Raw genomic sequence first — 54556 nt, 5'->3', positions numbered from 1 at the left:
ACCTTGGGTCGCCAAATGCTTTTTTGCACCACAGTTGAGCATGAATTCTTATTGGATTTTCCACTCTCTCTGCCCCCTCAAATCTCTTCCCCTAGTAGTTTACTTCTACTTGTGTGTACACCGTAGCCTTTTTAAGGTAGGGGGGATCTAAAAGTGCCTAAAGTCACAGCAAAACATTTTTCAAACAACCTCTAAAGCCCATAACTACGCTCTGAACTAAATACAATAATCACAATACAACATCTGCGTTATTACCAAAAATTGTATTTATACCTGGGGTAATAATTATGTTTTATGAATCATGAGGCGTTGATTAAAATAGCTTTTGGGTAAGAAACAGCGATCAAGTAAAAAAGGATTGTTGGTATTTTCAGATAATAAATTGTGTGGCTTATCTCGATGACAGAATGGTGGCACAATTCCCCAATCTTCTGCCAGCCAAATCCAGTATCCTATTTCAATTCTGCCGTAGTTTGAACCTGTGAGAATCTCCCCAACACTATTGTTGATAGATGTTAGTTTTGGCGATGATTTGATTTCAATTAACAGCCAAGCTAACTCTTCTACAGAAAAATAATAGCCATTCTCGGCAGCTATGTTTACAAACTGCTGTGGATCTTTAGCTATTAGCAATTCTTCTTTGAGATATGGCGTTTTTTGTGCAAAATCAAAAAGATCCCAAATCTGTCTTCTCGTAATTAGAAACCAGGCAAGTTCTTCTGCGGTTAAGCTGTAACCATTTTCTGTTGCTAACTTGAGAAACGGCTCAAGACTATCGGTTTCTGCTAGTTGACTTTTTAACAGGAAAGTTTGCTCTACTAGTGACAAAAAATCAATAATCTTTTGCCATGTAACTTTGTCAAAACTTTTGTTAACTTTTATTTTGTCTTTCCAGTAAATGTATTTATCTTCTTTAAGAAAGAAATTCCAAATTTGATAATACATGGGTCATCTCGCCTAAGCTTTAAGCTTGGTAGAGGTTTGTTTTTAATGAATACCAGTGTAGTAAGTATAATGTGTTTCTTCGACAGTACAAAATTTACTATAATATGTAAATGAAGTTACACAGTAGCTAAGTATAAAACTTCTGTAAAGTTTGTCACTATAAATAAAATATACTGAGAAAAATAGGTAGATAGCGATACCTTCGGCCGGGTGTGCGATCGCTATTGCTTCCCATAAAATAAAGTTAAGGCAGCATCAATAAGTAGGATTAATGCTATGACTGAATCAACTGCAAAACAACCTGCACGTCGAGGTAGAATCTTTCCAGAACCGCCTACGCACTTCAGTTGTTTTTAAACGAACTGCAAAGACGCAGAGAACACAGAGGTAAGAAAAGAGATATATTTTGCTATTTTTGGTTAATGGGTAAATCGCGGAGAAAGTAAAAGCGATCGCTCTTCCAATCACTACTTTTTACTCGTCCTAAATAACCTGTTAACGGTGAGGAAAGTTCTATCAGTAAATCGTGAACTGCTTCATCAGTTAACTTAGGGTTATGAGTGACATTGTAATGAGCACGAATCTCTGTAACGGTGAAGCTCTGATGTGTAGCTTTTGAACTTTCATTATCTTGTTCAGAGAGTTCTTTGACTACTGTGATAATCTGCGATCGCAATTTAATCTCTCTCTCTGCTTTATCAATATATTCACCGATTTTATAGTCAATCTGCCCAGGTTCTAGATATTGTTTTAATTCGACTAAATTAATAGCACCTGGATATTTTGCTTTGAGTTCAACAAGCTTTTGTAGAGTCATTACATTTATAATACTGATTTTAGATACTTCAGCAGATTCTTTTAAATTTTTAGTCGGTTTACCTGGGCCAATAATCAACCTTACAGCTTGAAGATAATTTTCTTTTAGATGCCTTTTGCCAATCCTATCTAATTCTTCTACTGCACGATCTGGAATGCTTTTACCTGCTTTACATTCGCAAACAAGAGGATAAGGTTGTGAGCAAAATAAGTCTAAGCCACCTGCACCACCTTTGTAGTTTTCTTCAACTTTGAATCCTAAAAAATCAAGGCTTCGGCGTGCGATATCTTCAAAGTCTGTACCAGCTTGGTAGTTGCTTTTACCCTCATCTTTTTCGATGCTGCGATCGCCCAATTTTGCAATATCATTTATCCAAGCGAAATCTGTATTGGGTTGCTTAATGAGCTTTTCACTACTCCAGCCTAAAAATGATTTGATATCGTCGTCTAATTGTTTCGCTGCTGGTTGGCTAATGGTTAGGGATGCGATCGCACTCTGCAATTCTTCCAATTCAGGATGGAGCGGTGGTTCTAGCTTTTCTAATTGGAGTTTGCGTTGAGCAAAGGTGCGATCGTTTAATACTGGTAAATCAAAAGATACCTTCAACGGATCAGGTAAACCTATAAACTGGCTTTGTGGATTTACAGGTATTTCAATTGGCTGAGACAATAAATAGACACGCAAATAAGCAAGAAAGATATGCTTCCTTTGCAGCAAAATCTCTTGTAATCCTTTTGTTGTCCAAATATTTAATTGTGACAAAGATTTTAACGATTCTGAGTTATTTAATATTTGGCACAGTTCACACTTACCCCAAGATTGAATCCAGACTGTTTCAGAACTTATTTGAGTAATAGCTTTCTGTGTAACCGTCAAAAAATTTGATTTGTAGTATTGTTCATTGGGTAACACATTGGTTGAGTTTTCAGACGGATAGAGAGCAAAGGAACGCCCCGGATGAATAAATGTCCGGGGTAGAGCTATAATTATTCGACCCTGTAGCAAACCTTCAACGTCGGGAGAAGGTAGACATAAGGCAGTATTGAGCAAAATTAGATCACTCATAAACCAAGTTTAACAATTAAATTATCAAGCATAGCGTCTAGCTCTTTCGTTACATTTTGATTTTGTATAGGCTGAGTTTCAACAACACATTCTTCATTTATTAAGCCACTAGGTATTTGACCAGATGGGTCACTTAAAATTTCACGTATTAAGTAGTTTCCGACTGCAATTTTGTGTTGAACTATAAACATAGAAATTTCCTCTTCACTAACTTCATAATCTTTGCAAGCTTGTTTAACAAATAAAATAGCTAAAAGAGGCTTAATATCTTCAATACTAAGTTTTACAAATTCTCCTCCTAAATTTTTATAAAGTAGTTCATCTAAATATTCTTTTCCTTTTGTATTAGGTTTCACATCTTTGGCACGAACTAAGCAACCACGAGTCATATCAAATTTTTTATAATCTATTAATCTTCTCAAGGCAGCACTCACAAATTTATTGCTAGATTCTTGTACAACTGCAACAACTATTTTGACAACTCTTCCATCTTCCTTACCAATAATTCTAAAGTTGAGGTAGCCTTTATCTACATTTTTGACTATAACTTCTTCAACTTCATCAATTTTTACTCTCTCTACAGTTTCGCCTTTCAGAGTTGATAAACAAAAACTTATAGATTTAGCTATGGTACTACTGTCTTCAAAGTAATTGTCTATTGTGTTATCAAGTGCTGCAAGTTCTTTATTAAAAGCTTTTTCAATTTTATGTAGTTGATCTACTGGTGTCGGTGAGCCACCAGGCAAATTCCAATTATTTGTACACCACTGTAAAACCTTTCTAATTATTGGTTTTTCTTTACCAAGCTCTCTTAAATTATTTTCATCAAAAGGATAGACAGGATGAGGTGGAGTTAAATTGTTTGTATCATAAAACTCTTTCAGCCAGTGGGAGACAAGAGTTACTACATCATCACTATTAAGATGCCTCAAATCAAATTTCTTTTCACCAATTCTGTCAATAACTGAATCTGCTTGTGGTACAACTTTAACTTGTTGCGTCCAAGTTTCATCGAACATAGCTAGAATTAAGACTCCACGTTTAATTTTGCTATATATATCTTTTGCAAACAGAGCAATAACCTGCGCTCTTGTAAAACCCTGCTCATTACAATTGAGGCTTTCTAACTCATCAAAGCAGATTACTATTGTCCTGTAATCACCAATTAAGTCTAGAATTTGGCATATTGTTTGGAATGCTTCAGCTTCTTTATCATCTTGACTAGTATTTGGTAATCCCATAGAGTCAGCTTGTGACTGTGCTAAGTCTCTGCCAGCAAGCCAATTAATTGCAAATGACACTTTATCTAAGGAAAGTGTCCATAGGATAGCCTGAATCAAATAAGGATTTTCAATATTTGACTTACGTTTCAGTACTTTAGCAGTCAAGGCATCAACGATTTTGGGATGTTGAGCTAAAACCCCAGGAAATCGCTTCATTAACTCTTGAGGAGTGTAGCTTGACTTGTATACCTCATTAACTAAAGTAGTTGCCATCTCTTGCCATTGCATCACATTTTGATTACCAGTCTGTTTTAGACTAGATGACAATGTGTTTAGAAATTTAGAATGTATTTTGTTTAAGTCACCATAATCAACTTCGCTCATATAGACAAAAAAGCTATCACCTGCATCCTGAATATGGTGACGAATCCGACTCATTAAGTGACTTTTACCTAATCCTTTTTCAGCTTTAATAGTTATACCAATAACTGAACGTTTTCCTGTACTAATTTGCTCAATTGCCTGAAAAACAGCATCTGATGCATGAGCATTTATGGAAGGAACATCAGGAAAAGTTTTGTTCCAGATATCATAATTTCTGACTACTAATGATCTATCAAATGGGTTATGAGTTGTAATAGCTTTGTTGATGTCTGAGTATGAAGAGAAAGAATTAGTCATGATTGTGCATCTACTGAAAATAACTACTAAGAAATAAAAGGGGAAAAAACCGAGTAACTTAGTTTAAAAATTGAGGCGTTTAGCATAACAGCGTAATCCACTGACTTTAGTAGTAATGGAATCTTCAATCTTGTCAGGGGCGCTATCTTCTATGCTTCCACCCTGAAGTTGCAAAATGTCTTTCTCCTGAATTTCTAGCAGCCATGTGTTGAAATCTTCACGACTAACGCGATCGCCTATTTCTCTCCTGATACGATAAATTGGGACAAGATCATCTAGGTTGTAGTTTTGGTTCAACTTGTTGTAGACTTCCAACGCCACAGATTTAAACTCGTCGTAAGATGCGATTCCTTTGGAAAGCTCGGCTAACGCACTCTTCCCATTAACTGGTACATCTGCACCAGTTACCGCAACATCTATCTGACTAATCCACTTCACCAACGCATTCGCCGCCCAAGTACCGACAATTGTCCCTTCAAACTTAAACTCGCCACTTCTCAAACCCTCACCCAGTATCTCTAAACCCTTGGGAGATGTCAGAGAATATCCCTTTTTGGAGATTGCGATCGCACCCTGACTCTGTAATTCTTCAAATGAACCCTGATAATCTGCTACCTTCTGGCTTTTGGATACAATCCGCTTAGTGAGTTGACCCTTCTTAACTTCCTGCTGCGTTCCTCCCAAATCCCACAAAGCCAAAAGGAGACGAGTTCTAGTTTGGGGTGTATTTTTTGATGTCATATTTGTGTGTATTCTTTGGCAAAGATCATCATAGTAGCTGTATCTTTTTAATTTATTTACACCAAAAAAATAACCGAGAAATTGCTGAATATTTCCGCGTTTCAGCTAAATTGATTAATCAAAAATCAACAAGTTATTTCCTTAGGATGAATGCAGTTTCTCTCAAAGGCGGGATGGAATACTTGAGAAAATCGATCATCATAACAGTGAAACGCTGTAGCTATGCAGTTGTAAATTAAGTGGTAGATGTTCTTTCAATTCCAGGTGAAATAACAGGAATTCCAACTTTGTATTTGCAACAGCAAGGCTTTTAGTAAATACAGGTGATGACGAAATCCGATGAACACAATATATAAAGAACGTAAAATAGTTTCGCGTCTATTTGCAGTGCTGCTTTCCGCATTGCTTATGGTTCCTCTGCTGAGTAGCTGCGGAGGTGGTTCTAAAACTGCTACGCCACCACCTGTTGATGATACCGTTAGTAGAACAGTGAGCGATCGCACCACAAACCAACCCGAAGTTAAGAAGGGAATGGGTACAGGACAAAAAGTGGCTATTTTGGCGGGAGCTGCGGCACTTTATTACCTCTACAACCAGCATAAGAATGCTCCACAAGAAGGAGCGCAAGGTAAGTACTATCTTTCCAAGAACGGGCGTGTATATTACCGTGATGCTGAACATCGTGCTCACTGGGTTACTCCACCACCAGAAGGAATTCGAGTACCGGAATCTGAAGCGCAAAAGTATCGGGAATTCCAAGGCTATAACAGGAGTTCTTCAGGTCGCGATCTAACTGGGATAACTTCATCCGCAGCTCCAGCACTCTAGATAGCGAAGCGTGTGTAAATATAAAGCGGGTTTCCCGAAGGATAACGCCGATCGCGCACGTGGGAGACACGAACTTAAAACAGGAGATAGATCATGGTAAATTTCTTTTTGCGAAAGGCGAAGGATCTCTTCTTTGGAGGGAACGGCGATCAAGCTGAAGATAACGAATACCGCGATCGCAATGTACGTCCAGCCAGCGAAGACCCCTACGGTGATCCCGCAGACCCGGCATCTTATGGCAACATCAGCCCAGCTAGTGAAGACCCCTACGGCGACCCCGCAGATATCGCCTCTTACGGCAACGTTCGCCCAGCTAGTGAAGACCCTTACGGCGACCCCGCAGACCAAGGGGAGTTTGGTAACGTCCGTCCAGCTAGTGAAGACCCCTACGGCGACCCCGCAGATCAGGATTACCGCCGTTAACGCCAAACCTAACCCCCCAGCCCCCTTCTCTACTAGCTAAAGTTAAACCCTTTCCCTCTCCGGCTCGGAGAGGGACAGTTTTACTATGTAAAACCAGGGAGAGGTTTCTTTATTAAACATTACGAATTACGAATTACGAATTACGAATTACGAATTATTTAATCACCCATTGTTACCCAAAATTTCCTGCGATCGCTCAATACTTTTACGCACAGATTGAGCCGAAGTATGCAAACCCTCTCTTTCGCCATCAGTGAGATTTAATTCCAAAACACTTTCAATTCCACCGCATCCCAACCGACAGGGAACACCAATCACAACATCTTCTAAACCGTATTCACCTTGCAGATACGCCGCCACAGGCAACAACCGCGACTGATTTAGCAAAATCGATTCTACCATTACACTAGTAGCCGATGCCGGAGCAAAAAAAGCACCACCCGTCTGCATCAATTCCACAATTTCTGCGCCACCGTTGCGAGTTCTTTCTACCAAACGTTCAATTGTGGCTGCATCCAGCAATTCAGTGATGGGAATGCCGTTAACGGTAGCATAACGAGACAAGGGCACCATTAAATCGCCGTGGCTACCCAATACCATCGCTTTCACATCCGCGGGCAAAACTCCCAATTCTAGGGCAATGAAGGTTTCAAAACGGGCGGAATCTAATACGCCAGCCATACCCATAATGCGATCGCGTGGTAAACCAGTTGCTTGCCAAGCTAAATAAGTCATCACATCCAACGGATTAGTGACGACAATAAAAATAGCATTGGGAGAATGAGCGATCGCATTTTTTGCCGCTTCCACCACAATCTTGGCATTGGTTTTTAGCAAGTCATCCCGACTCATCCCTGGTTTGCGGGGAAGTCCTGCGGTAATCACCACGATTTGGGAACCAGATGTATCAGCATAATTATTTGTGCCGATAATTTGGCGATTATGTATTTCAATTCCCCTGGCTTCCATCAAATCCAGCGCCAAACCTTGGGGCATTCCCGCGATAATATCTAGTAAAACTACATCTGCTAGATTTTTCTCTGCAATGCGTTGAGCTAAAGTACTACCAACCCTACCCGCACCCACGATGGTTACACGGGGTAAATTACACACAATTGGGGAGTTAAGGGAAGAAGACATAATTATTAAAGTACAATTTTTATCAACAAGAATTCAGTTGACGGTTGACTGTTAACAGTTAAAGTGAAGTCCCATCCCCTTTTAGGGGTGGGATGAGCTTATAGCGGTTCCCATTCAGATGCGGTACAACATTACATCACCAGGTGTAGGGGCACGGCACTGCCGTGCCCCTATGGGTGTACTTCACGTAAACGAGAACGGCTATATTATTTAAATTCTTCGAGTTGATCCACACGTAACCAAACGTTTGGCGTTGGCACTTTCCCGAACTTAACAAGGGCGTAATCACCTTTGAGATCTACAATTTCGCCCTTGCTGTCAAACAAATAGGAAGGAAAGCGAGCATCACTGGCTTTTGCTTCCAGACTGTTTTCCAGTTTCTCGCGGACAGCGCGAACCATATCTCCTTTTTTGACTGCCATGAATTCCCCTCTCAAATTTCTAGATTAGACTTATCCGCATTTTAAGAGACTTCCGAGGTAAAAACTCCTAACTCTTGTACAGACGCGATTAATCGTGCCTCTAACTCCTAACCCCCCGTAGCGTTTGACACTGGGGGCAAAAGTGACTAGATCGCCCAGCTAACCTAATCCGTTGAATTGTTGTACCACAAACTCGACAGGGTTCTCCAGCGCGGTTATAAACCCAAGCAACACCACCATAGTTGCCGTTGACACCCTTAACACTTAAAAAATTACTAAAAGTCGTACCACCAGCCTCAATGCTGGTTTCTAACACTTGAATTATGGCTGTTCGCAAACGCTCAATTTGCTTTAGCTGTAAATCTATACACAAAGTTTCAGGTAAAATTCCACTCTTAAACAATGCCTCATCAGCATAAATGTTACCTAATCCCGCCACCACCGATTGATCCAGTAGCGCAGTCTTAATCGGACGACGGCGGTTTTGAAGTTTGCTTGCTAGATACTCGACAGTGAATTCGGGCGAAAATGGGTCTGCTGCAAGTTTTGCTAAACCAGTCATAATACTTTCTACAGCAACACCAGGTGGAACCCACCACATTTTACCGAAGGTACGCTGATCAACAAAACGCAATTCCTGGTGTTCCCCAAAGAATAATCTAACCCGCGTGTGCTTATGTAATGGTTCATCTCGATGCAGCCACAGTAATTGACCGGTCATTCGCAGATGAACCCCTAGCCAACCTGTGGAAGAGGAGGAGAATTCTGCGAGGAGATATTTACCACGACGATGCCAAGTAGCGATGGCTGCGCCAACCCCTCCGGGGTACGCATTCTTTTTAATTCCATCAACAAACTCACCGACAGAAAACGGGTAGGCGATGGTGCGATCGAGCAACACATCTCCACCCGTGATTTCTTGGTTGAGGGTCAATTGATTTAGACCCCTGCGGACTGTTTCAACTTCAGGCAGTTCAGGCATTCAAGCAGATTAAGCAGGCAATTTTGATGTATTTGAGGGTTCAAGAAAGAAGAGATGAAGTAGTACTTATACATCCGTAGGTGGATCGTATTACTACCCAAGAGAAACCGTAAATACCCGCAGGGCAGCTTCTCATAGATTAGGGTAGGCTTGGATCAAAGATGAATGAACTGAAATTTTCAGACTTCATACTTCAGACTTAAGAATACCCTTCATCATCGCATCAAACAACCCCCTTGTAGCTTTGCTGCTATTTTTTAGGTGGTTTAGCCTTTGGTGCTTCTACCTCTACTAATTCATCCTGAGCAAAGTTGTTGGTATTGATACCAGAGTAATTGACCTTTTCAAAGCGGACAATTACAGGGTATTTGATGCCGCTTTGGTCAATGGAAGCCACAGTTCCTAGATCCTGAAACCAGTAGGATTCAGGGCGGAGAATACGTACTTTAGAACCACGTTGAACCATGATTATTTTCCCTTTTAGTTATCAATCGCCAATCTAGAGGGCTAATTGATTTCACTCTACAACCTGAAGGTCGCTGCAAGAGTCTTTGTTAAGTTATTTGTCTGAATTAGGTATGGGGCATTGGGCATTGGGAAAAGACAAGGAAGACAAGGAAGAGGGGGGAGACAAGGAAGAAACTTGTTTAATAATTCTCCCTTGTCCCCCTTGTCCCCTTGTCCCCCATCCCCACTCCCTACCACATCCCAAATTTAAAATGGTATTAGACCCTACTTGACAAGGTACACGTTATAGCTTACCTTCGTTCGCAAACAGTATTTTTGCATAAACTTATGTTTTACTCAGTACAAACACGCTCCCCTCGTTACCTCTGCCGATCCGCAGATCGTTATCTATATAGGTGATATCTAACCAGCCTTGCTGTTTATCACTCTTGATTGCAAAATCAATCCCCGGAAATTTTCTACCTGCTTCAATTTGTTGGATAAAAGTTACCGGAGAATTGTATTCTATTAAACGTTGTAAGCCGATAATAGAACGCTCAAATTTCACTTGGACACGCTGACCTGAAACTGGCTCAAATTTTGCAGCAACGCTGACTAATCCTTCCAAAAAAGGTAGGCCATAAATCTCAGCTATGTTGTAAACACTGGCAGTATCTACCCGGATACACTGATAGATTTGACCCAGTTTGCACAAAGGTAAACGATCTAAGTTTAAAAGAGCCTTGCTAGTGGTGTATAGTAATCGCCAATTGCCATCTAGCAAATTGTTAGCTTCTACCGGACGGGGTGTAGGATTAAAATCTTCTAAATTGGCGATCGCTGCTAAGATAGCCTGTTTCTGTGCTTGGGTCGCCAGTAGACCGCGATTTGTACCAGCGATCGCATCTATTAGAGCCGCTTTTCCCATCATCGCCTGTCACCTCAAAAATCAGTCCTTTCCATCAGCATAAACAAGATATTCATGACCTATGTGTAGTGCCATAAAAATTACTAATAATCGCTTGACCTAAGCGATATGCCTATTAAATAAAAAATTTCTATCTGAATGCGGATTTATCAACTAAAGGGTTGAAAGGATAACTAAATTAATCCGTGTCAAGTGATAGACTCTAAATGTCAACTTACGTAAACCTTTTCTTGTCCTCCTCGATATGTTGAACTCTCCATTACGTGAAGTACCCCGTAATCAGCGAGCTGATGTCATCCCCTTAAAGCAAGAGTCCTCTTTATTGGACTGGTTGCAAACCAACGGTAGGATCATCGCGCGTGACGTTCACGAACCGGATTTTCAAGATGACGAAGAAGAAATAGACTCCCTAATGGGTGTAGAAGATGGAATTGGCTACGACCTGGATGATGATGACGATATAGGAATCGCCGAGGATTAGCCTTTTCAGGCTAGGGACTTGGTAGTATCCCTAGTTCCTGGTATTCAGTTTTATAAGTGTGGAGTGAAGGGAAACTTCTGTGGACGCTAAATTATCTCCTGAGCAAGGATTAAACATTTCTGGAATCGTTCTAGCCTCTTTATTAGCCGTAGGACTAGGTACAACAGCATTTTTCTTAGATTCGATGGCCAATAGGCTACCCTGGCAAAGTATGTCGTTAACCCTGCCACTACTTTTATGTGCGCTGGGTTCAGGTGTCGTGGGCTATTGGGTAATACCCCTACTCCAAGCACTCAAAACTGGACAAATAATTCGCGAAGATGGGCCCCAAGCCCATCTAAAAAAGGCAGGCACCCCAACAATGGGCGGTATATTTTTTATACCTGTAGGTGTGATAATTGCTTGCATATTGTCTAACTTTGCTACAGACGTACTTGCAGTTTCGGCTTTGACAATCAGTTATGGATTGATTGGCTGGCTCGACGATTGGCAAATTCTGCGCCGGAAATCAAATAAAGGTATATCTCCCCGAACAAAACTGGCTTTGCAGGTAAGCTTTGCGGCTGTGTTTTGTCTATGGCTGATGTTTAATCAACCTTCTAATATTACAAATATTGCTTTGCCTTGGGTGAGCTTCACACTACCCTTAGGATTCCTATTTTGGCCTTTAGCAGGTTTTGTGTTAGTTGCAGAAAGTAATGCGACTAATTTAACAGATGGTATTGATGGCTTGGCAGCAGGAACAGTAGCGATCGCACTTTTGGCATTAGGTGCTTTAGTCGCACCTACAGCACCAGGGTTAATGGTTTTCTGTGCTGCTTTAAGCGGTGGGTGCTTAGGTTTCTTAGCCCATAATCGTAACCCAGCCCGCGTTTTCATGGGAGATACCGGTTCTTTAGCACTGGGCGGCGCTTTAGCGGCTGTAGCACTATTGACAAACACCTTAGTAGCTCTGTTCATTCTCAGTGGTATCTTCTTCGTAGAAACTCTTTCAGTGATGGCGCAGGTAAGTTATTACAAAGCCACCAAAGGCCCTGATGGCAAAGGCAAGCGCCTCTTCAAAATGGCACCCTTACACCATCATTTAGAACTGACTGGCTGGTCAGAATTGCAAGTGGTTGGAGTATTCTATGTCATCGCTGCTATATTGGCTGCCATCTGCTTGGCGTAGGCGCAGCCCGCCGCAAGCATCGCTCCATTCTGAATCGTTTAAAAAACTGCTCGAATACAAAATGACAACTCCCACATCTTCAGGGAGTTGTTTTTTTATACAGAAAATTTATGAGTTTCTGATTTCATGCTGGAAAGTTTGACATTTGATACCGACTGAAGGGCTGCTTATTTACCACTTAAGGTTTTTTGAATTATCAATTAATAATAGTTGTTTACATACTCCATAACCCGATTCTTCCCTGTTCGCTTTGCCTCAAGCATCGCTTGATTTGCCCGATCTAGAAAATCCTTAACCGTAATCCCTGGTTCTGATACAGCTATTCCAAAAGAAGCAGTAATGCTTTCGAGAATACGATCGCCGTCCTTCAATTGCATTTGTTCAATATCTATCCTGAGTTGTTCTACTCGCTTTCTGAGGGTTTCCAGCGTCATATTAGGCATCACAATCACAAATTCTTCACCACCCCATCTGCAAGCAATGTCAAAAGAGCGAATAGATTTTAACAGCAGCTTTGCTAATCCTTGGAGAACAATGTTGGCAGTTACGTGCCCATAGCGCGAGTTGTAGGATTTGAAGTTATCAATATCAAGGAAAATAACACTAAGAGGTTGTCCCAACCTTTCAGCTTCGGCTAGCCTCTGTTCCGTTATGCTTTGCATATAGCTTTGATTGAATAGTTGGGTCATCCCATCCCGCAAGCTATCATGGGTTAGACGTTGTTTGATCGATAGATTATTCAGTGCAATACCTAATGTTCTAGCAATAATCTCAGTAATTTGTTGAGCTTCTGGACTGATTTCTTCAAGCGTATCGATGTGTAAGATCCCAACTACTTCGCCTTGTCCAAACAATGGAACACACAAATGTGTGCCGCTAAGAGGCTGTATTAAGTGACTGCACATTAGTCCTGAATTATTATGGGGCGATAAAAGGTTTAATTTTCCTCTCCGCAATGCCCAACAATCGGATAATGAAAATATTTCTTTACTGCTTCTTTGACCTCCCCAAAAACTATTCATCTGAACATAATTCTTGGAATTAGCAATTATATAGATAGAACCACTCATTTTAGGAAATAGCTTAGAACAGGTTAAAGCGACCACTTGATACATCTCATTTTCAGACTCGCAGGAATAAAGCATATCCGCCATATCTGAGAGATATATAAGTTCTCGTTTTTTTGCCTCTAATTCCAGTGCTTTTTCTTCTAACTGCCGATTTAAGTCAGTTAGCGATCGCTGTGCTTCTATAGATTCTGTAATCTCGATACTGATCCCACCAATACGGTAAGCGCCCGTTGCGTAATCGTTAAACGGAAACTTAAACGATAGCCAGTAGCACGGCTGATCATGACCAGGCATCTTTACCTCTTCAATCAGCCTTAAGGGGCGTACAGTCCTCAAAACGACTTGATCGTTTTCCATTACCCGTCGCGCCTCTTCTGGATCTGTCAAAACTTCACTATCTGTTTTTCCCACCCATTCTTGGGGATTTACCGAAAATCTAGACTGTATTTCCTGGTTGTAGTAGAGCATTCTAGATTGCTCATCTTTGATATAGGCTAGAAATGGCCCCTGATCTAGGAATAGCCGTTGCATCTGCTGGCTGCGTTGAAGTTCGCGGGTATCTTCTTGAGATTTCGCGATCGCCTCTACAATTTGATAAGCAGTTGGCATCATGTAGAGTAAAGCAGACAAGGAAACAAACGCCATTACATCAAGTACACCTAAGTGCAACAGCGACACTACCGAATGTGGTTCAAAGATCGCCAGAAGGTGATGAAATCCGCAAAATAGTACGAATCCACCTGATAAGAGAAAGGCTAGCCAAAACTTAGAAGGTATAGTTGCCTTAGTTTTAGCAAAGAAAACCCCTATTACTGTAGGGATGCCAAAGTATGAAAATGCAGTAATGCTGTGAGCAATTATGCAATTCCAGTAAATAGGCTCCATTGTTGACCTGATATTAATATTTCATCCGATTCACTATAATTCTGGGTAACCTGAAAATGTAAGCATAGAAAGGATGATTTCACTGCCTCATGCCTTAGTTTTACCTGATTCAGCAAGAAGGCTGACACTGAACCGTCAGGTCAGTGTAGCTAGTTCACAAAAGTTATCATGGTAACTTTTTGAAAGGCTGCTTATTTCACTTCCTTACAAACCTGACTTACCAAGTGAGTGAGTTCGGGTAAAATCAGTTTTTCCATAGCCAGTCGCACAGCATTACTAGAACCAGGAAGCGAGAAGATTAATTTATTTTGATAAACACCAGCAACAGCGCGAGAAGCGATCGCCCGCGAACCAATTTCTTGATAACTTAAAAAACGAAATAACTCACCAAATCCCGGTAAGGTTTTCTCTAATAACTTCTCAATAGCATCGTAGGTAGTATCTCTTGGTGCAATACCTGTACCACCACTGAAAATTACAGCATCCAAATTTGGGCTTTTACCTAGATTTTCTATCTGCCCTTGAATTTGTGTTGGTTCATCTTTGATAATCGTGTAGGCTCCTATAGCATGATTTGCAGCAAGGAGTAACTGCTTAATTAGCTGACCACTTTTGTCTGTTTCCAAAGTGCGTGTATCGCTGACAGTAACCACAGCACAAGTTACCGTAATTTTAGACGAGTCTGGGTGAGGTTGTGGCATTGTAGGTCAGTCATGAACTTTTGATCATGGATAATTGGGGATGGCGAATGGCGCATTGGGCATGACAATAATTACCTATGACCCAATGCTCTATGCCTTATGCCCTATGCCTCATTTTTGCTCAGTCCCAAATCGTTTTCTTCAGCATACCGCTCCATGAAGCGCATAAAGCGCTCCCATTCTTGGGCAGATTTCATCACGTAAAGTGCTTCTAATGCTTCCGGTTTACCGTTGATAAATTTAGCTTTAACTTCACGGGTAATTATCTCCCCTTCTTCGTCAATCAGGTACATCCCGGTAATATCTTCGGTGCTACCTTGATCTAAAATCTTCGGATTCGTAAAAATAAATGTTGCTGTACCACTGTCGCCAGTGCGCGATCGCGTCAAGCGCACCTCTGGAGTTACCTCTTCGTCAAGACCTTTAGAAAACTGGATTTTCGCCATGATGAATGAATTTAAACTTTTGTGATGGTTAATTTAATATTCTCTCATCAATTAGAACACCACGGTCTAGAGACTACTGTTATTCAGTTTTTAGTGTACACACTTAAATCGCTTCTTTTTCAAGTAATAAAGTTACGGGGCCATCATTTTCTATTGTAACTTGCATCATTGCACCAAATTTACCTGTTTCTACCTGCAACCCGCTAGCTCTTAACTTGATAACAAAACGATTATACAAATCTTCTGCCGATTGGGGAGCAGCTGAACGGTCAAAAGAAGGACGGCGACCTTTGCGACAGTCACCATAAAGGGTAAACTGACTGACGACTAACAAATCGCCACTAATTTCTTGTATAGATTTTTGCCAACGGTCGTCTCCTTCTTGGTCAGGAAACAGCCGTAATTCTAAGCACTTACGCACCATCCAGTCGATTTCAGCATCAGTATCGGTATTGGCTATACCTACGAGCAAATTTAGCCCCCGCCCAACTTTACCGACAATTTCACCATTAACTGTAACTTGAGATGATTTAACTCGCTGGATAACAACGCGCATTTTAACTAATTCGTAATTCGTAATTCGTAATTATTGGCGAAACACTCGCGCGTAAACGCAGGGGAGTGAGGAAGCGATGTCTACGACGGGCTACGCCTACGCTATTCTCTGATTTTCATTGTTCAAAATCGATGGCGGAGCCATTGGGAATGCATTCCCAGGTAGAACCTGGGAACGAGTATAATCAATAAACTTTTAACTCCTAACGTTTGTACAGACGCGATTAATCGCGTCTGTACCTCCTAACTTTTATTTGCCAAACCCTTTACCGCGAGAGGTTGAAGGTAGACAAATGCAGTTTTCGAGTTGAGTAATTAAAGCCTCGCGATCCAAATTTTGACCAATCAGCACTAGCTGGTTTTTCAATTTACCTTGCCATTCATCATCATCCAAGGTGAAGCGTTTGCCGCAAAGGTGGAAAATATGACGCTTCGGACTTTCATCAAACCACATAATCCCCTTCGCTCGGAAGATATTTGAGGGTAGCTGGTTATCTAAGAAATACTGGAACTTCCTAATAGAAAAAGGCTTGTCACTTTGGAAAGAGATGGAAGTAAAACCATCATTTTCTAAATGGTCAGAATGATGGTGGTCATGGTGGTCATGGTCATGATGATCGTGACCGCATGTGGAGTGATCGTGATCATCATGATGATCGTGATGTTCATGATCGTGATGGTCGTGTTCATCCACCACTGTGTCAAAATATTTATCAGACTCAAACAGACCAACACTGAGAATTAACGGAAGTGGAACTTGCGATCGCGTGGTGCGGAGAATTCTCGCTCCTTCCTTAACTTCGTTAATTTTTGTTTCTAACTCATTCAAAGTGGCTTCATCAACCAAATCAGTCTTGTTCAGCACAATTACATCACCATAGGCAATCTGGCTGTATGCTGCCTGAGAGTTAAATAAATCTAGGCTGTAATTTGCCGCATCTACTACGGTAATAATCGAATCTAAACGAGTTAAATCTCGCAATTCTGTACCCAGAAATGTTAGAGCGACTGGTAGCGGATCTGCCAACCCAGTTGTTTCCACTACTAGATAATCTAGATTTTCTTGGCGTTCTAAAACTTTGTAAACTGCATCTACCAAATCATTATTAATAGTGCAGCAAATACAACCATTATTTAGCTCCACCATGTTCTCACCAGTGGAAACAATTAGCTCGTTATCGATGCCAATTTCGCCAAATTCATTCACTAGAACAGCGGTTTTCAAACCCTGTTGATTGTTGAGGATATGATTAAGTAAAGTCGTCTTGCCACTACCTAGAAAACCCGTAATAATTGTTACTGGCATTCCTTGTTTAGGCGTATCCATTGCCGAAGATTCGGGTGTAACTGCTGATTGCATAGCGCTGTTATCAAATAGTCAAAAAATAGTAATGTAGCGCAGATAGTCCAGAAAACACTAGCATAGGGATGCTGGACTGTCATCCCAGCTGCTTTACCCTATTATTACGTATCTTCTTATTTCAGCATTACTCTGTTATGACCCTAACCCTTTACAATACCCTCACCCGTCGTCAAGAACCGTTTGAAACAGTCGAACCAGGCAAGGTTAAGATGTATTACTGCGGCGTGACGGTGTACGACTACTGCCATTTGGGTCATGCGAGAGCTTGCATCGTTTGGGATGTAATCCGCCGATACCTCCAGTTTATCGGCTATGAAGTCCGATATATCCAAAATTTTACCGATATTGATGACAAGATTCTCAATCGAGCCTGCGTTGAACATTCATCAATGGAAGCTGTAGCCGATCGCTTTATCAAAGCATATTTTGAGGATATGGCGCGGCTGGGAATCAAAGAAGCTGATGAGTATCCCCGTGCTACCCATACGATGAATGGTATTCAACGGTTAATTCATGAGTTGGAAAATAAGGGCTTTGCTTACCCTGCTGACGGCGATGTGTATTATGCAGTGCGGCAGTTTGCTGAGTATGGCAAGCTTTCTGGACGCAAGTTAGAAGATATGCAAGCCGGGAAAAGCGATCGCGTCAACGTAGAAGATCCAGAATATCAGAAAAAGAAAGATCCCTTTGATTTTGCTTTATGGAAGGCAGCAAAACCGGGAGAACCTGCTTGGGAATCACCTTGGGGCGCAGGTCGTCCAGGGTGGCACATTGAATGCTCGGCAATGGTGCGCGATCGCTTGGGTGATACCATAGATATTCATGCTGGTGGTGCTGACTTAATTTTTCCTCATCACGAAAACGAAATTGCCCAATCTGAAGCTGTGACAGGAAAACCTCTGGCGCGTTACTGGCTTCATAACGGCATGGTGAAAGTAGATGGTGAAAAAATGTCCAAATCTTTGGGCAACTTTATCACTATTCGAGAATTACTGGATCGAGGAGTTGACCCGATGGCAGTGCGGTTGTTCGTGCTGACCGCTCAATATCGTACCCCAATTGATTTTACCGACGAAGCGATCGCCGCAGCAACCAACGGTTGGCACACCATTAAAGAAGGTTTACTCTTCGGCTACCAATACGGCAAACAACTAGGCTGGGGAGTGGAAACTGCTCCACTACTCGCTGAAACTGTTGAACGCTTTCAAGAAACTGTGAATAACGACTTTAATTTTCCTGGTGGATTAACAGTTCTGTTTGAATTAGCTAAAGAGCTGCGCCGTGAAGGAAATATTATTGTGCATGAAGGGAAAACCGAAACTTCCCCTGATGAATTAAAGCGTCAATGGCAAACTCTTGTTACATTGGCTGGAGTTTTGGGCTTAAAAGCCGAGATAGAAGCTGAAACTGACAAGAGTAGTGGTTTAAGCGATGCGGAAATTGAAGCGAAAATTCAGCAAAGGCAAGAAGCACGTAAAGGCAAAAATTTTGCCGAAAGCGATCGCATTCGTGACGAACTCCAAGCAGAAGGTATTACGCTAATTGATAGCCGTGATGGTACACGCTGGCACCGAAATTAAATTTTAAATTCTTATGTGGATTACTCTAAAAAAAGCGATCGCTAGTTTCGACATTCCTGCTGATTGGATCGGTATCAGAGCCGTCAAAGAGACTTCTACAACTCGTTCAGTCCGTGACGGCTTACCCCAGGTAAATGGCAAATCCTTCACCATAGGAGCCATGCTGGAAGTTTTGGTAAATGGTTGTCTGGGTTATGCAGCAACTAACTCCCTGGAACTGTCTTCCCTCCAAGCTGCTGCCCAAACAGCCTATAAACAGGCACTAGCGGCCACTGAATGGTGGATACATCCCTTCCGTGAAAGTGAGCGCCCGAAAGTGGTTGGTGAATATAAATCTCCATTCCTTGAGCCATTAGATGCTTTGAGTCCTGGAGAAATCAACGATTTACTGGTTCGGATTTGCCAAACGCTGAAAGTTGACGACAAGATTGTGCAAACTATAGCCAGTGCTAGCACCATTGAGAGGGAGTCTTGGTTTATTAGCAGCAACGGCTCAGAAGTCTATCAAAAAACTCTATCTATAGGCACTCATTATGGAGCCACCGCCCAAGATGGGGCGGTTGTACAGCAACGCAGTAACAATGGTTCTCAAGCAAACTGTTATCAAGGTGGATTAGAACTTTTAAAACAAGAAAACTTATGGCATCGGGTGCGGCAAATTGGCGAACAAGCAGTAGAACTCTTGACAGCAGATGAATGTCCTAGCACCCGTACCAATTTAGTTTTAGCCCCAGATCAAATGATGCTGCAAATCCATGAAAGTGTCGGACATCCCCTAGAAATTGACCGAATTTTGGGAGATGAGCGTAATTATGCTGGGGGCAGCTTCGTTAATAAAAGTGATTTTGGCAACCTAGTATATGGTTCGCCGCTGATGAACATTACTTTTGATCCCACCGTGCCTGGAGAATTTGCTAGCTATGGCTTTGATGATACTGGTGCTGTAGCAACGCGGGAGTATTTGGTTAAAGAAGGTGTACTCCAGCGAGGTGTAGGCAGTCTGGAGAGTCAAGCAAGAGCAGGTGTACCAGGAGTTGCCTGTGCCCGTGCTTCCTCATGGAATCGACCTGCGATCGATCGCATGGGTAACTTGAATTTAGAACCTCTAAACGCCAGCTTTGAAGACATTATTGGCGGGATAGAACACGGCGTTTACATGGAATCTAACCGTTCTTGGTCAATTGACGATCGCCGCTACAAATTTCAATTTGGTTGCGAGTACGCTAAATTAATTGAAAATGGTAAACTCACCAAAACCCTCCGCAATCCTAACTATCGCGCCACAACACCAGAGTTTTGGCACAGCTTAATCCAAGTAGGAAATGCTGACAACTGGCAAATGTATGGTACTCCTTATTGTGGTAAAGGAGAACCAAATCAGGCTATTTGGGTAGGACATGGTTCACCTGTTTGTGTATTTGCTAATGTCGAAGTTTTTGGTGGAGGAGTTTAGATAATTCGTAATTCGTAATGACGCTCGCGGACTCGCTACCGCTACGCTAACGTAATTCGTAATTGCGTCATCCCATCTACCTATTCCCTATTAATATTTAATATCCATGAAGATTGAGGAATTATCTGCGTTAGAAGTCAGCTTTAATCGACTGATTGAAACTCTGCTGATTAAAAAATCTAAAAGTGAACAATTCACTGTCAAACTCAGCAGTGAAAGAAGTCAATTTATTCGTTTTAATCATGCAAAAGTGCGCCAAACTGGTTGTGTTGCTGATGGTTGGATCGAACTAACTTTGATGGCAGATCAGCGTAGCAGTGTTCGGCAGTTTCCGTTTACTGGAAATTGGGACGTAGATTGGCAGTTAGCATATGCCGCTTTGCAAGAACTACGTGACGAACTTATTCTATTACCCATCGATCCATATCTAGTTTTGCCATCAGGAAATAATTCCAGTCGAGAAATACATTCTGGGAATTTATTAGCGGCGGAAGCAGTAGTACCAACTCTGCTAGAATTAGTTGCTGAATTAGATTTTACAGGGATATATGCAGGGGGAGTGGTAGTTAAAGCTTATGGTGATTCCAACGGACAAAAACACTGGTTTGCTACTGATTCTTTTACCTTAGATTATTCTCTATTTTCCACTTCTGGACAAGCAGTTAAGGGTACATTTGCAGGAAGTGACTGGGATGAATCTGCTTATATAGCCAAAATCAGCGAAGGCAAAAAGCAACTCGAATTGCTTTCTCGCCCAGCGAAAGAATTGCCGCGGGGACAATACAAAACTTATTTTGCACCTGCTGCTGTTGCAGATTTATTATTAATGCTTTCTTGGGGAGCAGTAAGCGAAGCTGATATCCAGCAAGGAAATAGCGCTTTAGCTGCTTTATCGCGTCAAGAAAAACAACTGTCTCCAAGATTTAGTTTGAAAGAAAACTTTCAGCGGGGATTAGTGCCGCGATTTAATGAATTAGGAGAAATAGCAGCACCGGAGTTACCTGTAATAGAAAAAGGACATTTGGTAAATACTTTGGTGAATTCTCGGACTGCTAAGGAATATCAAAAAATTGCCAACGGTGCTAATAGTTCAGAGACTTTACGAGCGCCAGAAGTGAGTACTGGAAATTTAGTATTTGAGCAGATTCTTCCGAGTTTAGATACAGGATTATATGTATCGAATTTACATTACTTGAATTGGAGCGATCGCCAAACTGGTAGAATCACAGGTATGACCCGTTATGCTTGTTTTTGGGTAGAAAACGCAGAAATTATTGCTCCCATTGAGAACTTACGTTTTGATGAAAGTCTCTATCGCTTCTGGGGAGAAAAATTAGTAGCTTTGACAGATTTTCAAGAATTCATTCCTGAAGTAGGTACATATGATAGTCGTCAACTTGGAGGTAGTTTAGTTCCCGGTATGCTGGTAGAAGATTTTACTTACACCCTGTAATTAGAGATTAAATTGCGTTAATGGGTAGGTGTTGGCGTAAGCTAAAATTTTAAACCTATTCAGAGGTAGATTTAGCTTCGAGTATAGAAACGCAAAAGTCTTCCTTGATAAAAATTGCTGGGTTAAGCAATAGCGAAACCCAACCTATAATTTTTCCCCATCTCTCGTTAAAACTCCTATCTTTTTTTGCCAGGAGGTGAATTGCGCTGTGTGAGGTTATCAATTTGCAATTGTTGTCGTCCATTGGTGATAATTCGCAACATATCCTTGAGATCCTGCTCAATATTTCCCAGGATGCCATCGGCGTATGCATCAGCCCCATCTTCAATTTCTTGAGCGTGAGCGATCGCAGTTTGTCGCATTTGGTCTAACTCTTGCTGACAAGCATACCGCTTACGGTCTATCTCGGCGAGGGTTTCTTGCATTATTGCCTCACACTCTTGTTGCACTTGTCGCCGCAGTTGTTCAGCTTCTTGTTCTGCTTGGTGAATAATATCGCTTTCAGCTAAAATTTGCGCTCTTTTTGCTTGCGCGGCCTCAACAACCTGCTGCCCATACTCTTCCGCTTCCAGGAGAATTTCGTCCTTTTGGTCGAGGATAGCTGCTGCTTCTTGAAAAAGTGATGGTAAGGCAAGCCGGATGTAATCAAGCTGATCCAGTAGCTTTTCTTCATCTATGAGAGTGCGTCCCGTCAGCGGAATCCTGAGACTAGAGAGAACCATTTCCTCTAGACGGTTGAGTTCCTGCTGAATATCTATGCTTCCCTCTCCACTGAGATACTCTTGAGGGGGGGGATTGCTTCCGTTGAGATTGGGTTCAACATTGGAGATTTGTGATTGTAGCATTGGTATATATCTAGGGCAATGTGTGGGGGAACGAGATGATCGATAGAGCCACCAAACCTTGCAATCTCTTTTACCACACTACTACTTAAAAAACTATACTCATTTGAGGTTGCAAGAAAAACTGTTTCTATTTGGGTAGAAAGAGTTTTATTGGTGTGAGCCATTTGCAGTTCCACTTCAAAATCTGACACAGCCCGTAAACCCCGCAGCAAAACTTGTGCTTGTCGCATTTGGGCATAGTTAACGGTAAGACCATCAAAGCTATCTACATCTACATTAGGTAGATGTTGTGTAGAAAGACTGATCTGATCTAGCCGTTGCTGTACGCTAAAAAGTGGCATTTTGTTGGGGTTCCGCAGTACAGCGACAATTACCCGCTCAAACAGCCGACTACCGCGCTGAATGAGGTCAAGGTGTCCCAAGGTGATGGGGTCGAAGCTACCAGGATAAATAGCAATCACAATTTTAGATATATCAAAGTTGTTTAGGTGATTATATCGAAACTCTTTTGTGTAACTTACTCAAATCTACCATCTTGCGCTCTGAGTAAGGATGCTAAACTCAATTGTTTTAGTGGCACAAGTTATGCTCAACTAGGCGTTAGGAATTATCGCGGTTCTCACTTTAGTGCAATATAGTCGGAACCCCACTCCGCATTTGAGTAAAGCAAACGCTCCCCTCTCCTTGCTAAGGAGAGGGGTTGGGGGTGAGGTTGAACAACGTACTTCATGCAAACGAGAACCGCTATAAACTCCTAAATATAGATGCTGGATTTCTATTTGTATCCCCACAATGTTGTGGAGGATTTAAGTACAGTTCCAGTATTCGAGACTCAAGAAACTCCGTACTTAGCAAAGTGCGCGGGTAGTTAACGAACTTTTCTAGGTAATTTTTCATGGCACTGGATTTTTCCACCTTGCCTTTGGCATTTCAATTTACTTCTCCAGGACCGATTCTGGTGAAATTAGGGCCATTAACTATCCGTTGGTATGGCTTATTGATTGCCACAGCAGTGTTAATTGGCGTTATCCTTTCCCAGGAATTGGCAAAGCGTCGTAATGTTAATCCTGAGTTGTTAGGCGATTTATTCTTTTGGTTATTGATTGGGGCGATTCCTGGCGCACGGCTATATTACGTTTTTTTTGAGTGGTCAAAATATGCCCCAACTCCAGGAAAAATCTTTGCTATCTGGGAAGGAGGTATTGCCATTCATGGAGCAATTCTTGGTGGCGTTTTGGCTGCATTAATCTTTGCCAAAATTAAGCAGGTTTCTTTCTGGCAACTAGCAGATTTAGTAGCGCCTTCGCTGATTTTAGGGCAAGCGATCGGGCGTTGGGGCAATTTCTTTAATTCTGAAGCTTTTGGCGATCCTACTAATTTACCTTGGAAGCTGTATATTCCACCAGACCATCGTCCTCTAGAATATGCGAGTTTTGATTACTTTCATCCCACCTTCCTGTACGAATCTCTATGGGATTTAGCGGTGTTTGCACTGCTCATAACATTGTTTTTCCGGTCTTTATCCGGTAAGCCACGTTTGAAGGTAGGCACGCTGTTTCTAGTTTACTGGCCAGCCTACAGCTTAGGACGCTTGTGGATCGAAGGTTTTCGCACTGATAGCTTGATGCTGGGGCCGTTACGGATGGCACAAGTAGTCAGTAGTTTAGGAATTTTATTTGGATTAGCTGGATTAGCTTGGCTTTACTTACTCAAACGCCCTTTACCCGATGTAGTTCCTACTCCTAAGGGAGATGGGGAGATGAGGGGATGAGGAAGCAGGGGGAGCAGGGGGAGCAGGGGGAGCAGAGGAAGAAAGAATAATAACTCATGCCCAATGCCCAATTCCCGATATCCAAAAATAAAAAATGCCCCAGAGTATTCTCTAGGGCTTAACCAGGGTGCATCTACCATTACTCTCTACTAGGGAAAGAGGGTAAATCCGGAAAGATACTGAGAAAATATCAAAAAAGTTTTTTGAGGGATTGCCGTGTGTTCTTCTAAAAGTGAATATACAGAAAACCTGAGTTATGAAAAAACACTATATGCCATAGAACCGTCTGTGTATATTGTCGGAGCAGGCCCTGGAGATCCTGATTTATTAACGGTGAAGGCGCAGAAGCTACTGGCTGTTGCTGATGTGATTTTATTTGCTGATTCTTTAGTACCCGAACAGATTTTAGAACTTTGCCGAAAAGATGCAGAGATTATTAGAACTGCGAATCAGACTTTAGAAGAGATTTTGGCGATCATGATTGATAGGGTGCGATCGCAAAATAAATCTCTAGTCCGTCTCCATTCTGGCGATCCTAGTCTCTACAGCGCCATTCACGAGCAAATGCACCTCCTCGCAGAGGCAAATATTCCTTTTGAAGTCATCCCAGGTATCAGCGCTTTTCAAGCTGCTGCTGCCAAACTCAAAGTAGAGCTGACTGTCCCTGGTTTAGTCCAAACTATAATTTTGACCCGGATCAGCGGACGTACAGAAGTCCCCGCCACTGAAGAATTAGCCTCTCTCGCGGCACATCAGGCTAGCCTCTGCCTGTATTTGAGTGCGCGTCACGTCGAAAATGCCCAAGCCAAACTACTCGAACATTACCCAGCCGAAACCCCCATTGCCATTTGCTTTCGCATCGGATGGCCCGATGAAAAAATCAAGGTTGTCCCCCTAAACGAAATGGCAGACTGCACTCATAAAGAAAAACTAATTCGCACTACACTTTATATAATTAGTCCAGCCCTCTCGACAGCAAAAGGGCGATCGCGTTTATACCATCCCGAACATAGTCATCTATTTCGCTCATCTCATAACTAAATGTTGGGCATGGGGCATTGGGCATTGAAAAAAGACAAAGGGGCAGGGTGCTGCTCTTGCAGAGGGAAAACTCTTCTCCCTTGCTTCCCTACATCTCCCCATTGCTTCACCTAACGATAAACTTAACAATGTGAATAAAATCCCAAATCCCAATTCGGTATTATGCCATTAATTAAAGTGCAAACTTCTGCATCGGCTCCTCAAAAAGCTGAAATTGAATCAATGCTTTTAAACCTATCAGCCAAGTTAGCGAAACATTTGGGAAAACCAGAATCCTATGTAATGACTGCTTTTGAGCCAGAAATTCCCATGACCTTTGCAGGGAATACAGACCCAGTTTGCTACATTGAAATTAAGAGCATTGGTACCATGAAGCCAGACCAAACCGCAGCAATGAGTCAGGACTTTTGCCAGGAGATTAACCAAACTCTAGGTGTGCCGAAAAATCGAATTTATATAGAATTTGCAGACGCTAAAGGTGCAATGTGGGGCTGGAACGGCACAACCTTTGGGTAATTTCCCGTCTTCTTTGGTCAAGTCTAAGTTAATCTCGCAGGTGTAGGATAGAGATCCTACATCAACTCTTGATTTTTTATGTCTGCTACGCCTTTTGTATCTCAAGTTGAGTTACACAACCCAGCAAAATCAGAATTAATTCCCCCTCTTCTCGGTGCTTCTCTTACGGAGTTAAGTGCTTGGGTGGAGCAGCAAGGACAACCTACTTACAGAGCAAAGCAGCTGCATGAATGGATCTATGACAAGGGAGTACGATCGCTAGCTGATATTTCTGTCTTCTCCAAGCAATGGCGTGCACAAGTAGCAGAAATCCCCATTGGGCGCTCAACTTTACATTACCGCTCTGAGGCACCCGATGGCACAGTCAAATATCTTTTGCGATTAGCAGATGATCAAATTATTGAAACTGTTGGTATCCCCACCTTTGCAGAAAGGGGAGAAGGCCCAAAAGCCCGTTTGACAGTTTGCGTTTCTACTCAGGTAGGTTGCCCAATGGCGTGTGATTTCTGCGCTACTGGTAAGGGAGGCTACAAGCGCAACCTAGCACGGCATGAAATTGTCGATCAGGTGTTAACTGTGCAAGAAGATTTTCAGCAACGGGTTAGCAATGTGGTGTTTATGGGACTGGGTGAACCGTTGTTGAATACTGAGAATGTCCTAGCAGCCCTGAAATCCCTGAATCAAGATATCGGTATTGGGCAGCGATCGCTTACAGTTTCTACAGTTGGTATTCGCGATCGCATTCGTCAGTTCGCGCAAAACAATTTGCAAATCACTCTCGCTGTTAGTCTCCACGCACCCAACCAAGCACTGCGAGAAAAACTCATCCCCAGCGCCCGCGCCTATCCTCTAGAAGATTTGCTGGCTGAATGTCGAGAATATGTAGAAATCACTGGCCGCCGCGTTACCTTTGAATATGTTCTCCTCGCTGGTGTCAACGATTTACCAGAACATGCATTGGAACTTTCAAAATGTATGCGAGGCTTTCAAAGCCATGTGAATTTGATTCCTTATAATCCCATCCAAGAAGTAGACTACAAACGCCCCAACCGCGATCGCATTCAAGCATTTGTCAACGTCCTCAAGCAGCAAAATACTGCTGTTAGTGTCCGTTATTCTCGTGGTTTAGAAGCCGATGCGGCTTGTGGACAACTCAGAGCAAGTAAGAATTAAACCTCTTGCAGACAATTTTAAGAATAAACATGGAACCGCAGATAAACGCAGATGCCTCCTGAGAAATGATCTCTGTCTATCTATGGTGTAAAACCGCCTGAAATCCTTTTTTTAAACTACTCACCGCAGGTAGATGGACTATGGAAATCCGGCAAACCATGTAAAAAATTTGAATGTATAATTGGATTAAGGTGAATATCTAAAAAACGAGATTTTTATGCAAAATCAAGATAATGCACTGAATATAAGCTTGATTTAGAAAGCTATTCTCAATGATATTTAGAGAACATTATGGACTGGAGAATATTAAGTGTGTTGGTGTAGCCCACCGGACGCATCCCGGAAGCCCTAACGGTCAAAAAAATCATTAACTTTAGTTAGCTATTTCAAGTCCTGCATTTATGTATAGGGCAATTATAAATAGTGTTGACATTTTAAGGGTTTAGCGATCGCTAAACCCAACCTATAACAATTGAGGAAATAACTGCATGTTGAACCGCTTATTAATGGTTAAAGCATGGCTACTATTGATTGTGCTTGCCGAAGCTTTATCGATTAATTCTCCTGCCTATGCACAAGTAATTCAGGCGAATCCTCAACAAACTGAGTCCTTTCAACAAAGAATGAGGCGACAACAAGAGGAGCGAAATCAGCAAACACAAGAGCAATTTAAGGAAACATGGCTACGGCTATACCTCCAGCAACCACAATTACAACAACAACTAAGAATACAACAGCAAGAATTTACACAACAACGACAAGAACTGAGACGCCAGCAACAACTGAGACTACAACAAGAAGAATTTACACGACAACGGCAAGATTTTACACGACAGCAACAACTAAGAATAGAACAGCAACAACTCAGACAAGATCAACAAATTAGACAACAGCAAGAATTGAGATTACAAGAACAGAGACGACAGCAACAACTTAGACAACAGAAGGAAAACCTCTGAAGTGTTCAAAGTTTATGATAAGTAACTTTATTATTAAAAATTAGAGAATATTTTCTCCAATTTTTAATTACTAGCGCTGCTGTGCATAAATTCCTGGTGCATAAGCCTCGATCACTTTGCCAGTGCGAGTGCAACTAATCATCAAGTAGTCACAACTAGGGCATTGTGTCCGAGTTAATTGACTATCAGAAATATAATAACGTTCTGCTTGGCAGCCGCAATTTGGGCAGTAAATTTTTTGTACTGTCTGCATTTTAAAACCCCTGGTTGTAACTATTTTTATTTGAGAAAACTGCCAGTTAAACTAGCAAAAATTTTGGTTTGACCTAACTTAACAAACGGCGCTAATATTGGCTGATTATTTTAAACAAAATTTCAGGTTTGAAAACTTTTTCATATCTCTGTCTATTATCCTCTAATTTAAGTGATCCTACCCTCCTACTTTAGATACATAAATTAATTTTTAATTAAATGCTGCTTAGTTATTTACTGATCCCTATGAGGAATGCCTTGAGAAAGCCTTATTTATAGTCAGTTCAGACGAATACAAAAAAAGCCGTTCTTGTATTCAAAAATTAAAACCAGGAAATTACTGTATATTTAGTAACAAAATATTTATCTTAAGATTTAGTTAATATTCGCTAACAAGATTTATGAGATTAAATTGTGGCGAGATAATTTAATCAAAACTACCGCACTTATCAAAGACCGTAAATTTACGGTTTCTATACAGCTTAAATTCTCACAGACAACCTTAATTAAATCATCTGTGAGAGTGGAACTAGTAAACTATGGCAGAAGTTTACCTACCTTAAACAAGGGGCAAAATCCCCTTGTTTAAACCCCAAGTCTTGTTGAGATGGTAACTGGATTTACGCCGTGTTGTACTAATCTCCTCAAGCAGGATGAAAATAATCGTAAATTTCTTGAGCTAAACGCGGCCCGATTCCTGGAACCTCAGCGAGTTGTGGGGTTGTTGCTTGCCGAATATAATCAACTGAGCGAAAATGCCCTAGTAGCTGCTTTTGTCGATGATGTCCTAAGCCAGGAATTTCATCTAAACGCGATCGCTTCAATTTATCACTGCGTTGCTGACGATGGAAACTCACTGCAAATCGATGCGCTTCATCCCGCAACCGCCGCAACAACTGCACCCCTGGTTGTTCTGCATCAGTTGTCAAGGGTTTAGATTCTCCCGGTAAAAAAATCTCTTCTCGCTGCTTCGCTAAACTTACAACTCGCAAGTCTTCTAATAAATTCATCTCTTGCAAAACGGCGACAACTGATGATAATTGACCTTTACCGCCATCGATCATGATTAAATCAGGCCAATCTGGATTACCCAAACGTGATAACTGAGGATCTTCTCCATACTTGCGGAACCGCCGCCCAATAACTTCAGCAAGACTAGCAAAATCATCTGAATGTCCCGCCGTTACAGTGGGATTTTTTATTTTGTAGTGGCGATAGTGCTGTTTGGCGGGTAATCCGTCGATAAATACAACTTGTGAAGCTACAGCATTTGACCCTTGAATATGAGAAATGTCATAACCTTCGATGCGGTGGGGTACATCTGGTAAATCGAGAATGGCTGCTAAATCTTGCATTGCTTGGTGATTGCGATCGCCAAATTTTTGCATTCTTTGCAATTCATACTGGGCATTTCGCTCTACCATCTCAATTAATTCTGCCTTAGTTTGCCGCAAAGGAGTCAAAATTGTGACTTTTTTGCCTTTACGTTGAGTTAAGACATCTGCCAATATCTCGCCATCTGGTAACTCATGCTGTACCAAAATTTCTAAAGGTATTTCCACTGAGTCAGCAGTTTGGTAATGTTCTTCTAAAGCTCGTTGTAAAATAGCTCCCGGTTCTGCATGAGCATCCGCCACAAAGGCTAAACGTCCTACTAATTGCCCAGCGCGAATCTGGAATATTTGAATACAGGCGTGTTGTTCGTTGGCTGCCAGTGCGATCGCATCTCGTGAAACTGTATCATCTGGTAAGGAAACTTTTTGGTCAGCCGTCAGCGACTTTAATCCAGAAATTTGATCGCGAATTCGCGCTGCTGACTCAAAGTTCAGCGCCTCAGCTGCTGCGTTCATCTGTTGAGTCAAAATATCAATTAGTTCCTGAGTTCGCCCTTGGAAGACCATCGCTATTTTTTGTACAATTTTGCGATATTCTTCTGGTGAAATCATTTGTTGACACACACCCGGACAACGCCCTAAATCATAATTTAAGCAAGGACGGTCTTTAAAAAGTGGTTGAGGCCGTTGTCGCTGTGGAAAGATCCGCTTACAGATGCGGACAATCTCTCGCAATAAACCAGCATCAGTATAAGGCCCGTAAAATTTATCCTTTTCTTTGCCGAATTGGCGTTTACGGGTAATAAAAATTCGCGGATAATCTTCTGACCAAGTGATGCAGAGATAGGGATATTTTTTATCATCTTTGAGCAGCACGTTAAAGTATGGTTGGTGCTGCTTGATCAAATTGGCTTCTAGCGCTAGGGCTTCGGCTTCAGTATCAGTGACAATGAATTCAATTTCTGTCACCAACTTAACCATCGTAGCTATGCGTTCAGTCTTGTTGTAGCCATCTCGAAAATAGGAACGGACACGCGATCGCAACTTACGTGATTTACCTATATATATAATGCGATCGCTCCTGTCCCGCATGAAATAAACCCCCGGTTCCGGTGGAATTTCGGCTAGACGATTTTCCAGTCGTTCTGGCTCTTTAACCAGTGGTAAAATTTGAGTAGATATTGTCACAACCAAAATTAGGTAATCTTTCTCTATTTTAAGAAAAATTATTTTTTCGTGCCGATTTAACAGAGTTATTATCAAGTAAATATAAAGTAGGCAGGCTTTTAGTCCACACACAGAGAAGTCTATAAATGTTTCTGCGGCTTCCCGCAGGGGGGCTTGGTTTCCGACCTAGTACAGCAAGCATGGCGTAAATCCAGCTACCATCTCAATTAACAAGGCTGGTAGTACTTAAATAAAGCTAGGTAACTTCTGCCACAGCGTACTAAATGTCCTGCTGTAAGCATCAAAACTTTGGAGCAGACGAAAGTGTGTCTAACTGTGAACTCAGTCCGCGGCTGGTACTGTCAGAATAAAAACTTGGCTTCTTGAATCTATAATTAAGATTTTAAAATCAACAAAGATTTCTTATTTGGAAATTCATTTTTATATAGAAATTATTTTTTATTGATTGAGTTAAGCTTTTATTTTTTTATTATTAAAGTTAATTATTCTTTTTAAATATCGATTATATAAATATCCTACAAAAATTGTTATTAAACAATCTCCTGGGTTTTGTATGAACTTATAATATTAAGCGATTTAACGGATTTAGTAAGGTAAATTTACGAATATGATTGGAAATATAGCAATTATAATAATTTCATTCAACAGTTAAACTATGAATTTGCAAGACTTTGAAGCCCAGTACCGGGAAGCTATGGCTGAAACGCTCAATGAGCTGCAAACAGCAGTTTTGTTGTTAGCGCAAATACAACATAAAATTTCAAAAGTTGGTAGTTCTATACAACATATTAGTGAGCAAGTTGAAGAATTTATTGCAGAGCAAAAAGCTGAATAAATGAACGCCTAACAGAAAAGTTTATCTGTGAAGATAAGTCAACTCTTCTTCGATTGTAAGTATCAGCTCCTTGAGTTTTAGAGGTTTGACAAAATAGCGGCGTGCGCCCAAACTTAGAGCTAGTTCTTGATCTGCTTTAAAAGCAAAAGCTGAAACTACAATGATAGGTATTTTTGACAAATCAGGTTTTTGCTGGACTTGTTTTAAGAGTGAATAACCATCAATATCTGGCAGTTTCAAGTCTAATAACATTAAATCTGGTTGAAATTTCTCTATAGTCGAGAAAAAAGCAGACCCTTCTGATAAGCTTTGGACATCGTACCCACAATAATTTAGATAGTCAGTCAGTAACAACCTATTGAGATAATGGTCTTCAACTAGCAAAACTCGTCTAACTTTGTGTGACCGCAATGGCTGGTCTATATTGAATAATCGTGCTGTCATTGCTATCTATTATCTTATGTAAAAACCAACACTTCTTACCATAAACTAGAACGGTAGTGCATTTAAACTGTTAAACCAATAGAAATTTGGCTTATATAATCTAGCCAAATATATTAATAAATTAAATTTAGATGCACTTCAATACTTAATAATAGTATGCTTAAATATAATATTAATTAAAAATTAATATTTTCTTTACGAGCTTTTTACAATTTATAGTATTAAATAAACTACTACTTTTAAAAATTGAACTGTCCAAGCTTTATGGGTGAAACTACTTAAGTAGTACTGTAATATCAAGCCCAGCTAATTACTTATCATTTATGATTGCGAGTGTAACGAAGTAAAACGTTCGCCTTTGGTATTCCCGTAGGCTAGCAATCCCAAAAACTTAGCATAAGTACTTTGCAAACGGTTGCAATGACGGTTATTTAAGCTGACATATATATAACGAATGGTAGACTAATTGCCTTTCCTAAAACAGTTTATATCTGGATGTTAAGGTAAGCCATACCATTTTGCGAAATTGCGTTACAAATATGTTGGTAGTGGTGTAGATATGTAGACCTTTACAAACGGTTTGTTGTAAATGTTTTTGTAAATATAGGACTCATATTTGATTTTTGAAAAAACTCAGCACAATTTAAAAAACCTTCTTTCCCGTTGCCTATTGCTTGCTAAGGCAAGTAAGTTCAAAAATCAAAATGGATTGCTATAGCTAGAAGGAAGTATTCATAAAAAAAAGGGAGCTAACAGCTCCCTTTTTTATTTGTAGTTTTGAACCCGTAATCTTAAATAGATGCTTTTTTAAATTTGCGTTGGGTAGCAAACACACCAGCAACACCCAGCAGACCGAGGATTATTGATGGTTCTGGCACTGCTGCGGGAGGCACACCTTTTATGCTAACTTCATAGTTGCCACTATGAGAAAATTTATCAGCACCTAATCCTAAACTGTTCGTTAGCTCACTTTTGGTAGCAGAAAAGCTGTAAAGGAAATCAGTCTTGTCATTGTAGGTAACTTTAACAACTTCACTGGCTTGGAATCCATTTTTGAGAAAATTACCAAAGCCTCCTAATAGAGGAGCATAGTAATCTTTTAAATTGAAGTGACCAGCTAACCCAATTTTAATTTCGCCAGTGGTGTCATTTTGATTAACGTAAGAGATATTAGGGTCGCTGGAGCGTTGGAAACCACTTATACCATAAAATGCGTTAAAGGCTAGCTTGCGGATAGCCGAGCTAGGAGTAAAACTTGGTAGTCCTATTGCCAATTTAATTGCAGATTCATTGGTTGCTAGACCAGCTGCATTATAAAATTCGTTAAACCAGGTATTTGCAAAGTTATTTGCTCCATAGCTTGTACTCAATCCTGACCCAGTACTAAACCAATCTGTTGCTGTCAGACTGCTCAGAGTAATACTTTTGCCACCAATTTGCCCCGTCAAGGTGGTATTTTTGGTGAAATCAAAACCAGGCTGCTCAGTGGTGGCTCGTAACTCTACGTTTCCAGTGGGATTTGTAGCATTACTATCCAGAACTTTCTGGACGTTTGTCTGGGTACTTGGCACAAGTACAGTACTGTTACCTGACACATCATAGACGGAATAATCACTTGCTGCTGTTCCACCGATACTAGCACCAGTGAGTGTTCCAGCTTGTGCTGGTACAGTGGCAAGAGCGCTCACACCAATAGCCATTGAGGCACCAATTACAAGTTTCTGAAAAGTCATCTTCATTTTTTCAAGTCTCTGTCAGTTTGGAAGTTAAGTTTTAAACTACTGCCGTTTTTAGGCTTGGGCTGTCTTGACTACAGGCTTTTTGGCAATACGGCTGCTTAAATACGCGACCTGCATTGTTAGCCATCTTTGGTATCTGAGCGTACAAACCTAGTTTAAGAAACGGGGAGACCTGATTGGGTAAAGTTCCTTCTGATTATCAATAAAAAAATGAAGAATATTTTGATGCTTTTATACGTTGAATTACATATTTTCTTTAAAGTGTATTGTATAAAAAATAATATAATATTTTGATGTACAGTATAATACGGTGATTAGTAAGGACGCACAAATGTGCACCCCTACCGCATGTTCTATTCGTGGACTTTGCCGCCAAAAATCCTTAGCGTTTAGTTTGAGAAGAAATTCAATGAAGGAACTGGGCAATTCTTTCCACAGCAGTTTCTAACAAAGGTGGCTCATGCACCAAGGCAAAACGGACATACCCTTCTCCAGATTTGCCAAAGCCAGCACCTGGGGAAGCAGCTACACCAGTTTGTTTGACTAGCTGTGTACAAAATTCTATGGAGTTTTGATTCCAAGGTGAAGGCAATTTTGCCCAGATGTACATTGTGGCTTTGGGAGTAGAAACGTTCCAGCCAATGCGGTGTAAAGCACTGATAAAAGCATCACGGCGCTGCTGGAAGGTAGCGACAGCAGATTCTACCCCAGCTTGAGGCCCAGTTAGAGCAGCGATCGCACCATTCAAAATTCCCCGATACTGATTAAAATCAACAGCGGCTTTTACTTGACGTAAGGCTTTAATTAACTCAGCATTACCGATGGCGTAGCCAATACGGAAGCCGCCCATATTGTAGGACTTGGAAAGGGTAAAAAACTCAATTGAGACGCTTTTCTCTGGATCTGCTTGCAGAATTGAAGGTACTAAGGATTTTGGATTGGGAGAAGAATTTTTCTGCTCCCCAGTCCGCTCAAATACCAAATCTACGTAGGGGAAATCGTGAACTAGGGCGAGATTGTGTTGCTGACAGAACGCGACAGCTTCTTGGAAGAAAGATAAAGGAGCGATCGCAGCAGTGGGATTGTGAGGATAACTTAATACCATCATCCGCGACTGGGCCAAGACTGGGGCAGGAATGTCAGCAAACACAGGTAAAAAACCGTTTTCTGCTCGTAGTGGCATCGGGTAGATTTGACCACTAGCTAAATAAACTCCCCCAGCATGGGAGGGATATCCTGGATCGAGCAAGAGAGCGAAATCTCCTGGATTGAGTATTGCTAGCGGTAAATGGGCAGTGCCTTCTTGAGAACCAATCAGAGGTAGTACTTCAGTTTGGGGATCGACTTTGAGTCCAAATTTTTGTTCGTACCAGTTGGCTGCGGCTTGGCGAAATCCTTGGGTACCGTTAAACAACAGATAGCCGTGGGTACTGCGATCGTGAAGAGATTCGGCGATCGCCTTGATGACATGTGCCTCGGCTGGTAAATCAGAAGACCCCAACGACAAATCAATTACTTGTTGTCCAGCAGCCAAAGCGACTGCCTTGGCTCTGTCCATATCAGCAAATACATTTGATTGCAGGGGTTGTAAACGTTTTGCAAATTGCATGTTAGTCATTAGTCATTAGTCATTAGTCATTAGTTATTTAGTCATTTGGACTATGAACTTTTGACTAATTACTATTTAAGTGTGTATCTAAAAGAGCAAGTAATTTTTCTTTGCCGATGACTCCCTCAGTGGAGATCAAAACTTCCTGGTCTTGAAATAGTCTTAGGGCTGGTACACCTTCCACTTGGTACTGCTTAACAGTGAGTGGATTGGGGTCAATTTCCATTTTAACGATTTTGAGGCGATCGCTATATTTGATAGCAGCTGAGTTAATTAGGGGGGACATCAATTGACAAGGCCCACACCAGGAAGCCCAAAAGTAAACTAACACAGGCTGTTCAGCTTTTAACACTTCTGTTTCAAACTCAGCATCAGTTATGGTGATTACAGCCTTACTCATTGCAGTCTCCATCAGGTGGCGATCAAATTTGGCACACACAATACTTTATCCCAAAGTAGTCAATAGTCCATAGTCAATAATTCATAGTTATTTTGATTGTTAACTATTGACTAATGACGTAAAATCCCACAGCCAATAGGTGTGGGACTAGCTCAATTAAGTTTTCTACCAATTTTACAGTTGATCCAATTGCTTGCGTAGGGAATCCAACTCGGCATCAACCACCTCATTAGACTTAGGAGGAGTGGTTTCTTGTTGCGGTGGCAGTTGTGCTTGAGTTACTGGAGTAGCAGGTGGTAGCATTTGCGCTTTTAAAGCTGCCAATTCATCATCAACATCGCTACCACCTTCCAACTGGGCAAATTGGGTTTCTAAATCTGCACCTGCTAACTCTCCTTGTGCCTGGGCCCTGGCTTCTTGCATCAAGACTTTTTCTTCCATCCGCTCGAAGGCAGACATTGCACTGCTGGTATTCATCCCCCGCACCATACCTTGAAGTTGCTCTTGGGCTTTGGCAGTGGTGATCCGAGCTTTGAGCATTTCTTTCTTGGTTTTAGCTTCAGAAATCTTGCTTTCCAGCTGGATTAAGTTGCGCTTGAGGGTTTCAACTTGAGTGCTTTGGGTATCTAAACTAGCTTTGAGAGCTGCACTGGTGTCAGTATAAGTTTTTTTGCGCTCTAGAGCTTGTCGCGCTAAGTTCTCATCACCTTTTTGCAGGGCCAGTTGGGCATTGCGTTGCCACTTATTGATTTCATTTTGGGCATCATTGTACTGTTTCTCACTGCGTTTTTGGGCGGCGATCGCCTGGGCTACTCCCTGACGCAACTGAACCAAGTCTTCCTGCATTTCCAAGATGGCTTGTTCTAGCATTTTTTCAGGGTCTTCGGCTTTGTTAACCAGGTCGTTGAGGTTAGAACTAACTACTCGCTTAATGCGATCGAATAATCCCATAACTTTGTTTTTCCTTGTGTGGTTTACGCTTTTTGTTGGACAGTTAGCTTTTTTACTTTTTAATAGCTACCTATTTCAATGTAATCTTTCCAGTTTGAATCAGTACCTTCTAACAGCTCTTAATTGTTAAGATATCTCCAAAGTGGGGTCATTAGCAGAACTTCAAGAGTCCTGAGTTTTAGGTAACTGCTGTTGGGGAGGCGGCTCTGTCTTCTGGTTCTCCTGGGTGAGGAGACTGTTGTGCTGTATGTTTTCTGCCCCGTTTAAAGCCTGCACCTTCATTGCTGCCAATTCGGCATCCACATCATTAGTAGATTCCAAAGAAGTAAATTGTGTTTCCAAGTCGTCGCTGCTGAGTTGAGCGATCGCTTCTGATTTGGCTTCTATTTGCGAAACTTTTTCTTCCATGCGCTCAAAAGCGCTCAGACTGCTGGTGGTAGAAGCTCCGCCGAGCATTTCTTGGAGGCGATAAGACGCTTCGGCAGAACGGGCGCGAGCAATATACATATCTTTTTTTGTTTTCGCCTCGGAAATTTTTAACTCTAGCGATCGCATATCCTTTTTTAGCCTAGCTACTATATCGTTTTGCTGCTCTATCTGGGAAAAGAGGGCTGTAGTGGTTTCTTTATAGGCTTGGCGCTTAGTCAAAGCTTCCCGTGCTAGAGGTTCGCTGCCTTGTTGTAAGGCCAATTGAGCGCGGCGATACCATTCTTCTGTTTGAGACTGGGCAGCCGCTGCTTGTCGTTCGGTGCGTTTCTGGGTAGCGATCGCTTGTGCTACACCCTGCCGCAACCGCACCAGATTTTCCTGCATTTCCAAGACAGTTTGCTCCAGAATCTTTTCTGGATCTTCTGCACTGCCGATCAAACTATTGAGATTAGCGCGAATCACCCGCAGGATACGCTTGATTAATTCCATGTCGGCTCTCCATTCACGAAATTCAGTGCTGAGTAATGAGTTTTGATAATTACTCATCACCGCAGATTATGTAGATGCCACATCCCAACTAAACTTAGTGCTGAGTATTAAAACTCTTGACTTTACCAAGAGGACGCGGAAAGTAGTAAATGCGGCAACGCGGATAATTAAAATGTCCTCGTGTCCTCCTGTACCCATGTCCTGTTTACGCAGGACTCAGCACTCATGGCTCAGGACTGTTATCTCATCGTATCGTAGATTTTTGCAACTTATGGCTGCTGAATCCGTGCCTTGATTCCCCTTGTTTGTAACAATTTCAAATGTTGTTGTACTTGCTCTTTAGTCTTAAAAGCACCCAAATAAACCAATTCTTTGTTGGGTGATAAATAAGCATCAGGAATTACTTGCCGTGCTGAGGCTAAAGCCGCGTCTTTATTATCTATCACTACATGATAGAATCCATCTGTTGCTGGTTTGATTTCTGCATCCGGCTTTGGTGAGGTTGCGATTGGGCTGGGCGAGGTTTTTAGTGGTGAAGTGGGTGGCAAATTTAGGGGAGGCAAAGGCTGTAGCATCGGTACTGGTGCTAAAGCGATCGGATTTGTCGGTTTTAGGGCTGTGTTGGGTTCAGGCAATGCCGTTTGAGGATTTGCGGGGTTTTGGGGAACGACTGGATTAGGTACTACTGCGAGGGTTGGTTGGACTTTGGGTTTTAAGCCAACTACATCATTAGGGTCTCTCACCTCAGGAAACTCTTTAGCAGCTAGATTGGGATACTTGGGTATAGATGTGCTTGGTGGCTGGCTCTGAGGTTGGATATTACTTCCAACTTCTTCAGTATTTTCTGGTGCAGAAGATGAGTTACCGTTAAACAAATTGGCTAAATTCCATTGTGACAAGCTTTTGGGATTGAACACTACATAACCCAAGGTAAGACTCGCCACCAATAGCAGCAACATTGAGCCGATACCCAAAGGTGATAGCAGACTATCGCTAGAATTGCTGCTCGGTTTCTTAGTTTCTGGTTGTTCTTCTGTCAGACTTCGCAGCAGTGCTTCACTGGATTCCAAATAGTCATCTGGGTGCTTAGGGGTGTCATCTGGCTGTAAGAGATTTTCGCTCTTAGTATCTTTAACAACTGCTGGCACGATGCTGCTACTAAAGTTGGGCGGTGGTGGTGGAAGTTGAGTTTGTGTTTTAGCAGAATCTGAGGTGGAGGGCACATTGAAATTATTTAGTTCCTCAGTTTTTGCCGTAGCTAACGCTGGGTTTTTTTGAGGATTCGCAGCTACAGAAGATGCGGGTGGTACGTCAATTTTTGCCGTAGCTGGCGCTGGGGTTACCTGATGATTCACGGATACAGATGCAGGCGGCACGTTGGTTTTGATTTCCGTTACTGATGACTGAGTTGTGCCCGATGCTGTAGAGATGGCATTCAACGGCTGGGGTTGACTGCTCATGTAACTTGCAACACGGGACTGTTTTGATGACACCAAACCAGTTCGCGTGCGTCGGTATCGAGCTAACTCTTGATCTAGCGGCACCTCTAAACTCGCTAGTGCTGCTGCTAGTGCTGGTTTCAACCCAGGTGTTTTAGATGATTGAGTACCGGAATCGTTCAGGGGGTTTTGAGTCATTGTCTCTGTGCCTCAAACGTAGACTGCTGAAATTAACTTTAGATATATTTGTGACAATAGTAGCGAAAATTATCTAAATAGATAGACTGGGCATAGGGGCAGGCAGGGTGCTGCTCTTCCAGAGGGGAAAACTCTTTTCCCTTGCTCCTCACTCAGCACTCAGCACTTTGAATGATGTCGTTGAAATCAATTAATGATATTTTAGGCGTTCTAGAAAAGCAGGCCAAATGGCAGGAGCAACCATTTCAACGCCTGCTCAAGTTTTGGCCAGAAGTTGTTGGCCCAGTGGTTGCCGCAAATACTCGACCATTATCGATTCAGCGCGATGTTTTGTCGGTAGCAACTTCTAGTGCTGCTTGGGCGCAAAACCTGACTTTTGGCCGCTCGTCTCTGCTTTTAAAGTTGAATAAAAACCTGCCAACACCTTTGGTTGATATTCGCTTCTCTACTGCTAACTGGCAGAATCCATCGGTGGAGAGAAAACAGCAACAAACGATTTCGCCTCATGAGCATCCCAGTTACCTTGGTGATGAGATTAGCCGCCCTGATGTTACACCCACTAAGGATGTAAATGCTGCTTTTGGACATTGGACAAAGATCATGCGATCGCGATCGCATGGCTTACCCCTTTGTCCCCAGTGTCAATCTCCCACCCCGCCCGGCGAACTCCAGCGTTGGGAAGTCTGTTCTGTCTGTGCGGCTAAACAGTTTTGAAGGGAATCAGTCCTAACCTAGATTAAAAGCTAAATAGTTTAGCGATTATTCGTTGAGCAGAATTTATCCTAAAGTAACTTGTTACTGCTACACAAAATAGTTCTGATTCTTAAGAAAAAATGTATTTCACTGCTAAAATATGCCTAACGTGGTATCAAAAGCAGACAATTTATCTGAAATTATCTGCCTTAAGCTATCCTTAAGGAGGAAGTTAAAAGGCTAGAGAAATCAAAAGCTTAGGTTTTAGTCTTGATCCCTAATAAGTTTTAGCCAATATCTATAGGCAACCACTCTAAGCATTATTTAAAAATATAACAAGAATATAAAAATATCCTAAAGTTTATTTTTTCGTCGGGATCGCTGAAACCTATAGAAAACAATGGCTTTTTGGCTTTTATCCGTCTTTATATATAGAAGCAAAATATAAGGATGAAATTCAGCCGGCAACGGCACTAAAGATGAATCCAAATGAAACCCATTAAATTTTTAGCATCTGCCTGTAGATATTGCCGTCATTACCAGCCAGAGGGTCGCCGTGGCGGAACATGCCAGCAATTGGGAGCACCAGTTCAAGCAACTTGGAAGGCTTGCTCTTTGGCACTCCCGCCTTTTGCACCTTCTTGGGAAACCTTGGAAGATGCTTGGAGTTTGCCAGATGCAGCCCCAGTTTTAACATCATCTCACTCCTTAGCCTCAGATTTAGACAATGCTGTTGCCCCTGTAGAGGAAATAGCTGCCTCTGTATCTGAACAGGTAAAGAATAAAGCAGTGGTTATTTAGTCATCCATTATTACTGAACTGATTTTGTAGTTTGCTTAAGATAAGATTTGTTTTTAAGATTTTTAGTGCTGTAAACGTTGACATCTACAAAAATCGCACCCTTTAGTGAGGTGCGATTTTTGCAGTTTTAAGGTAACCAAGGAAAAGAGCGGAAATCTGGTGGCCGCTTTTCGAGAAACGCTTGTTTGCCCTCAGACCCCTCTTCTGTCATGTAATAGAGTAGGGTGGCATTGCCAGCGAGTTCTTGTAAACCAGCTTGTCCGTCACAATCAGCGTTGAATGCGGCTTTGAGACATCGAATTGCGATCGGACTTTTTTCTAAAATCTCCTGCGCCCATTGAATACCTTCCGCTTCTAGTTGTTCGACTGGGACGACGCAATTAATTAAGCCCATTTCTAGCGCTTGTTGTGCATCATATTGGCGGCACAGAAACCAAATTTCTCTAGCTTTTTTTTGCCCGACGATGCGGGCGAGATAGCTGGCTCCAAAACCACCGTCGAAACTGCCTACTTTGGGGCCAGTCTGTCCGAAAATGGCGTTATCAGCAGCGATGGTAAGGTCACAAATTAAGTGTAGGACATGTCCACCACCGATCGCATATCCAGCTACTAAGGCAATTACCACTTTCGGCATGGAGCGAATCAGGCGTTGTAAGTCCAACACATTCAAGCGAGGGATGCCAGTGTCATCCACATAACCCGCATGTCCCCGCACACTTTGATCACCACCAGAACAGAAAGCATATTTGCCATCAGTGTGTGGGCCATAACCAGTAAATAAGACAACTCCAATAGTAGTATCTTCACGAGCATTACAGAAAGCGTCATACAGTTCAAAGACTGTTTCAGGACGGAAAGCATTGCGTTTATGGGGACGGTTGATGGTGATTTTTGCAATGCCATCGGTTTTTTGATACAGGATGTCTTCGTAGGTTTTGGCAGTTTGCCAGTTAATTTGCATTGGTATGGAGTGCGGTGTTGTGCTTGAGAATTTTATCGCGGACGCAGGGACATGCGATACCTGCGGTGGGCTACGCCTACGCTAAAATTCGTGTCTCAAGCCTTTACAATCTGGTAATTGTCTGGGTGTTGAGGAATAAAAATGCGACGTGACACCATCTTCTATAAATTATTTAAGCAATTTCCCGGTTTGCTATTTGAATTAGTAGATGAACCACCCCCAGAAGCGGAAAACTACCAGTTTGAATCAGTTGAAGTAAAAGAAACCGCGTTTCGGATTGATGGAGTGTTTTTACCTCCCGATAATGCAGTTTCCAAAACCGTCTTTTTTGCAGAAGTGCAGTTTCAGAAGGACGAAGACTTATATCACCGCTTCTTTAGCGAATTGTTTTTGTTTCTCTACCGCAACTCGATTCGTTACGATGACTGGTTTGGAGTCATAATTTTTGCTTCTCGCAGTCTCGAACCTTCTTCCTCTTCGATTCACCGCGCTTTGTTAGAAAGTGGCCAAGTCAGGCGGGTTTATCTGGATGAGTTGGGGGATTTGCGAGAACAACCTTTGGGATTGGGTTTGATGTTGCTGACAAATGTTACTTCTGAAACCGAAGCAGTTGAAGGGGCGCGGTTTTTGCTGGAGCAAGCACGGCAACAATCGGAGCAAGCGATAATTGATTTAGTGACGACGATTATCGTCTACAAGTTTTCTAACCTAAGTCGAGAGGAGATTGCAACGATGTTGGGACTGAATTTGGAAGAACCACGGGCTATTCTGGAAGCGAAGGAAGAAGGGCGAGAAGAAGGAAAGGTTGAAGGAAGAGAGGAAGGAAAGGTTGAAGGAGAAAGAGCGATCGTTTTACGACTATTAAATCGGCGTGTGGGTAATATTCCTGATGCGCTTCTGTCCCAGATTCAAGAGTTATCGGTGGAACAGTTGGAAGCTTTAGGTGATGCTTTGTTGGATTTCTCTACTCTTACTGATTTGGAAGGGTGGTTACAAGATCAACCAAGAGGGTAAATCTCACGCAAAGGAGAAGGGCGATACCTGCGGTGGGCTACGCCTACGCACTCCGTAAAATAATGATGGCTACAAATAAAGTTTCTCGAAGTGAAGAAACATTTGCAGACACGCGGGTATATCAGAAGCAGTGGAAGAAGTGCGATCACTCCTCCTGCGACTGTTAAAACGAATATTTAGTGGAATTGCTTAAGAAGGTTGTTGGAATTGAGATTGCGATCGTGGGCTTGGAAAGGTGGTTACAAAGAAAAACTTTGAGTTGTTCAAGACTTACAAACTCAAAAGGCTCAGAGAGTGCTTGTAATTCCAAATATATACTATTTTATGTCTCTATAAATTTTTAATATACGCTGTGCAAGTACTATACTTTCTTTATTGTCTATGTTAAATAAAAATAATTGTAGCTTATCTGCTATGTCAGCCACGTTGCCCAGTAAAGCTAATTTGATGTAACAAAGGTACATAAGTGGTACATTATAAGAAGTAAAACCATAGTTTGGATAATCGCTGTCGTTAATCCATTTTTCAGTGAACTTTATAATTTTATTTTTATGTTTCTCTAAATCTTTTTTTATTTCATCGAGGGTAGATAAACCTACAACATTTAGTCGCTTGATTAAAAGTGAGTAGTCTTCTCCTTGAGTATTATAAAGTGATGTTTCTATTTTTTTAGATATAATTTCACTTATTTCTCTGACTAAAGATTCTGTTTGTATGAACTTACTTATTGAATGTAAATCAATCTCATTGTTAATTGGCATATAGGTTATGTAGCATTAATAATGCTTCTAAATTAGATAGACTTGGATAATATAATACTTTGCTAACAATTAGCATACTGTAATAAAACTGAAATTAGTTGACTATTAAATATTTAGCACTAAGCATTTTTACTTAAAATTTTTACCTAATTCTTATTTTTTACTCTTTACCAAGCAATATTTAGTAATTTGCATTAGCTATCAAAACGTTTGTGGCAAAGTTTTTTTAACTTAAGTTCCGCAAGTATTTCACTCAATCGCTATATTTCATCCTTCTATTTAGCAACACATAATGAGGTACTTAAATTACAATATCTGCGCCAAAATTTCTCAAATTCTCTTGTCGCCACTTAGCATCTAGTTTCCGATTTGTCTGCACCTCCAAAACCCGAATACCTTTAGTTGGAAGCGGGTTTAATCTTTGCTGTAACTGCTCCCAAGAATTAATCAATTCATGCTGCACATTATAAGTAGCACACAACTGAGCAAAATCAATATCTTGGGGAGTGCCAAAAAACTCTTCAAATGGTGGATCAAATTTGGCAATGGGTAACATTTCAAAAATTCCACCGCCATTGTTGTTGATTAATACAATCGTGAGATGTCCGATAAACTTATTGCGGATTAAAAAACCATTGGTATCATGCAACAGCGCTAAATCTCCCGTTAACATCACACTACTTTGCTGTCGATGGGCAATTCCTAAAGCTGTGGACAATGTTCCATCTATACCATTTGCACCCCGGTTAAAGTGCGATCGCACTCCTAAATTATTCGGTTTCCAGAAATATTCCACATCCCGCACAGGCATACTATTGGCAATAAACAGAGGCGTTCCTGGCGGTAAAATCTGAGAAATTAACCAAGCTGCTTTACTCTCAATGACTTCATCTATTTTCCCCATTGTCTGGTCAACAATTAACCTGACTTGAGCTTCCGCATCACACCATTGCTGCACATATTTTGAGGATAAAGATAAATTTCCCTCCTCCACCTTTATATCTTCTACAGATATTCGTAAATGCGTCGTTCTCCCGTGCAAAGGGTCGAGGTTTTGATGGCTGGGGTCAATTACCCAGCGTCGCGGTTGCGTTGCATCTATCCAGGTACGCAGTTCTTTACTCGTAGGCATTTCACCAACCTGAATCACCATTTCGGGTGCTAGCTGCTTTGCTAGTTGCTGATTTCGCAAAATCAGGTCATAAGTGGAAATCAAATAAGGGTTGAGTTCGGCGTAATTTCTGACTGGGGAGAGTCCCTCAGCTAGCACGGGCCATTTGAGAGTTTGGGAAAGTTGCGCGATCGCTCTACAATATTCTTCTGGTTGCTGCGGTTGGGCAACACCTGCAATAATAATGCCGCGATCGCATTCCTTCCATTCTTGGGGAATAGGGAATCGGGAATTGGGAATATGGAATGGGGTATTGCTTGTTATTCCTGCAAAGAAGTCTTCTGGGTGAAACTGTGATTGCAAATAGCTCAAGTCACTTCCATCAGGAACAGGTGCTAAGGGATCGCGAAAGGGAATATTCAAATGTACTGGCCCCTTTGTAGGAGTTTGCGCCCTTTCCCAGCTATGAATTACCGTTTGTCGCAGGTAAGCTAGCATTCCCATATCGGCGGAGGGTAAGGCTAACTCTGTTTGCCAATTTGGGTAGTTTCCATATAATCTCAATTGATCCACAGTTTGCCCAGAGTGACAATCTCGCAATTCTGGTGGTCTATCGGTGGTCAATATCAACAGTGGTACACCACTATATGAGGCTTCAATTACTGCTGAATAAAAGTTAGCTCCTGCTGTACCAGAGGTGCAAACAATTACCACAGGCCGTCCGGTTGCTTTAGCTTGTCCCAATGCAAAAAACGCGGCGGAACGTTCATCAAGAATGGAAATCGCTTCAATCTCAGGTGCTTGTTGAGCAAAAGCGATCGCTAACGGTGTAGAGCGCGATCCAGGACAAATAATGGCACAAGTCAATCCCAACCGCTTTAGTGTCTCTGTTAAGATATAACCCCAAAGTTGATTAACATTCCTATAGGCGATCGGCATTAAATCAAACATAGCTATAAAACAATCTTAAATTTTAGATTTTGTCTAGGGAAATTCAATTTAAAATCCATCTGGGAAAGTTTGACAAATGCGGAGATGGAACCCAACACCGCCACGCGAGTTTGTGGGAAAGAAAATCTCCAAGCAAACTGACTCCACTTTCTACAAAATGCACAATTTGCTCTCAAACTTTTATGGACTGCATTCATTTAACAGGAATTCGCGGCTATGGCTACACTGGTTATCTGCCAGAAGAACAGGTTCTAGGACAATGGTTTGAGGTGGATGTGAAGTTATGGTTGGATATCTCCACAGCGGCCAAGACTGACGCGATCGAAGACACTTTAGATTATCGCAGCGTCATTAGCTTGATACAACATCTGATCAAAACGTCTAAGTTTGCTTTGGTGGAGAAATTGGTAGCAACGATCGCAGATTCTATTCTCCAAGAGTGCGATCGTGTAACAAAAGTCCAAGTCATTCTGAGTAAACCTGCTGCACCTATTCCAGACTTTGGCGGCAAAATTAGCATTGAACTTACTAAAAGTAAGTCCAATATCTAAAGTGTTTTTTCTATCCATAAGCTAGCAAAGAGAGGGGGTTTCCGTGGAGTGTGGAAGTATCTCACAAAGAGAATATTTTCTGCCATAGCCCCCAGCATCGGCTCATACCCGAAACACTAAAAAATTCCGTGATCTGCTGATGAGCATTTAACTTGCATATTTTTAGAGCACAGGATTTGTGATTACTGATTAATCAAGAAGTGATAAATAGCTCTAAATAATACCATTTCACTCGCCATTCAAAATTTAAGACAGTTTCAGACGGGAATTTCAACCCCGACTGAGACAAAAACAATTTGTAGACAAAACGGTATTAAACTCTTTAATTGCAGATAATGTTTAATTTTTAGCAGTATTCTAGCAAATGGATACTATTATGTTACATACAACGCACTATATTAATTTTTTCAACTTAGATCAACGTAGGATGTTGTGATTTGTTCACAATTTATTCTTGATTAATTTTTACATAAATACTATACTTAATATTTATTTTATTCAGAAAAATTATTACTTTTTTGAAAATAACTTTTTGATTGCTAGTAATTACATGGTAATTTGATACGGATGTTAATAACATGATATTAACTGCATAAGCTAATTATAATTAGCTTTTACAAACACAGAAATTATTACAGGTTAATAACATGAGGCTATTTAATCATTAGTCAGTATTTATATCAAGTAAGAAGACAGAGTAGTTAGAGATTGTTTATGATAAGATAATGAATTTTAGATCGAGTTGACACTGACAACAAAAATCTGAACCTTAGCAAACAGGTTGTTTTACCATGTTCGCCCGCAAAATCCTAGTTGTTGAGGATGAAAAAATCCTAGCTTCAAATATTAGAAAGAGTTTACAAAAATTAGGCTATTCTGTTTCAGAAACAACTAAGTCTGGTGAAGAAGCAATAAAAAAGGTAGCAGAAACTCTTCCACATTTAGTATTAATTGATATATGCCTAGCTGGGGAAATTGACGGTGTACACGTAGCCGATATTATCCAAAATCAGTTCCATGTGCCTGTAGTGTATCTAACAGACTGTTTAGAATATAAACCATTACATAAAAATCAACTAAGTGAGCCTTTTAGTTATATAGTTAAACCATTTATTGAAAGTGATTTACATTTTGCAATTGAAATGGCTTTGTACAAACATCAGAGCAAAAAAATATTATACGAAGAAAAACAGAGGCTGGCAGCAATTATTAACAGTATGGGCTGTGCAGTGATTGTGACCTATGCAAATGGTCGTATTGAAATGATGAATCCTACAGCAGAAATAATCACTGGTTGGAAGCAAAGTGAAGCGTTTGGTAAAGATTTAGTAGAAGTCGTTAACTTAGTTGACAAAGATGTAGGAGAAACAATTGAAAGTTTAGCCACACATGTAATCGAAGCAGGTGAAATTTTGAATTTCCCAGAAAACAGTACACTGATTACCAAAGATGGCAAAGAAATAGCGATTGGAGATAATGTTGCACCCATCCGCGATCAAAATGGCAATATTACTGGCGCTGTTTTAGTTTTTCAAGACATCACCAAACGCAAGGAGACAGAGGCACAACTGATCCGTAATGCGTTTTATGATGGGCTGACAGCATTACCTAATCGTGTTTTATTTTTGGATCGGCTCAGACAAACAATTGAGCGTAGCAAACGCAGAAGCGATTATTATTTTGCAGTTTTATTTTTGGATTTAGATGGCTTTAAAGAGATTAACGATCGCTTTGGGCATGGAACAGGGGATGATTTTTTAGTAGCGATCGCTAGACGTTTAGAGTCGTGCTTACGCAGTGGCGATACTGTCGCACGATTTGGTGGTGACGAGTTTACTGTCCTTTTGGAAGATATAAAAGACATTACCGACGCTACCAATGTTGCTAAACGTATTCAAGACTCCTTGCAATTGCCAGTTAACCTAAATGGATATCAATTATCTACTACAGCTAGCATTGGTATTACTTGGAATTTTAGTAATTATGAGGAGCCTGCAACTCTGCTACGGGATGCTGATATTGCTATGTACCGAGCTAAACGGGATGGAAAAGCTACTTATGCCATATTTAGTTAATTAGTTTTTTCTGTTACCGCTTCAATCAAATTACTCTGATTTTCTTGACAATTATCTGGAATTTTGATTTATAGCGATTTTTATATGGATGGAATATACTACTCTAGCCGCTACTAATGTGTATCCTACACAACCAAGGAGCTACATAAGTCTGTTATGGAAAAAACCGAAAAACAGAAAATGCTCGCAGGCGAATTATATCTAGCAGAAGATCCAGAATTGGCTGCCGAAAATAAGCGAGCTAGTCGTCTGTTGCGAAGCTACAATTCTACAACCGAAGAGCAGCAAGAGCAACGGCAGCAAATTTTGCAAGAATTATTTGGAAGGATAGGACACAAATCATCAATTGTGCCACCTTTTCACTGTGACTATGGCAGTAATATTTTCGCTGGCGACAGATTGTATATGAACTATGGCTGTGTAATTTTAGACTGCAATCCAGTTCATATTGGTGAAAATGTCTTATGCGCTCCTTATGTACAAATTTATACAGCGTATCACCCGACAGAGCCGGAAATTCGTCTTTCTGGGAGAGAATTAGCTGCCCCAATTAACATTGGTAATAATGTCTGGATTGGTGGCAGTGCAATTATTTGTCCCGGTGTAACTATTGGTGATAACACAACCATTGGTGCTGGCAGTGTAGTTGTCAAAGATATACCTGAGAATGTTGTCGCTGCGGGTAATCCTTGCCGCGTCATTCGATATTTATCCTAAAATTTAAAACTTATATCCTCTGGCAATCCAATAGAGCCAGTCTGCGATCGCTTCTTCAGTTTCGCTGTCAGCATCAATGGCTGCTATTTCAGATAACTTTGCAGAATATACATCATCATCCTTACCGTTAATATAAGCCACTTCTACAAACATATCTTTTAAGCACTCATCATCTGGGGCCATTCCCAGCACTTCGACTTGTTTCTCCTCGGCAGAAGCTGATTTGCGTCCCTTCTTAGTCCATTTAGCCACAAAGGGAAAATTCAGAACCTCTTCGAGGTAGTAGTACCAACCCATAGCCCGGTCTTCTTTGTCTTCAGCATCTACAATGATCTCTGTTTTAATGCGATGCTCTCGGTTTTCGTCGAGTTCAACACTAGGCATAAGATAACGCTTTGCGTATAATGCATTTTGATGATACTACCAAAGTCACTCGCTTCGCTCGAATTAAAAATTCAAAATTTAAAATTCAAAATTCAATCCCACGACTTAAGCAGTGGACTTGGAACAAGGACGCCTTGCGCCGCACTTCTCTACGAGACGCTGCCGCGAACGTGCCTCTACGCTAACGCGCTATGCGTCTCGGAGCAATTCTTTTTTAAAGTAAGCTCTGTATCCCACAACTAAAGTTTCTAAGTAATTTTCCATTTTTAATTGTTTTGTCAAGACTTAAGAATAATTTTTCTAAAATATAGTTAAGTCAATACCTTTCGGTTAAGGGGGAAAGGGGAAGGGGAAAAAGTAGAAGAAAACCTTTAACCCTTACCCTTTAACCTTTTCCCAAAACCAGATTACAAGTTAAAAATGCTTAACCGAACAGTATTGATAGTTAAGTATATCTAAGCTCTACAAAAACCGCCTGTCATTGACAAGCGGTTTTCTAGTTATTGCCCTCAGGGGGGAATTTAATTTTTGGGCCAATATCTCAGGTTTTTCTTAGCGCTTTAGCGCGAAATTTCTTAGCGATTAAACAAGTCTCAAATCAGGATAATTTGCCAACACATCATCAGATGTCAAGGTATCATTTTCAGCTTGCGGAGTCCAAAGAACTTCAATTGCCAAAAGTTTCTCGCTGGGGATACTACCAATTTGCCGCAAAGCTTGACGCAAATCATCAGCACTGTTAATTGCTGTTGGAATTTCAAACTTACCTAATGTTGCCGCCAGTAAGGTGACGATGATGTATTCGCCAGGGCCTTCAGTAAATAGGCGGGTGGGGTTGTCGAGTTCACCAGCCGGGGGTAAAGCATCTTTGGCAAGGGCTGCTCTTAGCTGGTTGTTGACGTTAGAAAGAGTTTCTTCGTTAAACTTGCTGCGTTCTGCCAGTGACAGCCGATTAAACTGACTTTCAGCTGAATTTAAACTGGCTTGTTGAGTTCCACCACCTGCATATACAAAGTATTCGGGATGGCGGAGTAAAGCTAGACTGGCTTCTTGGAGAATTTCTGCTCTCCCCTCTGGGGTGTTAGTATCAGCAGTTTCAGCAATGTGGTTGAGTTCATTTTGCAATTCGCGGGCTTGAGCTAACAAACCTACTTGCAAACGAGTTACAGAAACAGAGGGATTGCTGCTGTATCCTACATCTTCACTTTCACCGCTAGAGACGCGGCGGAAAGTTTGCACTAAGAAATTAGCGATCGCAAAGAAAATTAAGATGCTAAATAGACCACCAAATCCTCCTCCAATACCCCAGAAGGGAATTAGGAAGGGAAAGCCAAAGCCACCACCAAAACCACCACCAGGATAGTATCCGCCCCCGCCAGGAGGTGCATAGGTGCGCGGTGTATAGGTGCGGCTGGAAGGTGCTCTAAATGAGCCACCGCCGATCCGACCTCCACTGCGGGCCGCTAATGCTCCATCAGCGTGACTAAAAGCCAAAGTCAACACCAGTCCTAGGGCTAAGAAGGTTTTTAACAGCGGTTTGATGGTTTGTTGTAGTTTTTTACGCATAATACAATCGCTTGGAAAACTGAATTATTTATGAATTCTCCCCATGCTGGTAGGAGTGTTGCGATCTGTCGCTAACGCCAGCCCTTAATTAGTAAGCTTTGTAGCATTCACGTAGCATTCACTTTTAAAGGCTACATATTCAATTTACCGCGTCTCATCCTGGGTAGGTAGCGATCGCAGGGGGGATTTCTCGACTGGGGAACCGTACCTTAAGATATGTTTACAATTACAGAAAGGTGCGATTGGGTAATTATTGTTACTTCTTACACTAGTACTTCCAGACCACAGTCTTGGATCATACAGATTATTTTAATTTTTAATGATTATTTTGACTAATTTTTTAATAATTACCTTACTTATTTGATCGCAAGGTGGGAGGATATTTTTAAATCATCACAGCATTTATTACATCTGGCGGCTTTGGATTTACTTATACGTAGCAGGCTAGAAAGTCTCTGTGATGCTTGTCAGTAAGAGCAGTCAGCCACTAGATAGCTATCCAATATGTATCCAATTTTTTGGCATTTTGGCACAACATTCAAGAGGATTCAGGATATTCTATTGAACGTAGCTAAATTTCGTAATTTTCCCAACAGTTGTGCACTGAGAAATTTGGCTACAAGTGCTAATTTTTATTTATTGTTCATCATGCACAGAAATTCTCAATTAGTGAGAAATTTGTAGCAAAAATAAAATCAACACAATAAAAAAACAATCTTCTTGGCTAATCTTTTAAAATAGCCTTCCAATTTGTCTACCACATTCGTTTTAAAAGAAATAAAATAAGAATTATGGCTTTGAAACTAATCCTAATTGTAGATAAATTCAAATTATTTGAAGTAAAGTTATCAGCTTTATTATGGAACATATTTCTCAACTAACAGCCGAAATCAGAGACAAAGCTGCATACCCAGATATCCTAGTCATATCCCGGATATTCCTGCCGAAAGAAGCTGTAATTGGGGAATATATCTACAATCGCTGTCTCCAAGATCCAGAACGAGTTATTGTGCTGGCGGCTAGTTGCTCAGGAGATAAAGTATTTGATGAAGGTCAACAGTTTCCCGTGTATCGCTGGTTTTATCCTAGATACTGGCGTAGTGGCTGTGTGGGAAGTATCCTGAAGCCTTTGATAAATATTGTCTGCTCATTTGTCCTAGCAATCAAACTCTATTTTCGCTATCACTATCGTTATATAGAGTGGGGTCACGGCTATGACTTTCCTTCACTGTTACTATTGAGCTATCTCTTACCTATTCGCTTTTTTATCTATCTGCACGGCAATGATCTTCATTGTACTTTACACAATCCCGTGCTGCGATCGCTATTTAAATTAACACTCAAACGAGCCGAAGGTATTGTTTGTAACAGTTCTTATACACGAGACTATCTCAGAACTGCTTTCCGATTAGATACTCCTACCCACGTCATTAACCCAATAATCAGACCAGAAAAATTTGGTAATAATGTAGCGAGTCCCAGTAGCCTTGATGATTTACGTGTTCGCGTGCGTCAGGCTTACAATATTCCCGAAACAGCGATAGTTATTCTTTCAGTAGGGAAGCTAGTAAAACATAAAGGTTTCGACCAAATAATTGATAACATCCCACTATTGCTAACTTTTGGGGTCGATGTCCACTATATAATCTGCGGTCAAGGGCCAAGTGAATCGGAACTGAAATCTTTGGCCCATCGTTTGCGGGTAGATAAGCGCGTCCATTTTGTCGGGTATGTGCCAGAGCGAGAATTAGCAGGTTATTATGCAGCTTGTGACATATTTGCTATGCTGACGTTATTGGATACTAAGCCTAATAGTATGGAGGGTTTTGGTATGGTTTACTTAGAAGCAAGTTACTTCGGTAAGCCTGTAATTGCCCCTCGCTTAGGCGGTGTTCTAGACACAGTTCAGCATGAAGAAAATGGGATACTGGTTAATCCCAATTCTGGTTATGAAGTGTTTCAAGCTTTCAATCGGTTGTGCAAAGACCAGCAACTACGTGAACAACTCGGTCGCAAAGGTAAAGAATTAGCCAAGCGTAGAACCCTTCATCGATCGCTTTACAAATCAGAGGGATGAAATAGCTTTGGAAACTAGCAAGATTGCAGTGTAGGATCTCGCTTGTGATTCTATTAATCTGCAGTAAACTACCCACCACCAATTGCTAAGAGCAATATGGTGGGGGCTTTAAAAGCCCAGAGTTTACCCGACTAAGTACCTTGAGTACTACGATTTCAAGGTCATCTCACCTACAAATACGCAGCCAGTTTGTAGCTCTGAGGTCAACGATTAAACAAGCATATTGGGTTGAAGCTAGTGTTGTTGGCGTAAAAAGCCTTTTAATCTTTGTCTAGGCTAACATTACCCGCAAGGAGGCACTTATGTGCAAAGTATTTGTTTTAGATACGGAAAAAAGACCATTAGACCCAATTCATTCAGCACAGGCTAGACAATTATTGCGAAACAAAAAAGCAGCAATCTATTGTCGATTCCCGTTCACCATCATCCTGAAAGAGTCACGTCCTTGCTCTCATGTGTCAGCACTTAGGTTAAAGATTGACCCTGGTGCAAAATTCACAGGAATTGCATTAGTTAACGATTCAAATGGAGAAGTTATATTTGCAGCAGAGTTAAAGCATAGAGGTTTTGCAATCAGAGACGCTTTAACATCTAGAAGACAATTAAGAAGAGGTAGACGCGCAAGGATTACTCGTTACAGACAACCGCGCTTTTTAAACAGAACTCGCACAGAGGGTTGGTTAGCACCGAGCTTACAAAGTCGGATTGAGAATATCAAAACTTGGGTTAATAAGTTACGCCGATTTGCATCGATTCAAGCTATCAGTCAAGAGCTAGTACGCTTCGATATGCAATTGATGCGAGATATAGATATTCAAGGTAACGAGTATCAACAGGGGACTCTCTCTGGCTATGAAACCCGTGAATACCTTCTTGAAAAGTGGAACAGACAATGCGCTTACTGTGGGGTAAAGGACGTTCCACTTCAGGTGGAACATATTCACCCACGGGCAAAAGGAGGTTCTAACTCAATCACCAACCTGACACTAAGTTGCGAAAAATGTAATACCAAAAAGGGGACTAAGGATATCAAGGATTTCCTTAAAAAAGAGCAGAGCAGGTTAGAGAAAATCCTTGCACAAGCTAAAAGACCATTAGCTGATGCCGCCGCAGTAAACACAACTCGATGGGCGTTGTTTAGAGTTTTAAAAGAAACAGGATTATCTATAGAAACAGGCTCAGGAGGTCTAACAAAGTTCAACAGAAGTCAACAGAAATTAGAAAAGACTCACTGGTTAGATGCTGCTTGTGTTGGGGTTGATATCCCAACACTCAACATTAAAGGCGTTAAACCATTGTTAATTACAGCTAACGGGCATGGGTCTAGGCAATCATGTCGCACAGATAAGTTTGGTTTTGTGCGATTCGTTCCCTACAAAGTGGAAGGCTTTGCAGCCTAAAACGAACTAGGGGCAAGGAAAACTAGCCTTTCGTATTGGCTAGAACAGAACCTTGACAACTTGGTTTCCATGCAGGCGAAAT

At 41.3% G+C, this 54556-nt stretch carries 51 protein-coding genes; 21 read left to right on the top strand and 30 right to left on the bottom strand.

Translation table 11 applies throughout. The features are described 5' to 3' along the window. Positions 1-285: 285 nt before the first annotated feature. The 4 genes from H6G92_RS27840 to H6G92_RS27825 form a co-directional block, all read right to left on the bottom strand. Positions 286-945: a Nif11-like leader peptide family natural product precursor gene (locus H6G92_RS27840; protein WP_190898618.1), complete on the bottom strand. Its 660-nt coding sequence runs from the start codon at positions 943-945 to the stop codon at positions 286-288. A 409-nt stretch (positions 946-1354) separates the two neighbouring features. Further along, positions 1355-2827 carry a DUF1802 family protein gene (locus tag H6G92_RS27835; RefSeq protein ID WP_190898616.1) on the bottom strand — a complete coding sequence of 491 codons (1473 nt, stop codon included), beginning with the start codon at positions 2825-2827 and terminating at the stop codon, positions 1355-1357. Continuing rightward, positions 2824-4731, bottom strand: a complete 1908-nt coding sequence (locus tag H6G92_RS27830) for a P-loop NTPase fold protein (RefSeq protein ID WP_190898614.1) — start codon at positions 4729-4731, stop codon at positions 2824-2826. Before H6G92_RS27830 ends, H6G92_RS27835 begins: the two co-directional genes overlap by 4 nt. A 63-nt stretch (positions 4732-4794) precedes the next feature. Further along, complete coding sequence (locus H6G92_RS27825) at positions 4795-5472, bottom strand: hypothetical protein (protein ID WP_190898612.1); 678 nt, start codon at positions 5470-5472, stop codon at positions 4795-4797. A gap of 339 nt (positions 5473-5811) precedes the next feature. Between H6G92_RS27825 and H6G92_RS27820 the strand changes: the two genes are divergently transcribed. Together H6G92_RS27820 and H6G92_RS27815 are read left to right on the top strand one after the other, a co-directional pair. After that, on the top strand, positions 5812-6300 hold the full coding sequence (locus H6G92_RS27820; RefSeq protein WP_190898610.1) for a hypothetical protein: 489 nt from the start codon (positions 5812-5814) through the stop codon (positions 6298-6300). 93 nt (positions 6301-6393) lie between these two features. After that, positions 6394-6723: a translation initiation factor gene (locus H6G92_RS27815; RefSeq protein WP_190898608.1), complete on the top strand. Its 330-nt coding sequence runs from the start codon at positions 6394-6396 to the stop codon at positions 6721-6723. Between the two features lie 162 nt (positions 6724-6885). On the opposite strand, the gene mdh is transcribed toward H6G92_RS27815, so the two are convergent. The 5 genes from mdh to H6G92_RS27790 form a co-directional block, all read right to left on the bottom strand. After that, positions 6886-7863 carry a malate dehydrogenase gene (gene mdh, locus H6G92_RS27810; protein ID WP_190898606.1) on the bottom strand — a complete coding sequence of 326 codons (978 nt, stop codon included), beginning with the start codon at positions 7861-7863 and terminating at the stop codon, positions 6886-6888. A 206-nt stretch (positions 7864-8069) separates the two neighbouring features. Continuing rightward, on the bottom strand, positions 8070-8285 hold the full coding sequence (gene ndhO, locus H6G92_RS27805) for an NAD(P)H-quinone oxidoreductase subunit O (protein WP_190898604.1): 216 nt from the start codon (positions 8283-8285) through the stop codon (positions 8070-8072). 100 nt (positions 8286-8385) lie between these two features. Then, positions 8386-9267, bottom strand: a complete 882-nt coding sequence (locus tag H6G92_RS27800; protein WP_190898602.1) for a DNA-formamidopyrimidine glycosylase — start codon at positions 9265-9267, stop codon at positions 8386-8388. A 250-nt stretch (positions 9268-9517) separates the two neighbouring features. Continuing rightward, a complete protein-coding gene (locus H6G92_RS27795; protein ID WP_069073932.1) occupies positions 9518-9733 on the bottom strand; it encodes a photosystem I reaction center subunit IV in 216 nt (71 codons plus the stop codon). A gap of 327 nt (positions 9734-10060) precedes the next feature. After that, positions 10061-10645 (bottom strand): PAP/fibrillin family protein, encoded by a 585-nt coding sequence (locus H6G92_RS27790; RefSeq protein WP_190898600.1) that lies wholly within the window; start codon positions 10643-10645, stop codon positions 10061-10063. Between the two features lie 241 nt (positions 10646-10886). Here H6G92_RS27790 and H6G92_RS27785 point away from each other — a divergent pair, with 241 nt between their 5' ends. Together H6G92_RS27785 and mraY are read left to right on the top strand one after the other, a co-directional pair. Continuing rightward, positions 10887-11123 carry a DUF3134 domain-containing protein gene (locus H6G92_RS27785; protein ID WP_109011289.1) on the top strand — a complete coding sequence of 79 codons (237 nt, stop codon included), beginning with the start codon at positions 10887-10889 and terminating at the stop codon, positions 11121-11123. 79 nt (positions 11124-11202) lie between these two features. Then, on the top strand, positions 11203-12294 hold the full coding sequence (mraY, locus tag H6G92_RS27780) for a phospho-N-acetylmuramoyl-pentapeptide-transferase (RefSeq protein WP_190898598.1): 1092 nt from the start codon (positions 11203-11205) through the stop codon (positions 12292-12294). 200 nt (positions 12295-12494) lie between these two features. Here mraY and H6G92_RS27775 read toward each other — a convergent pair whose 3' ends face one another. From H6G92_RS27775 to H6G92_RS27755, 5 genes are all read right to left on the bottom strand, one after another. Then, positions 12495-14249 carry a diguanylate cyclase gene (locus H6G92_RS27775; RefSeq protein WP_190898596.1) on the bottom strand — a complete coding sequence of 585 codons (1755 nt, stop codon included), beginning with the start codon at positions 14247-14249 and terminating at the stop codon, positions 12495-12497. 191 nt (positions 14250-14440) lie between these two features. Further along, positions 14441-14950, bottom strand: a complete 510-nt coding sequence (locus tag H6G92_RS27770) for a MogA/MoaB family molybdenum cofactor biosynthesis protein (protein ID WP_190898587.1) — start codon at positions 14948-14950, stop codon at positions 14441-14443. Positions 14951-15054: 104 nt separating this feature from the next. Next, on the bottom strand, positions 15055-15396 hold the full coding sequence (psb28, locus tag H6G92_RS27765) for a photosystem II reaction center protein Psb28 (protein WP_190898585.1): 342 nt from the start codon (positions 15394-15396) through the stop codon (positions 15055-15057). 103 nt (positions 15397-15499) lie between these two features. Then, positions 15500-15952, bottom strand: a complete 453-nt coding sequence (gene dtd, locus H6G92_RS27760) for a D-aminoacyl-tRNA deacylase (RefSeq protein ID WP_190898583.1) — start codon at positions 15950-15952, stop codon at positions 15500-15502. A gap of 249 nt (positions 15953-16201) precedes the next feature. Then, positions 16202-17311 carry a CobW family GTP-binding protein gene (locus tag H6G92_RS27755; RefSeq protein WP_190898581.1) on the bottom strand — a complete coding sequence of 370 codons (1110 nt, stop codon included), beginning with the start codon at positions 17309-17311 and terminating at the stop codon, positions 16202-16204. A gap of 137 nt (positions 17312-17448) precedes the next feature. Here H6G92_RS27755 and cysS point away from each other — a divergent pair, with 137 nt between their 5' ends. From cysS to H6G92_RS27740, 3 genes are all read left to right on the top strand, one after another. Further along, the gene (cysS, locus tag H6G92_RS27750) at positions 17449-18894 is read left to right on the top strand and encodes a cysteine--tRNA ligase (RefSeq protein WP_190898579.1); all 1446 of its coding nucleotides are present in this window, start codon (positions 17449-17451) and stop codon (positions 18892-18894) included. Between the two features lie 13 nt (positions 18895-18907). Beyond that, positions 18908-20347: a TldD/PmbA family protein gene (locus H6G92_RS27745; RefSeq protein WP_190898577.1), complete on the top strand. Its 1440-nt coding sequence runs from the start codon at positions 18908-18910 to the stop codon at positions 20345-20347. Between the two features lie 106 nt (positions 20348-20453). After that, entirely contained in the window at positions 20454-21800 is a 1347-nt protein-coding gene (locus tag H6G92_RS27740) for a TldD/PmbA family protein (RefSeq protein WP_190898575.1), read from the top strand. A 176-nt stretch (positions 21801-21976) separates the two neighbouring features. Here the strand turns inward: H6G92_RS27740 and H6G92_RS27735 are convergent, their stop codons facing one another. After that, a complete protein-coding gene (locus H6G92_RS27735) occupies positions 21977-22645 on the bottom strand; it encodes a DivIVA domain-containing protein (protein ID WP_190898573.1) in 669 nt (222 codons plus the stop codon). Continuing rightward, complete coding sequence (gene coaD / locus H6G92_RS27730) at positions 22555-23106, bottom strand: pantetheine-phosphate adenylyltransferase (protein ID WP_190898571.1); 552 nt, start codon at positions 23104-23106, stop codon at positions 22555-22557. Before coaD ends, H6G92_RS27735 begins: the two co-directional genes overlap by 91 nt. A gap of 434 nt (positions 23107-23540) precedes the next feature. On the opposite strand from coaD, the gene lgt reads away from it, so the two are divergent. From lgt to H6G92_RS27705, 5 genes are all read left to right on the top strand, one after another. After that, positions 23541-24416 (top strand): prolipoprotein diacylglyceryl transferase, encoded by an 876-nt coding sequence (gene lgt / locus H6G92_RS27725; RefSeq protein WP_190898569.1) that lies wholly within the window; start codon positions 23541-23543, stop codon positions 24414-24416. Between the two features lie 249 nt (positions 24417-24665). Further along, positions 24666-25457: a precorrin-4 C(11)-methyltransferase gene (gene cobM, locus H6G92_RS27720; protein WP_190898626.1), complete on the top strand. Its 792-nt coding sequence runs from the start codon at positions 24666-24668 to the stop codon at positions 25455-25457. A gap of 162 nt (positions 25458-25619) precedes the next feature. Next, the gene (locus H6G92_RS27715) at positions 25620-25973 is read left to right on the top strand and encodes a phenylpyruvate tautomerase MIF-related protein (protein ID WP_190898567.1); all 354 of its coding nucleotides are present in this window, start codon (positions 25620-25622) and stop codon (positions 25971-25973) included. Positions 25974-26051: 78 nt separating this feature from the next. Then, positions 26052-27146: a 23S rRNA (adenine(2503)-C(2))-methyltransferase RlmN gene (gene rlmN / locus H6G92_RS27710; RefSeq protein ID WP_190898565.1), complete on the top strand. Its 1095-nt coding sequence runs from the start codon at positions 26052-26054 to the stop codon at positions 27144-27146. Positions 27147-27634: 488 nt separating this feature from the next. After that, positions 27635-28105: a hypothetical protein gene (locus H6G92_RS27705; protein WP_190898564.1), complete on the top strand. Its 471-nt coding sequence runs from the start codon at positions 27635-27637 to the stop codon at positions 28103-28105. A gap of 70 nt (positions 28106-28175) precedes the next feature. Here H6G92_RS27705 and H6G92_RS27700 read toward each other — a convergent pair whose 3' ends face one another. Both H6G92_RS27700 and uvrC read right to left on the bottom strand, forming a co-directional pair. Next, entirely contained in the window at positions 28176-28358 is a 183-nt protein-coding gene (locus H6G92_RS27700) for a replication restart DNA helicase PriA (protein ID WP_190898562.1), read from the bottom strand. Positions 28359-29001: 643 nt separating this feature from the next. Then, entirely contained in the window at positions 29002-30879 is a 1878-nt protein-coding gene (uvrC, locus tag H6G92_RS27695; RefSeq protein ID WP_190898560.1) for an excinuclease ABC subunit UvrC, read from the bottom strand. 655 nt (positions 30880-31534) lie between these two features. On the opposite strand from uvrC, the gene H6G92_RS27690 reads away from it, so the two are divergent. Beyond that, on the top strand, positions 31535-31714 hold the full coding sequence (locus H6G92_RS27690; RefSeq protein WP_190898557.1) for a hypothetical protein: 180 nt from the start codon (positions 31535-31537) through the stop codon (positions 31712-31714). A gap of 21 nt (positions 31715-31735) precedes the next feature. On the opposite strand, the gene H6G92_RS27685 is transcribed toward H6G92_RS27690, so the two are convergent. The 7 genes from H6G92_RS27685 to H6G92_RS27655 form a co-directional block, all read right to left on the bottom strand. Further along, positions 31736-32158 (bottom strand): response regulator, encoded by a 423-nt coding sequence (locus H6G92_RS27685; protein WP_190898552.1) that lies wholly within the window; start codon positions 32156-32158, stop codon positions 31736-31738. A 791-nt stretch (positions 32159-32949) separates the two neighbouring features. Continuing rightward, entirely contained in the window at positions 32950-33891 is a 942-nt protein-coding gene (locus H6G92_RS27680; protein ID WP_242059335.1) for an NF038130 family PEP-CTERM protein, read from the bottom strand. A gap of 412 nt (positions 33892-34303) precedes the next feature. Then, the gene (locus tag H6G92_RS27675) at positions 34304-35506 is read right to left on the bottom strand and encodes an LL-diaminopimelate aminotransferase (RefSeq protein ID WP_190898624.1); all 1203 of its coding nucleotides are present in this window, start codon (positions 35504-35506) and stop codon (positions 34304-34306) included. Positions 35507-35570: 64 nt separating this feature from the next. After that, positions 35571-35906, bottom strand: coding sequence for a thioredoxin family protein (locus tag H6G92_RS27670; protein WP_190898622.1), 336 nt, complete (start codon positions 35904-35906; stop codon positions 35571-35573). A gap of 174 nt (positions 35907-36080) precedes the next feature. Continuing rightward, entirely contained in the window at positions 36081-36857 is a 777-nt protein-coding gene (locus tag H6G92_RS27665) for a PspA/IM30 family protein (protein WP_190898533.1), read from the bottom strand. Positions 36858-37019: 162 nt separating this feature from the next. Further along, a complete protein-coding gene (locus H6G92_RS27660; protein WP_190898528.1) occupies positions 37020-37775 on the bottom strand; it encodes a PspA/IM30 family protein in 756 nt (251 codons plus the stop codon). A gap of 269 nt (positions 37776-38044) precedes the next feature. Beyond that, positions 38045-39412: a hypothetical protein gene (locus H6G92_RS27655; RefSeq protein ID WP_190898525.1), complete on the bottom strand. Its 1368-nt coding sequence runs from the start codon at positions 39410-39412 to the stop codon at positions 38045-38047. Between the two features lie 174 nt (positions 39413-39586). Between H6G92_RS27655 and H6G92_RS27650 the strand changes: the two genes are divergently transcribed. Together H6G92_RS27650 and H6G92_RS27645 are read left to right on the top strand one after the other, a co-directional pair. Further along, positions 39587-40126 carry a DUF721 domain-containing protein gene (locus H6G92_RS27650; RefSeq protein ID WP_190898620.1) on the top strand — a complete coding sequence of 180 codons (540 nt, stop codon included), beginning with the start codon at positions 39587-39589 and terminating at the stop codon, positions 40124-40126. Between the two features lie 468 nt (positions 40127-40594). Next, positions 40595-40906: a hypothetical protein gene (locus tag H6G92_RS27645; RefSeq protein ID WP_190898522.1), complete on the top strand. Its 312-nt coding sequence runs from the start codon at positions 40595-40597 to the stop codon at positions 40904-40906. A gap of 127 nt (positions 40907-41033) precedes the next feature. Here H6G92_RS27645 and menB read toward each other — a convergent pair whose 3' ends face one another. Beyond that, the gene (menB, locus tag H6G92_RS27640) at positions 41034-41867 is read right to left on the bottom strand and encodes a 1,4-dihydroxy-2-naphthoyl-CoA synthase (RefSeq protein ID WP_163936219.1); all 834 of its coding nucleotides are present in this window, start codon (positions 41865-41867) and stop codon (positions 41034-41036) included. A 141-nt stretch (positions 41868-42008) separates the two neighbouring features. On the opposite strand from menB, the gene H6G92_RS27635 reads away from it, so the two are divergent. Beyond that, positions 42009-42881, top strand: a complete 873-nt coding sequence (locus tag H6G92_RS27635; protein ID WP_190898517.1) for an Rpn family recombination-promoting nuclease/putative transposase — start codon at positions 42009-42011, stop codon at positions 42879-42881. Between the two features lie 317 nt (positions 42882-43198). On the opposite strand, the gene H6G92_RS27630 is transcribed toward H6G92_RS27635, so the two are convergent. Continuing rightward, entirely contained in the window at positions 43199-43642 is a 444-nt protein-coding gene (locus H6G92_RS27630; protein WP_190898514.1) for a hypothetical protein, read from the bottom strand. Between the two features lie 301 nt (positions 43643-43943). Then, positions 43944-45704, bottom strand: a complete 1761-nt coding sequence (gene menD, locus H6G92_RS27625) for a 2-succinyl-5-enolpyruvyl-6-hydroxy-3-cyclohexene-1-carboxylic-acid synthase (RefSeq protein WP_190898511.1) — start codon at positions 45702-45704, stop codon at positions 43944-43946. A 182-nt stretch (positions 45705-45886) separates the two neighbouring features. Here menD and folB point away from each other — a divergent pair, with 182 nt between their 5' ends. The 3 genes from folB (at position 45887) to H6G92_RS27610 (ending at position 49047) form a co-directional block, all read left to right on the top strand. Further along, positions 45887-46255, top strand: a complete 369-nt coding sequence (gene folB, locus H6G92_RS27620; protein ID WP_190898509.1) for a dihydroneopterin aldolase — start codon at positions 45887-45889, stop codon at positions 46253-46255. Between the two features lie 791 nt (positions 46256-47046). After that, positions 47047-48330, top strand: a complete 1284-nt coding sequence (locus H6G92_RS27615; RefSeq protein ID WP_190898503.1) for a GGDEF domain-containing response regulator — start codon at positions 47047-47049, stop codon at positions 48328-48330. Positions 48331-48486: 156 nt separating this feature from the next. Beyond that, positions 48487-49047: a sugar O-acetyltransferase gene (locus tag H6G92_RS27610; RefSeq protein ID WP_190898492.1), complete on the top strand. Its 561-nt coding sequence runs from the start codon at positions 48487-48489 to the stop codon at positions 49045-49047. Positions 49048-49050: 3 nt separating this feature from the next. Here H6G92_RS27610 and H6G92_RS27605 read toward each other — a convergent pair whose 3' ends face one another. Together H6G92_RS27605 and H6G92_RS27600 are read right to left on the bottom strand one after the other, a co-directional pair. Next, positions 49051-49431 carry a calcium-binding protein gene (locus H6G92_RS27605; RefSeq protein ID WP_190898490.1) on the bottom strand — a complete coding sequence of 127 codons (381 nt, stop codon included), beginning with the start codon at positions 49429-49431 and terminating at the stop codon, positions 49051-49053. A 582-nt stretch (positions 49432-50013) separates the two neighbouring features. Then, positions 50014-50997, bottom strand: a complete 984-nt coding sequence (locus H6G92_RS27600; RefSeq protein WP_190898488.1) for a DUF1517 domain-containing protein — start codon at positions 50995-50997, stop codon at positions 50014-50016. A gap of 859 nt (positions 50998-51856) precedes the next feature. Here H6G92_RS27600 and H6G92_RS27595 point away from each other — a divergent pair. Both H6G92_RS27595 and iscB read left to right on the top strand, forming a co-directional pair. Further along, entirely contained in the window at positions 51857-53074 is a 1218-nt protein-coding gene (locus H6G92_RS27595) for a glycosyltransferase family 4 protein (protein ID WP_190898487.1), read from the top strand. A 302-nt stretch (positions 53075-53376) separates the two neighbouring features. Further along, a complete protein-coding gene (gene iscB, locus H6G92_RS27590) occupies positions 53377-54474 on the top strand; it encodes an RNA-guided endonuclease IscB (RefSeq protein ID WP_190898483.1) in 1098 nt (365 codons plus the stop codon). Positions 54475-54556 lie beyond the last annotated feature (82 nt).

This window comes from Nostoc foliaceum FACHB-393, assembly GCF_014698505.1.
Taxonomy (GTDB): domain Bacteria; phylum Cyanobacteriota; class Cyanobacteriia; order Cyanobacteriales; family Nostocaceae; genus Nostoc; species Nostoc foliaceum_A.
Note: the sequence above shows the minus strand (reverse complement) of the source record. Positions and strands in the feature narration are given on the sequence as shown.

What these genes read in the sequence shown, in the direction of transcription:
- H6G92_RS27700 (WP_190898562.1), bottom strand. Translation starts at nt 28,358, where the DNA reads ATGCAGACAGTACAAAAAATTTACTGCCCAAATTGCGGCTGCCAAGCA.
- H6G92_RS27705 (WP_190898564.1), top strand. Translation starts at nt 27,635, where the DNA reads ATGTTGAACCGCTTATTAATGGTTAAAGCATGGCTACTATTGATTGTG.
- mdh (WP_190898606.1), bottom strand. Translation starts at nt 7,863, where the DNA reads ATGTCTTCTTCCCTTAACTCCCCAATTGTGTGTAATTTACCCCGTGTA.
- dtd (WP_190898583.1), bottom strand. Translation starts at nt 15,952, where the DNA reads ATGCGCGTTGTTATCCAGCGAGTTAAATCATCTCAAGTTACAGTTAAT.
- cysS (WP_190898579.1), top strand. Translation starts at nt 17,449, where the DNA reads ATGACCCTAACCCTTTACAATACCCTCACCCGTCGTCAAGAACCGTTT.
- H6G92_RS27790 (WP_190898600.1), bottom strand. Translation starts at nt 10,645, where the DNA reads ATGATGGGAAAAGCGGCTCTAATAGATGCGATCGCTGGTACAAATCGC.
- H6G92_RS27690 (WP_190898557.1), top strand. Translation starts at nt 31,535, where the DNA reads ATGAATTTGCAAGACTTTGAAGCCCAGTACCGGGAAGCTATGGCTGAA.
- H6G92_RS27795 (WP_069073932.1), bottom strand. Translation starts at nt 9,733, where the DNA reads ATGGTTCAACGTGGTTCTAAAGTACGTATTCTCCGCCCTGAATCCTAC.
- H6G92_RS27595 (WP_190898487.1), top strand. Translation starts at nt 51,857, where the DNA reads ATGGAACATATTTCTCAACTAACAGCCGAAATCAGAGACAAAGCTGCA.
- iscB (WP_190898483.1), top strand. Translation starts at nt 53,377, where the DNA reads ATGTGCAAAGTATTTGTTTTAGATACGGAAAAAAGACCATTAGACCCA.
- H6G92_RS27605 (WP_190898490.1), bottom strand. Translation starts at nt 49,431, where the DNA reads ATGCCTAGTGTTGAACTCGACGAAAACCGAGAGCATCGCATTAAAACA.
- H6G92_RS27735 (WP_190898573.1), bottom strand. Translation starts at nt 22,645, where the DNA reads ATGCTACAATCACAAATCTCCAATGTTGAACCCAATCTCAACGGAAGC.
- H6G92_RS27785 (WP_109011289.1), top strand. Translation starts at nt 10,887, where the DNA reads ATGTTGAACTCTCCATTACGTGAAGTACCCCGTAATCAGCGAGCTGAT.
- H6G92_RS27665 (WP_190898533.1), bottom strand. Translation starts at nt 36,857, where the DNA reads ATGGGATTATTCGATCGCATTAAGCGAGTAGTTAGTTCTAACCTCAAC.
- H6G92_RS27825 (WP_190898612.1), bottom strand. Translation starts at nt 5,472, where the DNA reads ATGACATCAAAAAATACACCCCAAACTAGAACTCGTCTCCTTTTGGCT.
- H6G92_RS27675 (WP_190898624.1), bottom strand. Translation starts at nt 35,506, where the DNA reads ATGCAATTTGCAAAACGTTTACAACCCCTGCAATCAAATGTATTTGCT.
- H6G92_RS27830 (WP_190898614.1), bottom strand. Translation starts at nt 4,731, where the DNA reads ATGACTAATTCTTTCTCTTCATACTCAGACATCAACAAAGCTATTACA.
- H6G92_RS27655 (WP_190898525.1), bottom strand. Translation starts at nt 39,412, where the DNA reads ATGACTCAAAACCCCCTGAACGATTCCGGTACTCAATCATCTAAAACA.
- H6G92_RS27815 (WP_190898608.1), top strand. Translation starts at nt 6,394, where the DNA reads ATGGTAAATTTCTTTTTGCGAAAGGCGAAGGATCTCTTCTTTGGAGGG.
- H6G92_RS27840 (WP_190898618.1), bottom strand. Translation starts at nt 945, where the DNA reads ATGTATTATCAAATTTGGAATTTCTTTCTTAAAGAAGATAAATACATT.
- H6G92_RS27755 (WP_190898581.1), bottom strand. Translation starts at nt 17,311, where the DNA reads ATGCAATCAGCAGTTACACCCGAATCTTCGGCAATGGATACGCCTAAA.
- H6G92_RS27685 (WP_190898552.1), bottom strand. Translation starts at nt 32,158, where the DNA reads ATGACAGCACGATTATTCAATATAGACCAGCCATTGCGGTCACACAAA.
- menD (WP_190898511.1), bottom strand. Translation starts at nt 45,704, where the DNA reads ATGTTTGATTTAATGCCGATCGCCTATAGGAATGTTAATCAACTTTGG.
- H6G92_RS27650 (WP_190898620.1), top strand. Translation starts at nt 39,587, where the DNA reads ATGTCGTTGAAATCAATTAATGATATTTTAGGCGTTCTAGAAAAGCAG.
- H6G92_RS27820 (WP_190898610.1), top strand. Translation starts at nt 5,812, where the DNA reads ATGAACACAATATATAAAGAACGTAAAATAGTTTCGCGTCTATTTGCA.
- H6G92_RS27835 (WP_190898616.1), bottom strand. Translation starts at nt 2,827, where the DNA reads ATGAGTGATCTAATTTTGCTCAATACTGCCTTATGTCTACCTTCTCCC.
- lgt (WP_190898569.1), top strand. Translation starts at nt 23,541, where the DNA reads ATGGCACTGGATTTTTCCACCTTGCCTTTGGCATTTCAATTTACTTCT.
- H6G92_RS27715 (WP_190898567.1), top strand. Translation starts at nt 25,620, where the DNA reads ATGCCATTAATTAAAGTGCAAACTTCTGCATCGGCTCCTCAAAAAGCT.
- ndhO (WP_190898604.1), bottom strand. Translation starts at nt 8,285, where the DNA reads ATGGCAGTCAAAAAAGGAGATATGGTTCGCGCTGTCCGCGAGAAACTG.
- H6G92_RS27610 (WP_190898492.1), top strand. Translation starts at nt 48,487, where the DNA reads ATGGAAAAAACCGAAAAACAGAAAATGCTCGCAGGCGAATTATATCTA.
- H6G92_RS27740 (WP_190898575.1), top strand. Translation starts at nt 20,454, where the DNA reads ATGAAGATTGAGGAATTATCTGCGTTAGAAGTCAGCTTTAATCGACTG.
- H6G92_RS27615 (WP_190898503.1), top strand. Translation starts at nt 47,047, where the DNA reads ATGTTCGCCCGCAAAATCCTAGTTGTTGAGGATGAAAAAATCCTAGCT.
- psb28 (WP_190898585.1), bottom strand. Translation starts at nt 15,396, where the DNA reads ATGGCGAAAATCCAGTTTTCTAAAGGTCTTGACGAAGAGGTAACTCCA.
- H6G92_RS27635 (WP_190898517.1), top strand. Translation starts at nt 42,009, where the DNA reads ATGCGACGTGACACCATCTTCTATAAATTATTTAAGCAATTTCCCGGT.
- H6G92_RS27630 (WP_190898514.1), bottom strand. Translation starts at nt 43,642, where the DNA reads ATGCCAATTAACAATGAGATTGATTTACATTCAATAAGTAAGTTCATA.
- rlmN (WP_190898565.1), top strand. Translation starts at nt 26,052, where the DNA reads ATGTCTGCTACGCCTTTTGTATCTCAAGTTGAGTTACACAACCCAGCA.
- H6G92_RS27775 (WP_190898596.1), bottom strand. Translation starts at nt 14,249, where the DNA reads ATGGAGCCTATTTACTGGAATTGCATAATTGCTCACAGCATTACTGCA.
- H6G92_RS27660 (WP_190898528.1), bottom strand. Translation starts at nt 37,775, where the DNA reads ATGGAATTAATCAAGCGTATCCTGCGGGTGATTCGCGCTAATCTCAAT.
- H6G92_RS27770 (WP_190898587.1), bottom strand. Translation starts at nt 14,950, where the DNA reads ATGCCACAACCTCACCCAGACTCGTCTAAAATTACGGTAACTTGTGCT.
- H6G92_RS27800 (WP_190898602.1), bottom strand. Translation starts at nt 9,267, where the DNA reads ATGCCTGAACTGCCTGAAGTTGAAACAGTCCGCAGGGGTCTAAATCAA.
- folB (WP_190898509.1), top strand. Translation starts at nt 45,887, where the DNA reads ATGGACTGCATTCATTTAACAGGAATTCGCGGCTATGGCTACACTGGT.
- menB (WP_163936219.1), bottom strand. Translation starts at nt 41,867, where the DNA reads ATGCAAATTAACTGGCAAACTGCCAAAACCTACGAAGACATCCTGTAT.
- H6G92_RS27745 (WP_190898577.1), top strand. Translation starts at nt 18,908, where the DNA reads ATGTGGATTACTCTAAAAAAAGCGATCGCTAGTTTCGACATTCCTGCT.
- H6G92_RS27645 (WP_190898522.1), top strand. Translation starts at nt 40,595, where the DNA reads ATGAAACCCATTAAATTTTTAGCATCTGCCTGTAGATATTGCCGTCAT.
- H6G92_RS27600 (WP_190898488.1), bottom strand. Translation starts at nt 50,997, where the DNA reads ATGCGTAAAAAACTACAACAAACCATCAAACCGCTGTTAAAAACCTTC.
- H6G92_RS27680 (WP_242059335.1), bottom strand. Translation starts at nt 33,891, where the DNA reads ATGACTTTTCAGAAACTTGTAATTGGTGCCTCAATGGCTATTGGTGTG.
- H6G92_RS27670 (WP_190898622.1), bottom strand. Translation starts at nt 35,906, where the DNA reads ATGAGTAAGGCTGTAATCACCATAACTGATGCTGAGTTTGAAACAGAA.